Below are 56547 nucleotides of genomic sequence, written 5' to 3' on the forward strand. Positions count from 1 at the left end.
GAGCCACATCCCGGTCATCCCGCCGAGCGAGAGCCCGACGACATGGGCGCGTTCGGCGCCGTGCTCGTCGAGCAGCGCGAGCAGATCCCCGCCGAGATCCGCGAGCGTGTACGGCCCGGACGGGACCGGGGACACGCCGTGCCCGCGGGTGTCGTACCGGATCACCCGGAAACCCTGTTCCACCAAGGGTTTCACCTGCGGTTCCCACATGCGGTGATCGCTGCCGAGCGAACCGCTGAACACCACGACCGGACCGTCCGCGGGCCCGTCCGCGACGCTGTGCACCTTCACCGGCTCAGACATCGAAGAAGACCGTTTCTCCCTCGCCCTGCAACCGGATGTCGAACCGGTAGCCGTCGCCCGTCTTGGTGGCGACCAAGGTGCGCTGGCGGGCCTCCGGGACCGACGCCAGCACCGGATCCCCGGAGTTGTCGTTGTCCTCGAAGTAGATCCGGGTGACCACCCGGTGCAGAAGTCCGCGCGCGAGCACCGAGACGTCGATGTGCGGTGCCTGCGTGCTGCCCGCCGGACCGGGCAGCGAACCGGGCATGATCGTCCGGATCTCGTAGCTGCCGCCCGGATCGGTGGGGCAGCGTCCGAAGCCACGGAACCCGCTCGCGACCGCTCCGCGCGGGTCGTCGGGGTGATCGAACCGGCCGTCGGCGTCGGCCTGCCAGGTCTCGATCATCGCGTCCGGGACCGGTTCGCCCGCGCCGTCGAGGACGCGGCCGTGGATACGGATCGCGGCCGGTTCGCCCGCGGGGACGACGTCCGGCCCATCCGGCCAGGGCAGGCCGATGGACAGGTAGGGACCGACGGTCTGGGAAGGCGTCGTCTCCGGCATCAGTGCTCGTCCTCCTCGTCTTCGAAGACCGAAGCCTCGCGGCCGCGCACGACGATGTCGAACTGGAAGGCCAGCGCCCACTCGGCTTCCGTGCGGTCGAGGTCGAAGCGCGCGATCATCCGCTGCCGCGCCTTCTCGTCCGGGATGGAGTTGAAGATCGGGTCCTGCGAGAACAGCGGGTCTTCCGGGAAGTACATCTGGGTGACCAGCCGCTGGGTGAACGCGCTCCCGAAGACGGAGAAGTGGATGTGCGCCGGCCGCCAGGCGTTGTCGTGGTTCTTCCACGGGTACGCGCCCGGCTTGATGGTGGTGAAGGTGTAGCGCCCTTCGGAGTCGGTGAGCGTCCGGCCCGCGCCGTCGAAGTTGGGGTCCAGCGGCGACGGCCAGCGGTCCCCGGTGTGCCGGTACCGGCCGCCCGCGTTCGCCTGCCAGATCTCCACGAGCGAATCGCGGATCGGCCGCCCGTCGCCGTCGAGCAGCCGTCCGGTGACGATGATCCGCTGGCCCTGCGGCTCCCCCGCGTGGCCCTTGGTGAGGTCGTTGTCGAACTCGCCGATCCTGCCCGGCCCCAGCGCGGGCCCTGTGACCTCGGTCAGCAGATGCGGGAGCACGATCAACGGCTCTTTCGGATGCCGCAGCGCCGTCGACCGGTAGCCGGCGTAGTCGAGCGGCGGATGCGTGCCCTCCGGATCGCGCCGGTAGCGCGGGAGCCTCAGTTCTACGGGTGCGGACATGGTCTTCCCTCCAGCGCGAGTCAGTGGATCACTGGGCTTCGAGGACGACGGCCAGCCCCTGGCCGACGCCGATGCAGATGGCGGCCAGCCCCCACCGGCCACCGCCGCGGCGCAGGTGGTGGGCCAGGGTGCCGAGGATCCGGCCGCCGGAGGCGCCCAGCGGATGCCCGATCGCGATCGCGCCGCCGTTCACGTTGACGATCTCCGGGTCGAGCTTCGACCAGTCCCGCAGGCAGGCCAGCGACTGCGCGGCGAAGGCCTCGTTCAGTTCCACGGCCGCCAGGTCTTCCCAGCCGATCCCGGCGCGTTCCAGGGCTATCTCGGCCGCGCGCACCGGCCCGATGCCGAAGACGTCCGGGTCGACGCCCGCCGCACCCCGGCCGGCGATCCGGGCCAGCGGCGCCCTGCCCAGCCGTTTCCCGGCCGCCTCGTCGCCGAGCAGCAGCGCGGAGGCGCCGTCGTTCAGCGGCGACGCGTTCGCGGCCGTGACCGTCCCTTGTGGACGGAAGACGGGCTTGAGCTTCGCGAGCTTCTCCGGGCTGGAGTCCGGCCGGATGCCTTCGTCGCGGGCGAGTTCGACACCCTCGACGGGGACGACGTGGTCGTCGTAGAACCCCTCGTCCCAGGCACGGGCGGCGTTGAGGTGACTGCGTACGGCGAACGCGTCCTGCTCGTCGCGGCCGATGCCGTAGCGCTCGGCGAGCTGCTCGGTGGACTCGCCGAGCGAGACCGTCCACCGCTCGGGCATCTTCGGGTTGACCATGCGCCAGCCCAGCGCGGTGGAGTGCAGCGTCTGGTTGCCCGCCGGGAAGGCCTTTTCCGGTTTCTGCATGACGAGCGGCGAGCGGCTCATCGACTCGACCCCGCCCGCGACGGCGAGTGAGGCGTCGCCGACCTGGACCGAACGGCTGGCCTGCATGACGGCGTCGAGGCCGGAGCCGCACAGCCGGTTGACCGTGGCACCGGGCACGGTCGTCGGCCAGCCCGCCAGCAGCGCCGCCATCCGCGCGACGTTCCGGTTGTCCTCGCCCGCGCCGTTGGCGTCGCCGAGCACGACCTCGTCGACGGTGGCCGGGTCGAGGTCGTTGCGCTCGGCCAGCGCCCGCAGCACGGTGGCGGCGAGGTCGTCCGGGCGGACCCCGGACAGGGCGCCGCCGTATTTGCCGAACGGGGTACGGATGGCGTCGAACAGGAAGACGTCGGTCATGCGCTCGCCCTTTTGAGGTCTCGGAGGATGCGGAGTTCTGCCTCGGTCGGCGCCGGGGTGGTCCCCAGGTCGCCGGACACCTTCAGTTTCCACCCGGTCGCCTGGACGACCTGATCGACCTCGACGCCGGGGTGGAGTTCGGTGAGCGTGAGCTCGGCGGTCTCCGGGTCGGGCCGCATCAGGCCGAGGTCGGTGACGACCAGCGTCGGGCCGGCGCCGGGAAGGCCGAGCCGCTCGCGATCGCCCTTGCCGGTGCCGTGGCCGAACGATGTCACGAAGTCGACCTTCTCGACGAACGTGCGAGTGCTCTGCCGGAGTACCACGAACACCTCGCGGCACGAGGCCGCGATCTCGGGTGCGCCGCCCGCACCGGGGAGTCGCACCTTGGGATTGGTGTAGTCCGGGCCGATGACGGTGGTGTTGATGTTGCCGAACTTGTCCAGCTGGGCGGCGCCGAGAAAGCCGACGTCGATCCGGCCCGGCTGGAGCCAATAGTTGAAGACCTCGGGGACGCTGACCACGGCGTCCGCGGTGTCTGCGAGTTCGCCGTCGCCGATGGACAACGGGAGCCTGGTCGGTTTGGCGCCGAGGCAACCGGATTCGTAGATCAGCGTCAGGTTCGGCGCGTGCCCGCGGCGGGCGAGGTTGGCGGCCGTGCTGGGCAGGCCGATGCCCACGAAACAGGACATCCCGTCGCCGAGGGCACGAGCGGCGGCGACGCTCATCATCTCGTCTGAGGTGTACTCGGTCATGCCTTCACTCCCGTCAGCTCGTCGAGCCAGCGGGTGAAGCTCTCCCTGTCCCGGCCGATGGCGTCCCATGCCTGGTAGGCGTCGTTGTCCCGTTCGTAGTACCCCGCCGCGTACGACGGCCTCGCGCCGCCGGGCACCTCGGCCACGGCGGTGACCGCCCACGACGGCAGCACGATCGCACCCGGCCGGGGCTCCAGTTCGTCCACGACCTCCTCGACGGTGACCAGCGATCGCTTAGCCGCGAGCACCGCCTCCTTCTGGACGCCCGTGATACCCCAGATCTGGACGTTTCCGGACCTGTCGGCGCGCTGGGCGTGCACGATCGTCACGTCCGGGTTGAGCGCGGGGACGGCGGCCAGCCGCTCCCCGGTGAACGGGCAGGTGATGGGCTTGATCGTTTCGGTCCGTGCGGGAAGATCGGTGCCGGTGTAGCCGCGCAGGACGGCGAACGGCAGGCCCGAGGCGCCGGCGACATACCGATTCGCCATGCCCGCGTGACTGTGTTCCTCTATCTCCAGTGGCACCGGCCAGGAGTGCTGGACCGCGTCACGGAACCGGTGCAGCGAGCCGACCCCGGGGTTGCCGCCCCACGAGAAGATCAGCTTGCTCGCGCAGCCCGCGCCGATGAGCTGGTCGTAGACGATGTCCGGGGTCATGCGGATCAACGTCAGGCCGGTGCGGCGCTGGCGGATGATCTCGTGGCCGGCGGCCACGGGAATGAGGTGCGTGAAGCCCTCGAGCGCGACAGTGTCCCCGTCGTGCACCAGCCGTGCCACGGCGTCCTTCAACGACAGCAGCTCCGCCATCCCCACTCCCGGCCTGTTCGTATCGCGCACACATGTTCTGCATATGAACATAGCATGGTTCGGCGGGGCCGCGCACTCCTTCTTCGAGTGGGAGTCCGCGAAGAACGTCGAGCGCGCCGATCCGGCTCAGCCGATCCCGCTGCCGGACGGGAACCATTCGACGGCCTTGAAGTCCCCGCTCTCGACCCGTTCGAAGGTCGCACTGCTCAGGCACGGCGGCACGATCCGCTCGTGCCCGGGATCAGGCCCCCAGCTGTAGCCGAGCCTGTCGTGCCTGCCGTTGTCGTACACCGTCATCCCGACCCGGCGGTCCTTCAGGCCGGGAACGTTCGTGTCTTCGACGATGCCGGTGACCACGGCGACCGGGCCACCGACGACCAGACAGTCGATCCTGCCCCGGAAGTAGGCGGAGAACCCTTCACCCGCGTGACTCACCCGGAACGTCCCCTTGCTTTCCGGGAAGAGACCGTGCGCGTCGAAGGCGAACCGGACGTCCTGGCCGTCCTCGCGCAGCATCTTGGCGCTGCCGACCAGGCTCGGTTCGGACGGCTTCCCCTTGCCCTCTTCCGTGCCCGAGGCCGGACCGGCCGCGACGAGTGTCGTGGCGAGGACCATCGCGGCGCCGACGGCCGCGAGTTCTCGTGATCGTTTCATTTCCACCCCTGGAATCCCCTGCTCGCGGAGCCTTTCCGCGCTCACCACGATTCCGGCGCGCCGGACGGCGACGACTCCCCCGTGCAGGGGAAGCACCTCCCTCACAATGGGGATTCCCGTATTTGGGATACCAATCGCCGCACACTAGGCTGAGGACGTGACCTCCACGATCGCGGTGACCCGGTGGGTTCCCGACGAAGCGCTGAAAGTGCTCGCCGAAGCCGGGGAGGTGAAACTCTCGCGCGCCGACCGGCCGCTGACGCCGGACGAACTGCGCGAGTTCGTCCGGGGCGCGTCCGCGATCGTCGGCATGCTGCACGACCGGATCGACGGCGCGGTCGCCGACGCGGCGGGCCCGGAACTGAAGGTCGTGGCGAACGTGGCCGTCGGCTACGACAACGTCGACGTCGCGGCGCTGGCCGGACGCGGGATCACCGTCACCAACACCCCCGGCGTGCTCACCGACGCCACCGCGGATCTGGCGTTCGGGCTGATCCTCGCGGTGACGCGACGGCTCGGCGAAGGCGAACGGCTGATCCGCTCGCGCACCCCCTGGTCGTTCCATCTGGGTTTCCTGCTCGGTTCCTCTCTGCAGGACAAGACGCTCGGGATCGTCGGGCTGGGCCAGATCGGGCAGGCGGTCGCGCGGCGGGCACTCGGTTTCGGCATGCGGATCGTCTACTCAGGACGATCGCGGGCCGCCGAAGACGTCGAGAAGACCTTGAGCGCGAAGTACGTGTCCTTCGGTGAACTGCTGGAAAGCTCCGACGTCGTTTCACTGCACTGCCCCCTGACTCCGGAAACCCGGCATCTCATCGACGCGGACGCGCTGAAGTCGATGAAACCGGGCGCGTACCTGATCAACACCACACGCGGCCCCGTCGTCCACGAGGCCGCGCTGGCGGACGCGCTGGAAGCCGGCGAGATCGCCGGAGCGGGCCTCGACGTGTTCGAAGCCGAACCCGACGTCGAGCCGCGCCTGCTGGATCGCGAAAACGTCATATTGACGCCACACCTGGGATCGGCGACGGTCGAGACCCGTACCGCCATGGCCGTGCTCGCGGCCGAGAACGTCGCGTCGGTGCTCACCGGCGGAAACCCGCTGACGGAGGTTCGTCCATGACTCGTGTGGTCATCGCGCCCGACAAGTTCAAAGGAAGCTTGACCGCGGTCGAGGCCGCGGAGGCGATCGCCCACGGCGTCCGCGACGCGCTGCCCGAAGCCGAGGTCTCCTCCTGCCCCGTCGCCGACGGCGGCGAAGGAACACTCGACGTCCTCGTCGCGGCGGGTGGCCGTCTAGTGGAAGTCCCGGTCCGCGGGCCGCTCGACGACACCGTCGACGCGCGCTACGTGACGCTCGACGGAACGGCCTACATCGAATCGGCCCGGGCGTGCGGCATCGAATTCGTCGAGCCGAGCCCGGAGGTGGCGCTCGCCGCGCACACCTGGGGCGTCGGCGAACTTCTGGCCCACGCACTCGACAACGGCGCGCGGCGGCTGGTGCTGACCGTCGGCGGAACGGCGAGCACCGACGGCGGCGCCGGGATGCTGGCGGCACTGGGCGCCGGGGTCTTCGACGCGTTCGGCGCGCCGGTCGGACTCGGCGGCGGCACGCTGGGCCGCGTCGCGCTGGCCGAACTCGGCCCGGTGCGCGAAAGGCTCGGCTCCGTCGAGGTCGCCGTCGCCACGGACGTGACGAATCCGTTGCTCGGCCCCCGTGGCGCGGCCGCGATCTTCGGCCCGCAGAAAGGCGCGGGCCCACGCGAGGTCGAGCAACTGGACGAGTCCCTGTCCCGCTGGGCTCAGGCGTTGCGGAACGCGGGGACCCCCGACGTCTCCGATCTTCCCGGAGCGGGTGCGGGCGGCGGGGTCGCCGCCGGTGCGATCGCGGGGCTCGGCGCGGGAGTCGAATCCGGTTTCCAGCTGATCGCCGGCCTCACCGGCGTCGCAGGCGCAATCGAACGCGCCGACCTCGTCATCACCGGCGAGGGCTCGTTGGACGAGCAGAGCCTCGACGGCAAGGCCCCGGCGGGCATCGCGGCCCGCGCGCAGGAACACGCGGTGCCGCTGATGGTGCTGGCCGGACGGATCCAGCTGGACCAGAGCCAGCTCGCCGGCCTCGGGGTCGTGGGCAGCGCCGCCCTTATCGACCACGCGCCCTCGCTCGACCACGCGCGTGCGCACGCGGCGGAACTCCTGCGCGAGCGGGCCGGCGAGCTCGTCCGTGCCTGGGCCCGGACTTAGTGAGAGGTAAGGCGAAAGTCTCAGGTAGCGGTCTCCGCGACGCTGGGCGTCGGCGGACAGCGTCGGATCGTGACGGCAGCTCTTCGCGTGTCGCGAAAGCCACTTTCGGGACATCAGACGTCGCGAAAGTGGCTTTCGCGACAGCACCGCCGGACGATCGTGAACCGTCCGCCCACCCGCGACTTAGCGCCTGAACCCGCCAGGCTCAGCTGCCAGGCTGGGGCTGAGCCTGCGGGAGTACGGCGAAGGCGACTTCGCCTGTTTCGTCCTGCTGGACGTCGAGCACCTTGTCGTCGAGCAACGCGGCCGCTTCCGGCTCCAAGAACACCTTCGGGCCGCCGTCGGCGCCGAGTACCTTGTCTCCGCTTTCAGGTTCGGGAGCGACGGAAACCGCGAGCTGAGGACTGTCCCCTTGCTGGGAATGCATCGCGAACCGCAGCCCGCCCCCATCTTGGCCGTTCTCCTGCCCGGTCAGTGCGGTGATCGCCTCGGCGGCGGCCTCGGTGACTGTCAGCATCTCTGCCCTTCCTTCGTCGCGGTCTTGCACTTGAGCGACCACGCTAGGGGGTGTCGGCATGGCCTGCCGTCTGAGTGAAGATCATTTCTCGCCGACGTCCGGCTCCTCCTCGGCCAGCCGCATGGCGTGCGACTCGCCCTCGCGGATCTCCGCGGGCGTGGTCCCGAATCGGTCGGCGCCGCTCCAGTGCTCGGGCGGTTCTACACCTTCTTCGAGCGGGTCGACGCGGAGCTCGTCCTCGTCGAGCGCCTCGCTGGGATCCAACGTTTCCGGCTCCGCGGTCTCACGGTCGCTCATCGGCCGCTCCCTCCTGATCGGACGTTGGCCGGGGCGTGCTGTACTCGACCCGGTCCCTGTGGCTTACCCGGCGTCTCCGCAGGCCAAACGGCGGCGCTGTCGCGGGGATCACAATTTCTCAGGTGGTTCATTAGCTTCACAAGTTTGTGAAATAAGGAGTAGCGTCGTCGGTATGACCACCACCAGGTGGGCGCCAGGGCACCGGATCATCCGGCGCGCGCCGGAACGGCACCACGAACTCGGCAACCATGCCGCTTGGTACCTCGTCGCCGGTGTCGCCGCCACCGGCCTGCAGGCGGTGCTGTTCCTTTTCCTCCAGCCGGTCCTCGGCCCCCAACCGGCCAACCTGGTCGCGCTCGCGGTCACGACCGTCGGGAACACCGAGTTCCATCGCCGGGTCACCTTCGCCACCCGACAGAGCCAAGCGGGCAAGCGGCATTTCCAGGATCTGGTGACGTTCGCCTTCTACGCCGCGTACGGCTCTATCGTGCTCGCGTCCCTCGACGCGGTGATCACCGAGCCGACCGCACTGGAACAGACAGGCGCCCTGCTCGCGGCCAGCGTTGTGGGCGGCATCGCGCGCTTCGCGGTCCTTCGCTGGTGGGTCTTCGCGCGCCGGAACACCTAGTGTTCATCACGTGGCAGAGATCAATGGCCCGCACGACGGCGGCTCGGAACCCGATTACCGATTCACGCTCGCCAACGAACGAACCTTCCTCGCCTGGCTCCGGACGGCGCTGGGCCTGCTGGCCGGCGGCGTCGCCGTCCATCAACTGGTTCCCGACCCGAGCGCGCTGAGCAGCGTCCTGGCGGGACTGTGCGTCGTACTGGCCGCCGTCCTCGCGGCGAGCGCGTACCCGCGCTGGCGGCAGGTGCAGACCGCGATGCGCGCGGGACGGCCGCTGCCGAAGAGCGGGATGCTGATCCTGCTGACCGCCGGGATCCTCGTGATCACCCTGACGGCCGCGGCGCTGGTGGTCTTCTCGTGAACCCGGGCGATCACGGAGCGCAAGCGGAACGAACCGGGCTGGCGTGGCGCCGGACCGCGCTCGCGGCTACTGCCTGCACACTCCTGCTGGTGCACACCGCGGCCAGGAGAGGCTGGGGAACGACGGTCATCCCGGTCGCGTTCGCGGGCGCCATGGTGATCACCTTGGTCACCGTCGGCGCGATCCGTGAACGAGCACTGCGCCGTCCGGAAACCCCGAAACCTCTTAACCCATTCCTTGCTGTCACAGCGTCGGCACTCGTCGTAGCGACGGCGGTCGCACTGATCGCGGTGCGCTAAGTGCCGCGCACATGCTGCGACCCCGAAGCCCCTTTTCGCGACGCAGAGTCTCGGTTGTATTAAGCCGACTCCGGCGAATGGGCTATCTCTAGTTGAAATCTTTACTGCCGTCCGATCGACGCCTACGATTACGCTGCGTCGCAACGGCGGTAGATGAATCTGGATCTTACGGAGCATCTGCCGCCCGCAATCGTTACGGAGTGTTGACCCCTAGACAGCGACGGTCGCAGGGTCGGCCGGGGAGGACGACCATGCAAGCAACTTCTAGCGCGTCCAGAACCGTCACCCCCGATGCGGTCCCGGGATACACGACTCCGGAGAACCTGCCTCGACCGGGCGGACGGCTGACGAAGGAGGACCTCGATCCCCTCGTCAAGGACGCGGGCGACGGGAATCCCGCCGCCATCCAGTCCCTGCTGCGGATGATCGGGCCCGTCGTGGTCCGGTACTGCCGCGCGAGAATGGGTGGCCGCGACCTGTCCTACCTGTCGGCGGACGACGTCGCGCAGGAAGTGTGCATGGCGGTGCTGAAGGCGCTGCCCGGCTATCAGGATCGCGGCGGTTCGTTCCTCTACCTCGTGCACGCCATCGCCGCCAACAAGGTCGCCGACGCCTACCGCGCGGTCTCCCGGGACCGGTCGGAACCGGTCCCGGAACTGCCGGAACGGCCCATCGGCGACAACGAACCGGAAACGCACGCCCTGCACCTGGACCTCGGTGCCCGGCTCAACCGCCTGCTGTCGACCCTTCCGCGTGTGCAGCAGGAGATCCTCGCCCTCCGCATCGCCGTCGGCCTTTCCGCCGCCGAAACCGCCGAGGCGCTCGGGATCTCCGCCGGCAACGTGCGCGTGACGCAGCACCGCGCGCTGACCCGCCTGCGGACGATGGTCAAGCAGGACGAATTCTGATCTCCCTTCCCCCTGCCGCGGGTCGTTGATCGGCGGTTCTCAGGCGCCTGGACCCCGCGCCGCCCACTTGTCGCTTGTCGTGAGTGGTAAAGACGGTTAGAACCGTCCTTACCACTCACGAGAGGCGATAAGCCCGCCGCGCGGTGCCGTCGAAGAACTCCAGCCGCTCGGCGTCGCTCAGCGAGCCCGTCAGCGAGAACGCAGTGTCCACGACGACTTCGTACGCGGCCGCGAGTTCGCAGACCGGCCAGTCGGAGCCGAACATCAGCCGCGAGGCCCCGAAGGACTCCAGTACGTGCTCGGCCCAGCGCGCCAGATGTCCGACCTTCCACCGCGCCCAGTCCGCCTCGGTCACCAGCCCCGAAAGCTTGCAGTACACGTTGTCCAGCTCCCCCAGAGCCGCGACACCGTCCGCCCACGGCTGCCATTCACCCGAGGAGATCGGCGGCTTCGCGGCGTGGTCGAGCACGAAAACCTGATCCGGCAACGCTTTCGCTACGGCGAGGGCCGCGGGAAGCTGCGGTGGCTTCACCAACAGGTCGTACGCCAGCCCGGCCTCGCCGAGAGCGGCGAGACCGCGCAGAACCTCGGGCCGCGTCAGCCACGACGGGTCCGGCTCGTCCTCCACCTGATGCCGGATTCCCACCAGGGGACCGGAAAACGCGGCCACGCGCTCGGCGACATCGGGGGCGGTGAGGTCGGTCCAGCCGACGACGCCCACGATCAGCGGCTCGGCACGAGCGGCGGCGAGGAACTCGTGGGTCTCTCCCTCCGACGAGACCGTCTGCACCAGCACGGTCCCCTTCACCCCCGCCGCCTTCGTCACCGTGCGGAGATCGTCCACTGTGTACGGACGGCGGATCGGTTCCAGCGCCGTACCGGTCATCCACGGGTAGTCCCGCCGCGAGGGGTCCCAAAGATGGTGGTGCGCGTCGATCACGGCTCCTCCTGCCTCAGCACGGTGTCCTCACGCAACAGTCCCGCACGGATCAGGTCCGTCCACAACGCGCGCGGCACCGGGCGCCGGAACCGTTCCGCGTTGAGCCGGACCTGGCCGGGATCGTGCGCGCCGACGACGACGGACACCACCGCCGGATGCGCGGCGGGCAGCGCCAAGGCCGCTTGAGGGAGTTCGACGCCGTGCCGCGCGCAGACGTCGGCGATCCGCTGGGCGCGCTCGACCAGTTCGGCGGGAGCCTCGGCGTAGTCGTACATCGTGCCCGGCGACGTGGTGGCGAGGATCCCCGCGTTGAACGCGCCGCCCGCCACCACGTCCACGCCGCGTTCCGCGCACAGCGGGAGAAGATCGTCGAGCGCGGGCTGGTTGAGCAGGGTGTACCGGCCCGCCAGCAGGATCACGTCGAGATCGAAGCGGCGGACGAACTCCGTGAGCATCGGCGCCTGGTTCATCCCGGCCCCGATGGCGTCGACGACACCCTGCTCCCGCAATTCGAGCAGCGCGGGGAACGCGCCGTTGACGGTGTCTTCGAAATGTTCGTCCGGGTCGTGCACGTAGACGACGTCCACGCGGTCGAGCCCGAGCCGCTCCAGACTGTCGTCAAGCGACCGGAGGATCCCGTCGCGGCTGAAGTCCCAGCGGCGTTTGTACACGGCGGGGACGACGAAACCTTGCGAGTCGGTGCGCGAAGCACCGCCGGGATCGGGTTCCAGTACCCGGCCGACCTTGGTCGAGATCACGAACTCCGCGCGGGGATGAGCCGAAAGCGCCGCGCCCAGCCGCCGTTCCGACAGGCCGAGACCGTAGTGCGGGGCGGTGTCGAAGTACCGGATGCCTTCGTCCCACGCCTGCCGGACGGTCGCTTCGGCCGTCTCGTCGGTGATGGCGTGGTACAGGTTGCCCAGCTGCGCGCAGCCGAGCCCCAGCGGGGACAGGGAGATCTTCACGGAAGCTCCCAAACGAGGCCGAGACCCGAATCGCCACCCGAGTAGTCGTCTTCGACGTCGAGCAGTTCCGACATCCGTGCCTGCCACGGGATGTTGGCCGGATGATCGCGCAGGACCGCGCGCATCTTCGCGTAGTCCTCGACCTCCACCACGTGGAACAGGTCGAGACCGTCCCGCCAGATCCGCCACGAACGCACGCCCGCTCCGCGCAGGGCTTCGTCCAGGTCGGGCGGAATGACGGCGTGGACCGACTCGTATTCGGCCTCCTTACCCGGCTTCAACCGGGTGTGGAGTGCCACTCTTTGTAGTGCGACACCGTGGGTCACCGCGCCTCCTTGATTCTGAACATGGCACTCTGTCAACTAACACTCAAACATCCGAGGTCTTCGGGGGAGGGCGGTGGGACATGCCGGTCACCGATGTCGCGATCGACAAGATCAAGGACATGATCATCTCCGGCGAGCTTGCTCCGGGCGACAGGCTGCCGAAGGAGGCCGAACTGGCCCAGCGGCTCGGCCTGTCCCGCAGTTCGCTGCGCGAAGCGGTGAAGGCGTTGTGCCTGATCCGCGTGCTCGACGTCCGCCAGGGGGACGGAACGTACGTCACCAGCCTCGAACCGAATCTCCTCCTCGACGCGATGACGTTCGTGGTGGACTTCCACCGCGACGACACCGTGCTGGACTTCCTCGCCGTCCGCCGGATCCTCGAACCGGCGGCGACGGCGATGGCCGCGATGCACATGAGCGACGAGGGCATCGCGGAACTAGGCCGCCTGCTCGACGAACTGGCCGACTCGCCGACGGTGGAGGCGCTGGTCGCGAACGACCTGCAGTTCCACCGCAAGATCGCCGACGGCTCCGGCAATCCGGTGCTGTGCTCGCTGCTGGACAGCCTGTCCGGCCCCACCGCGCGCGCCCGCATCTGGCGCGGGCTCACCCAGGAGGGCGCGGTCGCGAAGACCCGCGAGCAGCACACGGCGATCTACGAAGCCATCGCCGCCCGCGAACCCGAACTCGCGCGTTCGTGGGCCACCGTGCACGTGGCGGGGGTGGAGCAATGGCTCCGCAACGCCCTCGGCACCGCCGACGACCCCACCACGGCCGCCGAAGCTTCCTGACACAGCATTCCTCCATGGATGCTCCGTGAAGGCCTCCTTCCCTACCCTCAAGGTAGTGAAGGAGGCCTTCACGGACTTTCGGACTAAGTTTGGGCTTTCCCGCCGGCATAGCGGGAAATGATCAGCGCGACCAGGATGATCACGCCGTAGATCGCCTTCAGCCATTCCGGCGGCACCTGCGCCACCTGCAGCAGGTTGGTGACCGTCTGCAGGAGCAGCACGCCGGTGAGCGCCCCGACCAGCGTGCCCTTCCCACCGTCCAGGGAGACACCGCCGATCACCGCGGCCGCGAACACCTGAAGGATCAAACCGTCGCCCTGATCCGCGCCGAGCGCGCCGACGTAACCGGTGTACGCGAGCCCGCCGAGCGCGGCCAGCACACCGGCCACGACGAACACGCCCCACGAGATCCGGTCGACGCGGATACCGGCGGCCCGCGCGGCTTCCCGGTTGCCGCCGATGGCGTACAGCGACCTGCCGATCCGGTGGTACCGCAGCCCCAGCCCGAACACGGTGAACAGTGCCGCGGCCAGCCACACCGACATCGGCAGCCCGGCGAACGTCGTCGTGGCCAGCGCGGTGAACACGTCCAGCTGGTCGAAGAGCGTCTTCCCCTGCGTGGAACCGATCTGCGTACCGCGCAGCACCGTCAGCATCGCCAGCGTGACGATGAAGGCGTTCAGCTTCAGTTTGACGATCAGGAAGCCGTTCACGAAGCCGACCGCGGCACCGGCCACCAGTACGGCGAGGATGCCCGCGAAACCGGGGATTTCGGTGCCGAAGCCCGAAGACGCCACCGGGATCACCAGCATCGCGCCCAGCGCGGGCGCCATGCCCATGGTGGATTCCAGTGACAGGTCGAACTTCCCGGTCAGCAGCACGAGCGATTCGCCCAGCACCACCATCGACAACGCCGCCGAGGCGGACAGGATCCCGACGATGCTGCCGAAGGTCAGGAACGTGTCACTGATCAGTCCTCCGATGATCAGCACGACGACGAGCGCCGGCACCAAGGCGAGTTCGCGCAACCAGCGGAACTTCCGGCGCTTCGGCGGCGCCGCGAGCGACGAGGTCTTCGGGTCGGTCATCAGTTCAGTCACCGCGCTCGACTCCTTCGATGTCGGCCACCAGGTCGCCGTCGGACCAGCCAGCCCGGTGTTCGGCGACCACGCCGCCGGCGTGCAGCACCAGCACCCGGTCGCTGAGACGAAGATCATCCAGCTCGTCGCTGACGATCAGCACCGCCTTGCCCTCGGCCCGCACCCGGTCGACGACCGCGAGCAGCGCCTCCTTCGATTTCACGTCCACCCCCGCGGTCGGGTTGATCAGCACGAGCAGGCGCGGATCCCCGGCCAGTGCGCGGGCCAGGACGACCTTCTGCTGGTTGCCACCGGAAAGGTCGGACACCGGCTGGTCCGCGTCGGCCGCGACGATGTCGTAGTCCGTCAGGGCCTTCGATGCCTTCGAATACCGGACACCCGGCGCCGCGAGGCCTCCCTTGCCCATGCGATCCAAAATGGACAGTGTGGCGTTGTCCGCGATGGAGTGCTCCAGGACCAGCCCCTCGTGGTGCCGGTCCCTCGGCACACAGCCGATCCCGGCGCGGATCGCGGCCGGGATGTCGCCCGGCTTCAACGGCTTCCCGTCCACCCGGATCGTGCCCGAGGCCGGTGAACGCAGTCCGTACACGGTTTCGGCGACCTGATGCTTGCCGCTGGCGTTGCTGCCCGCGAGCCCGATCACCTCACCGCGGTGGACCCGGAAGGTCACGTCCTCGAAACCGTCACCGGAAAGCCCGTCGACGGTCAGCACCTCGTCCGCGTCCGGGTCCAGCACCTCGCGTGCCGAGGCGTCGCGAACGGAAAGCCCGCCCTGCTCGCCGGTCATGGCGTCGATGAGCTCGGCACGACCGACCTCCGAGACCGGCGCGGTCAGGATGTGCTTGGCGTCGCGCAGCACGGTGACCGCCTGGCAGACCTCGTACACCTCGTGAAGGTGGTGCGAGATGAACAGGAACGTCACCCCGTTCGCCTGCATCTGGCGCATCCGCGCGAAGAGCCGATCGATCGCCTGGCTGTCCAGCTGCGCCGTCGGCTCGTCGAGCACGATGAACCGGGCGCCGTAGGAGAGCGCCCTGGCGATCTCGACGAACTGCCTGTCCTCGACCGAAAGCTCCCCCGCCGGGGTGTCGACGTCGACCCGCACGTCCCACGAGTCGAGCAGTTCCCGCGCCTGACGGCGCAACCGCCGCCAGCCGATCGCGAAACCCTTGCCGGATTGGCGATTCAGGAACAGGTTCTCCGCGACGGTCAGCTGCGGGACGACCATCGCGTGCTGGTAGACACAGGCGACCGCGCGTTTCCAGTCCTCCTGTCTGGACAAGGGCGGTGCGGGGACACCGCCGAACTCGACATGGCCGGTGTCTGTTTTGGACAGTCCGGTGAGGATGGAGACGAGCGTCGACTTCCCCGCACCGTTGCGGCCGACGAGCGCGTGCGACTCGCCGGGGTGCACTGTGATGCTGACGCCGGACAGCGCCACGGTCGGTCCGTAGCGTTTGCCGACGCCCTGTGCGCTGACCACCGGCACGGCGGCGGACCCGGCGGGCAGCGCGCTCACAGGTTGTTCCCCCAGAGGGCCTTGTCGTCCACGTTGTCCTTGGTGACCACGGGGGCGGGGAGCTGGTCTTCCAGGATCCCGGGCCGGACCTCGACGACCGTGCTGCCGTGGTCGGTCGGCCCCGCCTTGAAGGTCTCCCCCGCCATCGCCTTCTTGACCCAGTACATGCCGTACTTGGCGTAGTCGTCGGCGGGCTGGGAGACGGTCGCGTCGAGTTCGCCCGCGCGGATCGCGGCCAGTTCCTGCGGAATGCCGTCGTTGCTGACCAGCACGACGTGCTTCGGGTCCCCGACCGGGAAGTAGAGGTTCTTGCGTTTGAGGGCCTGCTGCGTCGGCGCCAGGTACACACCGCCCGCCTGCATGTACACGGCCTTGATGTCCGGGTTCGCGGTCAGCAGGCTGTCCAAACCGGACGAAGCCTTGTCCGCCTTCCACTCGGCGGCGATCTCCAGCACCTGGACATCCGGGAACTTCGTCTTCATGCACTGCCGGAACGCCTCGGAGCGGTCGCGGCCGTTGACCGAGGCAAGGTCGCCCATGACCTGCACGACCTTGCCCGAGGTCACCTTCGCGCCGATCGCCTCACAGGCCTTGGTGCCGTACGCCTTGTTGTCCGCGCGCACCACCATCGCGACCTTGCCGCTCTCCGGCGCGACGTCGACGGCCACCACGGGGACGCCCTTGTTCTCCGCCGCCTTGAGGCCCGCCACGACGGCGGCGGAGTCCAGCGGCGTCACGACCAGACCCTTGACGCCCTGGTTGAGCAAGGTGTTGATGTCGGTGATCTGCTTCGCCGAGTCGCTGTCCGCGTTGACCGTCGGCAGCGCCTCGACGCCCTGTTCCTTCGCCTTCAGCGGTACGTAGTTGTTGTAGGCCTGCCAGAACGGCGAGGTCAGCAACGGGATCGTCGCGCCGACCTTGCCGTCCTGCGCCCCGCCCGCGCCGGGCTTCGGCGCGTTGTCCTTCGTGGACCCGCAGGCCGACAGGGCCAGCCCGAGCGCGGTGGCCGCGGCGGCCACCTTGATCACCCTCGTACGCACCGCATCCTCCTTGATGACAGCCGGAACCGGGTATGGAGCTACTGCTGGACCGGACCGCGCGGGCGCAGCCCGTACATACCGCCGTCGACGGCGAGCGCCGTGCCGGTGGTCGAAGCCGACAGCGGGCTGGCGAGGTACACGACCGCGTTCGCGACCTCGTCCGCGGTGACCAGCCTGCCCATCGGCTGCCGGGCGGCCAGCGCGGCGCGTTCGGCCTCCGGATCGCCCGCGGCGTCGAGCAGCCTGCTGACCCACGGGGTGTCCGCGGTACCGGGGCAGACACAGTTGACCCGGATCCGGTCGGCGAGGTGGTCGGTCGCCATCGCCAGGGTCAGCGAGAGCACCGCGCCCTTGCTGGCCGAGTACAGCGCGCGGTTGGGCAGGCCCGCCCACGCGGCGATCGAACAGGTGTTGACGATCGCGGCCGACGGCGAGTTCTTCAGATGCGGCAACGCCGCCCGCGCGAGCCGCACCATGCCGACGACGTTGATGTCGAGCACCCGGTGCCATTCGTCGTCGCTGTTGGCTGTGACGTCGCCCTGCGCGCCGACGCCCGCGTTGTTGACCAGGACGTCGAGCCTGCCGAACCGGTCCGCGACCGCGTCGATCGCCGAGCGGACCTCCTCGTCGGAACCGACGTCGCAGCGAAATCCGGTGAGACCTTCGGGAAGGTCGCCGGGATTCAGGTCGAGGACCGCGACCTTCGCCCCACGCGAGGCGAGCAGGTCCGCGGTGGCCCGGCCGATTCCCGAGGCACCGCCGGTGACGGCGGCGACGAGGCCTTCGAACTCACTCACTTGGTTGTCTCCGTCCATTCCGGACCGTCGGGGAAGGTGAACCGGCGCAGGGTCGCGTCGTGCATCCGCGCCGAGAAGCCAGGCGCGGACGGTGCGACGTAGCGGCCGTCGACGACGGCGGCCGGGTCGGTGAAGTGCTCGTGGAGGTGGTCGACCCACTCGATGGACCGGTCGACGTCGGAACCGGACACCGCCGCGAAATCGAACATCGACAGGTGCCGCACGAGTTCGCACAGCCCGACCCCGCCGGCGTGCGGGCACACCGGGACACCGAATTTGGCCGCCAGCAACAGGATCGCCAGGTTCTCGTTGAACCCGCCGACCCTGGCGGCGTCCAGCTGCAGCACCGAGATCGCGCCCGCCTGCAGCAACTGCTTGAACACCACGCGGTTCTGCACGTGCTCACCGGTGGCCACGCGGATCGGGGCGAGCGCCTTGGCGATCGCGGCGTGGCCGAGCACGTCGTCCGGCGAGGTGGGTTCCTCGATCCAGTACGGGTCGTAGGGCGCCAGCGCGGTCATCCAGGTGATCGCGGTCGAAACGTCCCAGCGCTGGTTCGCGTCGACGGCGACCCGGATGTCCGGGCCGACGGTCTCGCGGGCGAGCTTCATCCGGCGGACGTCGTCCTCGAGATTGCCGCCGACCTTCAGCTTGATCATCTCGAAGCCGTCCGCGACCGCCTGTTCGGCGAGCCGGACGAGTTTCGCGTCCGAGTAGCCGAGCCAGCCGGGAGACGTGCTGTACGCGCGGTATCCGTCGCGCTCGATCCGGGCGATCCGCTCGGCGCGGCCGGGCTCGGCGGCGCGGAGGATGTCGAGCGCCTCCTGCTCGGTCAGCGCGTCGGAGAGGTAGCGGAAGTCGACGAGGGAGACCAGGTCCTCCGGCGACATCTCGGCGGCGAAACGCCAGACAGGGAGCCCGGCGATCCGCGCGGCGAGATCCCAGGCGGCGTTGACCACCGCGCCGATCGCCATGTGCGCGACACCCTTTTCCGGGCCGAGCCAGCGCAGTTGCGAGTCGCCGACCAGCGTCCTCGACAGGGCGCCGAGCGCGGCGGCGTCGGTGGGCACGTCCATGCCGACGACGTGCGGTTCCAGCGCGCGGATCGCCGCGGCCTGGACGTCGTTGCCGCGTCCGATGGTGAAGGCGAGTCCGTAGCCGTCCGGGCCGCCATCGGTGTGCAACACGACGTACGCGGCCGAGTAGTCCGGGTCCGGGTTCATGGCGTCCGAACCGTCCAGCTCCCGCGAGGTCGGGAAGCGGACGTCGAGCACCTCCATGCCCACGATCTTCGCCATCACGCCTGCCTGACGTTCTGGCGCTGACGGCCGAGGCCGTCGATCTCGAGTTCGATGACGTCTCCCTCGGTCAGATACGGCTTGGGGTCGGGCTGGCCGAGCGCGACACCCTGCGGGGTGCCGGTGTTGATGAGGTCACCGGGGCGCAGCACCATGAACTGGCTCAGGTAGTGCACGATCTCGGCGACCGGGAAGATCATGTCCTTGGTCGACGAGTCCTGCTTCTTCTCACCGTTGACCCACAGCCGCAGGCCGAGGGCCTGCGGATCGGGCACCTCGTCGGCGGTGACCAGCCATGGGCCGAGCGGGTTGAAGTTTTCGCACGACTTGCCCTTGTCCCACTGGCCGCCGCGTTCGAGCTGGAACTCGCGCTCGGACACGTCGTTCGAGACGGTGTAGCCGGCGACGTACCCGAGGGCCTCTTCGGCGCTTTCGAGGTAGCGCGCGGTCTTGCCGATGACGACGCCGAGCTCGACCTCCCAGTCGGTCTTGGTCGAGCCGCGCGGGACGAGCACGTCGTCCTCCGGGCCGACGACGACGTCGGAGGCCTTCATGAAGACGACCGGCTCGGCCGGGACGGCGGCGCCGGACTCCTCGGCGTGCCGCCGGTAGTTGAGGCCGATGCAGACGACCTTGCCCGGCCGCGCGATCGGCGCGCCCACCCTGGCCCTCGCGAATTCGGGGCCGGCTTCGGGCAGCTCACCGGCGGCCAGCGCGGCCGCGACCCTGGCCACGCCGTCGCTCGCGAAGAAGCCGCCATCGATGTCGGCGGTCAGCCCCGAGAGGTCGCGCAGCGTGCCGTCCCCGGCACGTACGAACGGACGCTCACTTCCCGGCTCCCCGAGTCGCAACAGCTGCACGAATTTTCCCTTCAAGCCGAACCGCCAACAGTCAACGGCTCCAACAGCAACGAACAGACATCCGATGTATACCTGACGACCTCCGGCAAGATCTAGGGGCCACTCGGATTTGCCTGGAAAATTGATCGGATCAGTGGTCGGACCTTGAGGTGGGATGGATCACAGCAGGAATAGTTACCTACTCTAAGCAAGTTGTTCCACGCGGAACCTTGGCTGGGGAAAGGAAGAGCATGACCATCGCGCCCGAGCGAGTGGAAGAAACCGTCGCGCGACCCCTCACGACCGGACGCGCCCGGTTCGTCCTGATCCTCGGCGGCCTGTCCGCCTTCGGGCCCCTGTCCATCGACATGTACCTGCCCGCGCTGCCGCAGATGGCGGGGGAACTGCGGGCGGCGGACGCGACCGTCCAGCTCACGCTCAGCGCGTTCATCATCGGGCTCGCCATCGGCCAGCTGATCCTCGGACCGCTGTCCGACGCGATCGGCCGCCGCAAACCGCTCGTGGCCGGGCTCGCCCTCTACATGGTCGGCTCGATCCTGTGCGCGATCGCCCCGACCGCCGAACTGCTCATCGCCGCCCGGGGCGTCCAGGCCTTCGGCGCCGCGGCGGGCATCGTGATCGCCAGGGCGACCGTGCGCGACTTCTACTCCGGCACCGCGATGACGAAGTTCTTCTCGCTGCTCATGCTGGTCAACGGGCTCGCCCCGATCCTGGCGCCGATCATCGGCGGCCAGATCCTGAACTGGACCTCGTGGCGCGGCGTGTTCGTCTGCCTGACCGCGTTCGGCGCGATCCTGCTCGCCGTCGTCTTCTTCCTGCTGCCGGAACCCCTGCCCGAGGAGCGCCGCACGCCCGCCCGGTTCGGCTCGGTGCTGCGGAAGTACGCGAGCCTGTTCGGCGACCGCGGCTTCCTCGGCTACGCGCTGGCCTCCGGGCTCATGTTCGGCAGCCTGTTCGCCTACATCTCCGGCTCGTCCTTCGCGCTGCAGGGCGTCTACGGGCTCAGCCCGCAGGCGTACAGCCTGGTATTCGGGCTCAACGGCATCGGCATCGTGCTCGTCGGCCAGCTGAACGGGCGCATCGTCGGACGCTTCCCGGAGCGGACCCTGCTGACCGTCGGCCTCGTCATCGCGGCGGTGGCCGGATTCGGGGTACTGGCCGCGGCGGTGCTGGACCTGGGCCTGATCGGATTGCTGATCCCGCTGTTCATCCTGGTGTCGAGCATCGGCATGGTCGCGCCGAACGCGAGTTCGCTGGCGCTCGCCGAACAGGCGCGGTCCGCCGGTTCGGCGTCGGCACTGCTGGGTGTGCTGCAGTTCGTCGTCGGCGGGCTGGCGACGCCGCTGGTCGGACTGGGCGGTGCGGGCACCGCCGTGCCGATGGGGATCACGATGGCGGGCTTCGGCGTGCTCGCGCTGCTGGCCTTCGGGACCATGACGCGGCCTTCCTCGGCACCGGAAGCCCTGGCGCTTCCGCAGGCGTAGGGCCTCGTGAGTGGTAAGGACGGTTCTAACCGTCCTTACCACTCACGAGGCCATTCAGGTCAGCCGTCCTCAGCTGCTCCGCCGTCACTGTCGCGCGTCCCTCGACAAGGGCCTTCAAGGCGTCCCCGTCGTCCCACTGGTTGACGTTCATGGCCGCGGTCACCTGCCCGTCCCGCAACCAGAACGCCGTGAAGTCCCGCGCCGCGAGGTCGCCCCGCACGACGAGTTCGTCGCTTTCGGGATCGGCGAGGCCCCGGTACTCGCACCCGAGGTCGTATTGATCCGAGAAGAAATACGGGCTCCGCAGGTACGGCTCGTTCTCCCCCAGCAGGTTCCCGGCGACGTGCTCGCCCTGCCATTGCGCGTTCGACCAGTGTTCGACGCGGACGCGTTTTCCATAGCGGGGATGGAAATGCGCGGCGATGTCACCGATGGCGTAGACGTCGGGCGCCGCTGTCCGCAAGCCGGCGTCGGCGCAGACACCGCCGTCGTCGGACAGTTCCAGGCCGGCGGCGTGCGCGAGGTCGACCCGTGGCGCGGCGCCGACAGCCACCAGCACGACGTCCGCGGGAAGCTCGTCACCGCTCTGAAGGCGTACGCCGGTCACCCCGCCCGGACCGCCGGTGAACCCGGCGACGCCTTCACCCAGACGCCAGTTCACGCCGTGCTGGGTGTGCAGGTCCTTGAAGACCCCGGACACCTGCCCGCCCAGTACCGCGAGCAGCGGTGAACCGACCTGGTCGACCACGGTCACCTCGGCTCCGTGTTCCCGGGCGGCCGCCGCGGCCTCGGTGCCGATCCAGCCCGCGCCGACGATCACCACCCGTCCGGCGTCCTTGAACGCCGAACGCAGCGTCAGCGCGTCGTCGAGGGTGCGCAGGGTCCTCAGTCCGGGCAGATCCCCGCCGGGCACCGGCAACGATCGCGGCCGGGAGCCGGTCGCGAGCACGAGCCGGTCGAAGCGGTGTTCATCGCCCGCGTCGTCGTGCACGAGCCGCGCGCCGAGTTCGACCTTGGTCGCCGTCGTGCCGCTCTTGAACGCGATGTCCTTCTCTTCGTAGAAACCCTCGTCGTGCACCCAGTCGGGTTCATCGGTCTTGCCCATCAGAAGCCCCTTGGACAAGGGCGGTAATTCGTACGGGCGATGCGTGTCGGTACCGAGGAGCAGGATTTCACCCGGGTAGCCGCGTTCCCGCAGCGTTCCGGCGGCGGTCGCTCCGGCGAGACCGGCCCCGACGATGACGATCTTCCTGGGTTCGGACATCCATGACCTCCCGAGCAGTCCCTTTTCTGGACGCTACTCCCGTTCCACCTCGTCCGGCCTAGCGAAAGTGGAAGTCGATCACGATCCGCACGATCGGTTAACCCATCAGTAGGAATGTGGGGTAACCCGCGTCACGGCCCCGGAACCGCCTCGTCCCAGCCTCGGACGAGAAAGGGAGATCATGGGATACGGGAGGATGAGGACGTTGGCACCGCGGGACGAATGGTCGGTCGGCTGCCGGGATCTCGCGGGCAGGCGAAGGGACGTGACGGTGTTCGTGAGCAGCGACAAGATCGTGCTCGTGGCGCCGCCAGGAGAGGCCGCCGTACTCGGGCCGCTGGACGTGGGACGCCTGCGCGCCGCGCTCCGCGACGCCGTGGTCGCGGTGGCCGAACATCCGGATCACAGCGAATGACAACTACCGTTCCTACTTCTGAGTAGGTAGAGTCGGCCCCGTTCGGAAGGAGCCGGCCATGACCACCTACTTCGTGACGGGCGCGACGGGTTTTCTGGGAAAACGCCTGGTCGCGCGCCTACTACGGCGACCTGAGACCGTAGCCGTCCACGTACTCGTGAGGGAGACCTCACGCGGGAAACTCCCGAGCCACGAGAAGCTCGTTCCCGTCACCGGCGACCTGACCGAGCCCTCGCTGGGCGTCGATCCCGCCCGCCTGGGCCCCCTCGACCACGTCGTGCACCTCGGCGCGATCTACGACCTCACCGCGGACGAAGCGGCGAACCGCGCGGCCAACGTCGACGGCACCCGTAACGTCCTGGAGTTCGCCGCCGCCGCGAAGGCCGGGCTCTTCCACCACGTCTCGTCCATCGCGGTCGCCGGACAATACGCCGGGCGCTTCACCGAGGCCGACTTCGATCTCGGCCAGAGTTTCGCGTCGCCGTACCACGCGACGAAGTTCGAGGCGGAGAAACTCGTGCGACGGCACGGGAAAACGCCGTTCCGCGTATACCGGCCGTCCGCCGTGGCTGGCGATTCGCGTACCGGCGAGATGGACAAGATCGACGGCCCGTACTACTTCCTCCCCGCGATCTCGCGGCTCGCCGCGCTGCCCCGCCGTCTCCCGCTCGCCGCCCCGGATCTCGGCGCCACGAATCTCGTGCCGGTCGACTACGTCGTCGAGGCGATGGAGCACCTCATGCACGTCGAAGCGCCCAGCGGCAGCACGTACCACCTCGCGTCGCCCCGGCCGCAGCCATTGCACGAGGTCTACAACGCCTTCGCCCGGGCCGCGGGCGGGCCGAAGATCTCCGCCGTTCTTCCCGCCCGGCCGTCCGGAGCGCTGAAGCGCGCCGGAACCCGGCTGGCGAAATCCGCGGCGGCCGGATTCGACCGGGTCCCCGGCGGGCGTTCGGCCCGCGCGGCGGTGCTGGCGGAACTCGGGATCCCGCTCGAAGTCCTGCCGCATCTGAGCATGGAGGTCGACTTCGACACGAGCGCGACCACCGCCGCGCTCGAAGGCAGCGGGATCACCCTGCCCCCGTTGAAGGAGTACGCCGGCCTGCTCTACCGGTACTGGCTCGCGCACCTGGATCCCGATCGCGGCCGCCGCCGCCCGGGACCGGAACCGCTCGACGGCCGCAAGGTGCTGATCACCGGCGCGTCCTCGGGCATCGGGCGCGCGTCCGCGCTGGCCGTCGCCGCGAAGGGCGGCGAAGTGATCCTCGTTGCCAGGCGCGCCGACGAACTCGAAGAGGTCCGCGAGCAGATCGTCGCGGCGGGCGGGAAGGCGTCGGCGTACCCGTGCGACCTCACCGACGGCGGCGCCGTCGACGCCCTGGTCAAGGACGTGCTCGCCACGCACGGCGCCGTCGACATGCTGGTCAACAACGCGGGCCGCTCGATCCGGCGGTCGCTTTCGCTGTCCACCGAACGGTTCCACGACTTCGAGCGCACGATGGCGATCAACTACTTCGGCCCCGTGCGGCTGACGCTGGGTCTGCTGCCGTCGATGACCGCGCGGGGATTCGGCCACGTCGTCAACGTGACCACCCAAGGACTCCAGACCGACACCCCGCGGTTTTCCGCCTACCTGGCCTCGAAGGCCGCCCTGGAGGAGTTCGGGCTGACCGCCGGGCGGGAAACGCTTTCCGACGGTGTCACCTTCACCTCGGTCCGGATGCCGCTGGTGCGCACCGACATGATCACGCCGACCGGGTCCTATCGCGGCATGCCGTCGAGCTCTCCCGAACGCGCCGCCGCTCTGGTGGTGAAGGCACTGGAGAAACGACCCGAGATCCTGAACCTGCCCGAAGGCACCGCCGCGGAACTGGTGACGCTCGTCGCACCCAGGACGGCACGGTTCTTCGCCCACCTCGTCTACCGCGCGATGCCCGAGTCCGCGCCGGAAACCCGTGGCCAGCCACGGAAGGCCCCGCTCGCCTCGGTGGCGGGCGCGGTCACCAGGCTGGTCTGGCGCCGTCGTCCCTGACGTCCCCGCCGCCGGGCTCGATCGGGGGACGCCCCCGGCCGCTACCATCGGTTTCCGAAACGCCGGGGGGTCGGCGGGCACGGGCCGAGGCAGTGACGAGGCGGGAAGGGGCAGTGTGGACGTCGCCAGTCCCCCGCTGTCGACCGGACCGGACGCGGCGGTCGTACGTCCTTCCAGGACAGTGCTGCGGCTTTCCCTTCACGTGACTTGGGTGCTCGCGCTCGCCGTCGCCACCGAACTCCGGGTGGGACGCTTCGGTTTCCACCCCTCGGACCAGGGTTTCATCCTGGCCCAGGCGTGGCGGGTGCTGCACGGCGAGGTCCCGCACTCCGACATCATCTCCGCGCGGCCGCTGGGTTCGGCGTACCTGCACATCGTCGACTTCGTGCTGCCGGGCCCGCTGTTCTTCGTCTCCAGCGTGCTCAGCATGCTGGAGATCATCCTGGCGACGATCGCGTTCGCGGTACTGGTCACCCGCCGCCGCGTCCGCGACTGGGGGCCGGGGCTCACCGGGCTGACGGCGGCCGCGTCGCTGCTGAACCTCAACGCCTTCCCGCTGATGGCGTGGCACACGATCGACGGAATCTTCCTGACCGCCTGCGGTGCCTGGGCGCTGGATTCGGGGCTGCGCAACGGCAAGGCCTGGCCGCGGTGGCTCGGTCTCGTGCTGCTGGGCACCGCGGTGTTCGTCAAGCAGAGTTTCGCGCCGGTGCCGCTGATCGCGTTGTGCTGGTTGTTGCCGCACCCATCGCTGCGCGAGGGCGCGTTCCGCACCGGCCGCTGGTGGGCGCGTCTGGCCTGGGATCTGCTTGCGCTGGGCGCCTTTTTGGTCTTCTACATCGGAATCGTCACACTCGACGGCGGGCTCGGCGCGATGGCCGAGCAGCTCACCGGCGGCCTGCCCGCGTACGGCGAGCGGCTTCTCGGCCTGTGGCTGGAAAATCCCGCGTCCCTGCTTCGGCCACCGGTGCGGGGCTTGACCTTCTTCCTGATCGCCGGGGTGCTTCTGGTCCTGCTCGGGATCTTCCGCGACCGCGCCGGTTTCATCGGCGCGCTCCTCGCGCGGCTGCTGCTCCTGGCGGGCGTGGCGGTCGTGGTCGGCACCGTCGTCGACGGGCATTTCACCGGCGCGTCGCGCTGGGCGGACGTCCTCTGGTGGATCCTCGGGGTCGCGCTGCTGGTGAACTGGGCCGCGACGCGGCGATTCCCGAGGATGGGCACGCTGGTCTTCGCGACCGGCTTCATGACCAGCCTGTCCTGGGGGAACGACACCCCGACACTGTTCACCGGCACACTGGCGCTGACGGCGATCCTGCTGCTGTCGGACGCGCTGCCGCCGCTGCCGGAGCCGCCTCGCCGGATCAGGCTGGCGGGCGCCACGGCGATGGGCCTGGTCGCGGTGCTGGCGTCGGGCTGGGCCGTGATCGCGCACCACGACGAAGCCGCGTACCTCGACATGGCGCACGAGAAACTGACCGGTGACCTCGGCACGGTGACGCCGACGATGCGCGGGATCCGGACGAACCCGGGGACCTTCACCTACATCTCGCAGATCCAGGACTGCGTCACGCGCTATCCCGCTGGGCGCACGGCGGTCCTGCCCGACAACCCGTTCGCCTATCCCGCCTTCGGGCTGCGCAACCCGTTCCCGCTGGAGTGGCCGCTGCCGTTGGAGATCGTCGCCGACGCTCCGGAACGCATGCTCGCGACGGCCGACGAGCTCAACCGCGACGGCGACTACCTGGTGCTGTTCCAGACCGTGGGCATGCCCGCACTGGCCGAGGGCGGGCCGGTGCCCGCCGAGGTCGCGGCGGACGCGCCGATCTTCGACTACCTCGGGCTGGAGAACGCGCTGCGGTCGCGGCTCACCGGGCGGACCGTCACCTGCGGCAGCTTCATCGGCAAGTGGGCGCCCCGCCCCTGACCCCGGAACTCGCGTGATCGGGACCCAAACTCGCGTGATTGAAGACGGAACTCACGAGTTCGGCTTCCAATCACGCGAGTTCCGTCTTCAAGCACGCGAGTTCCGGGGTCAGTCGACGCCGGCGTCCTCGGGGCGACCGGAAGCGAGACCGGCGAGGACGTCCAGAGCGGCCCCGAGCGTCTCGAGGGGTGGCGACGAGACGGCGAGCCGCACCGCGTTCGGCGCGTGGCCGGGGACGACGGCGAACGCGGCCGCCGGGGTGACCGCGATCCCCCGCCGCGCGGCCGCGGCGACGAACAGCTCGGCACGCCAGTGTTCGGGGAGCTCCCACCAGCAGTGGTACGCCCGCGGATCGGCGCGCAGGGTGAACCCGGCCAGCCGTGCCGCGGTCAGCCGCTGGCGTTCCGCGGCGTCGAGCCGTTTCGCCCGTTCGACGGCTTCCAGGGTGCCGCCGGTGATCCACCGGGTGGCGGCTTCGACGGCGAACCGGGACGCGACCCAGCCGCCCGAACGCACGGCCGCGGCCAGCCGTTCCGTCCATTCCACCGGGACGGCGAGGAATCCGGTGGTCAGCCCCGGGGCGAGCCGTTTGGACATGCTGTCGGTGAACACCGTGCGTTCCGGCGCGTACGCCGCGAACGGACGGACCTCGGGCCGGAGGAAGGTGTAGATCCCGTCCTCGATCACCGGGATGTCCATCCGGCGCACGGTTTCCGCCAGCTCGACACGCCGAGATTCGTCCATTGTGGACCCGAGCGGGTTGTGCAACGTCGGCTGGACGTAAAGCGCGCGGACGGGCGCGGCGGCGTGCGCGGCTTCGAGCGCTTCGGGGACGAGGCCCGCGTCGTCGGTCTCGATGGGAACCAACTGGACGCCGAGCCGCCCGGCGAGTGCCTTGACCACGGGGTAGGTGATGGCTTCGACCGCGAGCCGTTCCCCCATCGGCACAAAGGCGGCGATGGCGGCCGCGATGGCCTGACGCCCGCTTCCGGCGAAGAGGATTTCCGGCGTCCAGCCGTCCTTCGCGAACAGTCCGGCGACGGCGTCACGCGCCTGCTTCGAGCCGGAGACGCTTCCCGGCCGCAGCGCCGCTGTCAGGACGTCGTCACGCAGGAGCGGCTCCAGCGCCTTCCCGACCAGCGCCGATTGTTCCGGGAGGACGGCGAAGTTGAGTTCGAGGTCGACGATCGCGCCGCCCGGTTCGGCGAGCGCGGTTTCCAGCGGCGGCTTCCCCGCGCGAACGAAAGTGCCCCGGCCGACCTCGCCGACCACGACTCCTCGCCGGACGAGTTCGCCGTAGACCCGGGCGGCGGTCGAGTTGGCGATCCCACGTTCGCGGGCGAACCGCCGCTGCGGGGGCAGCCGGTCGCCAGGGCGAAGCCTGCCGGCCTCGACGTCGGCGGAGATCTCGTCCGCGACTATCCGGTAGTCCTCCATGCCGCTCCTTCGATCACACCGAGACCGCTCGCGGAATTGCACCGCGAATGATGCCATCGAAGAGCGTCGTGAGCCGACTGCGACCTACGGAACACCACAGCGGCGGACTCCTAGGTTAGCCTAACCTGCGTGGAGACCGTGGAAACCCTCACCGAGCGGAGCACGACGTCCCGCCTGCACGCGGACGCGCTGACGCTCGCCTACGACGGCCGGACCGTGGCCGAAGACCTCGGGGTGGTCATCCCCGACCGGTCGTTCACCGTCATCGTCGGCCCGAACGCCTGCGGCAAGACGACCCTGCTGCGCGCGCTCGCGCGGATGCTCAAACCCCGCCAGGGCTCGGTGTTCCTCGACGGCCAGGCGATCAGCTCCTTCCCGGCCAAGGAGGTCGCCCGGCGGCTCGGCCTGCTGCCGCAGAGCTCGACAGCACCCGACGGCATCACCGTCGCGGACCTCGTCGCGCGTGGCCGGTATCCGCATCAGCGCCTGCTGCGCCAATGGTCCCGTGAGGACGCCACCGTCGTCGCGGAGTCCATGCGCGCCACCGGTGTCGACGACCTCGCCGAGCGGCTGGTCGACGAGCTGTCGGGCGGTCAGCGGCAGCGTGTGTGGATGGCGATGGCGCTCGCGCAGGAGACCGATCTCCTGTTGCTCGACGAGCCGACGACCTATCTGGACATCGCGCACCAGATGGACATCCTCGACCTGTGTGCGCAACTGCACCAGGAGCAGGGCCGGACACTGGTCGCGGTGCTGCACGACCTCAACCACGCCGCCCGCTACGCGACGCACATGATCGCGATGCGCGGCGGCGAGGTCCTGGCGACCGGCGCGCCCGAAGAGGTCGTGACCGCCGCCAACGTCGAAAAGATCTTCGAGCTGCCCTGCCGGGTCATGCCGTGCCCCGAAACCGGGACCCCGCTGGTGATCCCGAAGGCCGGACGCCGCGCCGCTTGATCGTCTCGGAGTACGTTGGCGGCGGAGGTGCCATGTCACAGCAACTGTGGTCCGAAGTGGACGACTACCTGTCCGGGGTGCTCGTCCCGGCCGATCCCGCACTCGAAGGCGCGCAGCAGGCGTCGGATCGTGCCGGGCTGCCGTCGATCGCCGTAGCGCCGAATCAGGGCAAGCTGCTCAACCTGATGGCGAGGATGATCGGCGCCCGTTCCATCCTGGAGATCGGCACGCTCGGCGGGTACAGCACGATCTGGCTCGCCCGCGCCCTGCCGCCGCAGGGCAGGCTCGTCACACTGGAATTCGACCCGAAGCACGCCGAGGTCGCGCGCGGCAACATCGAAGCGGCCGGGCTCGGCGGGCTGGTCGACGTCCGCGTCGGCAAGGCGCTGGACCTGCTGCCCTCGGTCGAGGGCCCGATCGATCTGGCGTTCATCGACGCCGACAAGGCCAATAACCCGGCCTACTTCGAAGCGTCGCTGAAGGTCGTCCGGCCCGGCGGCGTGATCGTGGTCGACAACGTGGTCCGCGGTGGCGCGGTGACCGACGCCGCCAGCGAAGACCCGAACATCCAAGGGATCAGGCGGCTGCACGAGATGATCGCCGCCGAACCCCGCGTCGACGCGACCGCGATCCAGACGGTCGGCGCGAAGGGCTACGACGGGCTCACCGTCGTGCTCGTGAAGCCCTGACGGTCGCGGCGCCCGCGCGTGATCGGACGCCGATCTCACGTGATTGGAGGCGGATCTCACGTGATTGGAGACCGCACTCGGGGTGTGCGGTCTCTGATCACGCGAGTTCCGTCTCTGATCACGCGAGTTCCGTGTCCGATCACGTAGGGATCACCGCGGCGCTGTCGTGACAGGCCGCGGACTGGAGCCCTCCGGCCACCGCACCGGCAGTCCCTGGTGGAAGCCGTTCATGAAGCGCCGCCAAACCTCTGCCGGGATCGTGCCGCCGGTCAGTTTCCCGCCGGCGGCGTCCCGCATCCGGCGCGGCTCGTCGGAGCCGACCCAGACCGCGGTCGCGAGCTGTGGCGTGTACCCGACCGCCCAGCCGCCGGCGTTGTCGTCCGTCTCGTTGTACTGGAAATCGCCGGTCTTCAATGCCGCCGGACGGTCTTTCAGTCCGGTGATCAGCACTTGGCTCATCGTGCCCGCGATCCGGCGGCCCAGTGTCTCGTCGCCCTTGAACGCGGGCGTCTTCTCCGAAGGCCGTTCCCACACGATTTCGCCGTTCTCGTCCCGGATCTTCGACACCAGATGCGGGGTGGCGCGCATTCCGTCGGCGGCGAAGGTCGCGTAGGCACCGGCCATGTCGCTGGGCCGCAAGGGGTACCGGCCGACCGCGATCCCAGGGCCGATCAGGAACCCGTCCTTCTCGCGCAGGGTCACCGCGCCGTCGACGGCCTCGGGGATCCCGGCCGCGCGGGCGCCGTCGCGGACCGCTTCCGCGCCGAGCTTCTTCGCCAGGTCGACGAACGGGCCCTGTGCGCCCCGCCCCATCGCCTCCCGCAGCGTGCACTTCCCGGTTTCACCGCACTGGTCCTGGAACTTGAAGGTCTCGCCGAGGAAGTCGACCTCCGCGGGCGCCTTCAGCGATTCGTCCACATCGACGCCCCGTTCGAGTCCGGCGGCGAGGATGAACGGCTGGAACGCCGAGCCGGCGCCGTACGGGGTGCCGGCGTAGTCGTGCACGCTCCAGCCACCGCCGTTGTAGGCGCGGATGGCGCCGGTCCCGGGTTCGACGGCGACCAGCGAGGCCCGGAAGTGCTCCGGCTGTCCCCGCAACCGTTCCTTGACCGCCTTCTCGGCTTCGGCCTGGGCACGCGGATCGATGGTCGTCTCGACCTTCATCGCGCCGCCGCGAAGCCGGTCGAGCGGATAACCGACCTGCTCGAGTTCAGCGAGGACCTGCTGCTTGATGTGGTACTTCTCGTAGGTGACCCGACCGGCGCGGGTCTCCGACGGCGCCTGGATCGCGTCCTCCGGATAGGTCATGGTGACCGCTTCGGCCTGGCTGAGGTAGCCCCGCGTGACCAGCTTGTTCACCACGTAGGACCAGCGCTTCATCGCGTGCTCGTGGCTCGAGGCGTACGGGTCGTGCACCGAAGGCGACTGGATCATCCCGGCGAGGAAGGCCGCCTCGCTCCAGGTCATCGAGTCGTCCAGCTTGCGGCCGAAGTAGGCGTTCATCGCCGACGCCGGGCCGTAGGTACCGCGGCCGAACGAGATGATGTTGACGTAGCTCTCGAAGATCTCCTTCTTGGTCTGCTGCTGGGTGATCTTCGTGGCGAGCACCAGCTCGGAGAACTTGCGGGTCAGGGTGGCGTCCTCGTTGCCGGTGGACTTCTTGATGTACTGCTGGGTGATCCCCGAGCCGCCACCGACGCCGGTCACCAGCGCGCGGCCGAGTCCGGTCAGGTCGAAGCCCTCGTTGTCCCAGAAGGTCGGGTCCTCGGTCGCGACGATCGCGTCGCGCAGTTTCGCGGGGACTGCGTCGTAGGGCACGAACAGCCGGTCGCCGCCGGGCGGGATCACCTTGAGCAGTTCGGAACCGTCCGCGTTCTGCAGGACGACGGTCTTGTCGAGGCCGGCGAGGACCTCTTCCGGGCTGCGGACGTCGAGCAGGACGTACGCGAGCCCGAACGCGACGACCGGGATGCCGATCAGCAGGCCGAGCGTCCAAGCGGCGATCTTGCGCCACCTGCGCTTTTTCCCTTTCGGCTCGGGAACGGCCGTGGTCTCCGACTCGGGTGCGTCTGCCTCATCCGGGTTCTCCACGCCAGGTAAGACGCCCGGACGAGTGAAAAGGTTGTGGGAAAATCACCGAATCGTGTGTTCGCTTCGGCTGCCTGGACCTACGACTTGAAGAATTCTTCATTTGCTAATGTGGTCTTATCGGCAAGTCGAACGAAGGAAGCCGGTATGCCCGTCCCCCTGTACCAGGCCAAAGCGGAGTTCTTCCGCATGCTGGGCCACCCGGTCCGGATCCGTGTGCTGGAACTGCTCGCGGAGGGCCCGAAGGCCGTCCGCGAACTGCTCGCCGAGATCGAGGTCGAGGCCTCCAACCTCTCGCAGCAGCTGGCCGTCCTGCGCCGGTCGGGAATCGTCACTTCGACGCGTGAAGGATCGACGGTGGTGTACGCGCTCGCCGGCGGGGACGTCGTCGAACTGCTACGCGCGGCACGGCGCATCCTCACCGAGTTGCTGGCCGACCAGAACGCGCTGCTGGCCCAACTGCGCGACGCGGAGTGACGTCGTGGCGGGACTGAGGCTTCCGGAACTGCGCTCGCTCCTGCCCGGACGCGAAGACCTGCGCACGCTCACGCGCGCTCCCCGACGCGATCTCACCGCGGGCCTGACCGTCGCGATCGTCGCGCTCCCGCTGGCGCTGGGTTTCGGCATCTCGTCCGGCCTCGGGGCCGAAGCCGGGCTCGTCACCGCGATCGTCGCCGGAGCGCTGGCCGCGATCTTCGGCGGCTCCAACCTCCAGGTGTCCGGGCCGACCGGGGCGATGACCGTGGTGCTGGTGCCGATCATGGCCACACACGGAGCGGGCGGGGTGCTGACGGTGGGCCTGCTCGCCGGCTTGCTGCTGCTTCTGCTCGCGGTCGCCCGCGCGGGCCGGTACATGCGCTATGTGCCGACGCCGGTGGTCGAAGGCTTCACGCTGGGCATCGCCGGCGTGATCGCGCTGCAACAGATTCCCGCGGCGCTCGGCGTCGCCACCCCGGAAGGCGAAAAGGTCGCCGTCGTCGCGGCGAAGGCGGTGGCCGATTTCGCCGGGAACCCGTCCTGGCCGTCGATCGCGATCGCGGCCGGGGTCGCCGCCCTGATGCTGGCCGGTGCCCGGTGGCGCCCGTCGATCCCGTTCTCGCTGGTCGCGGTCGCGGTCGCGACACTCGTGAGCCACTTCGCGCAACTGCCGGTCGCCCGCATCGGCGCCCTGCCCGCCGGCCTCCCCGCGCCCTCACTGGACTTCCTGGATCTGTCGGCCTTGGGCGCGCTGGCGCCCTCCGCCGTCGCGGTCGCGGCGCTGGCCGCGCTGGAGAGCCTCCTTTCGGCCACGGTCGCCGACGCGATGAGCGTCAACGAACGCCACGACCCGGACCGGGAACTCTTCGGGCAGGGCCTCGCGAATCTGGTCACCCCACTGTTCGGTGGCGTGCCCGCCACCGCGGCGATCGCGCGCACCGCGGTCAACGTCCGCGCCGGGGCGAAGTCCCGCCTGGCCGCGTTCACCCACGCGATGGTGCTGGCGGTGATCGTCTTCGCGGCTGCCCCGCTGGTCGCCGCGATCCCGATCGCGGCGCTCGCCGGGGTACTGCTGGCCACCGCCGTCCGCATGGTCGAGGCGGGATCGGTCCGCGCGCTGCTGCGCTCCACCCGGCGCGACGCGCTGGTCCTCGTGCTCACGGCGGCCGCGACCCTGATCCTGGACCTGGTCACCGCGGTCATCCTCGGCCTCGTCGTGGCCGGTGCCTTGGCGCTGCGCGCGATCGCGAAGGCGGCCCGCGTCGAGGAAGTAGCGCTCGACCACGCCGATCACGCGGCCGAGGAACGGGCGCTGCTGGACGAGCACATCGTCGCGTTCAGGCTCGACGGCCCGCTCGTCTTCGCCGCGGCCCACCAGTTCCTGCTGGAACTGTCCGAAGTGGCCGACGTCCGGGTGGTCATCCTCCGGATGTCACGCGTGTCGGCCATCGACGCCACCGGAGCCCTCGTCCTGCGGGACGCCATCGAACGCCTCGAACATCGCGGGATCACGGTCCTGGTGTCGGGAATCAAACCCGGCCACGAAAAGGTGCTGGACGAACTCGGCGTCGCGGACCGGCTCCGCGCGGAGGGCCGGGTGTTCCCGGATACGCCCCACGCCATCGCTTTCGCGCACGCGCTGCTGACGTCACCCTCAAGCCAGGAAGGCGCGAAGCAGTGAAGCCGTTCCTTCGACGTGCTCCGTCATCGCCCGGCGGGCGGCCTCGGAGTCTCCGGCGAGGATCGCGTCGACGATGGCCTCGTGCTGGGCGTTGGAGTGCTCCAGGTTCGGCTCCAGCAGCGGGATCATGTCGAGCAGCTGGTTGACCCGCATCCGCGCGTCGGCCATCGCCGTGGTCAGCGAGCCGGACGCGGTGACCTCGGCGATCGCCAGGTGCAGCCGCGAATCCTTACGCCGGTAGTCGCCGACGTCGGCCGCGGCGGCCTCGGCGAGCGTGCTGGTCAGATGCTGCCGGTCGGCCGGGCTGAGCGAACGCGACGCCGCCATCTCGGCGGCGCCGGTCTCCAGGACGTGCCGCAGGCCGAGCGCGTCCTCCAGTGCGGCGTTGCCGACCTTCCGGCCGTCGGCGGCGGGCGGGTCGGGCAGGACGTCGTTGACGAACGTGCCGCCGTAACGCCCGCGCCGCGACTCGACGTAGCCCGCGTCGGCCAGCGCGCGGATGGCCTCGCGCAGCGTCACCCGGCTGACCCCGAGCCGCTCGGCGAGCTCACGCTCCGAGGGCAGTCGCTCCCCCGCGCCCACCACGCCCAGCCGGATCGCCTGGAGCAGCCTTTCGACGGTCTCCTCGAAGGCGTTGCCCGCGCGCACCGGGCGGAACAGCGCGTCACCCGCGTTCGCGACCGTGCTCGACTCCACTCTTCGAGTTTAGGCGGCCCGCAATTCGGCACCTGGTTGCGGTACTTGCGCATGCATACATCGCAAGTAGGTGCCGAATTGCGGGGGGTGTCAGCACTCGATGACGTTGACGGCCAGGCCGCCGCGCGCGGTCTCCTTGTACTTCACGCTCATGTCGGCGCCGGTCTCGCGCATGGTCTTGATCGCCTTGTCCAGCGTCACGACGTGCGAACCGTCGCCGCGCATCGCCATCCGCGCGGCGTGGATCGCCTTCGACGCGCCGACGGCGTTGCGTTCGATGCACGGGATCTGCACCAGCCCTCCGACCGGGTCGCAGGTCAGCCCCAGGTGGTGCTCGACGCCGATCTCGGCGGCGTTCTCCACCTGCGCGGGCGAGCCACCGAGGACTTCGGTGAGCCCGGCGGCGGCCATGGCACTGGCCGAGCCGACCTCGCCCTGGCAACCGACCTCGGCACCCGAGATCGAGCCCGTCTGCTTGAGGATCGAGCCGATCGCGCCCGCGGTGAGCATGAACGTCACGATGCCGTCGTCCGACGCACCCCGGATGAACCGCTGGTAGTAGTGCAGAACCGCCGGGATGATCCCCGCCGCGCCGTTGGTCGGCGCGGTCACGACGCGACCGCCCGCGGCGTTCTCCTCGTTGACCGCCAGCGCGTACAGGCTCACCCAGTCCATCGCGTACAGCGGGTCGCCGACGCCGTCCTCGGCGAGCAGCTTCTCGTGCAACGCCTTCGCACGCCGCGGCACCTTCAGCCCGCCCGGCAGGACGCCCTCGTGCTCGCAGCCGTTGCGCACGCATTCCGCCATGACCTGCCAGATCTCCAGCAGCCCTTCGCGGATCTCCTCGCGCGTGCGCCACGCGAGTTCGTTGCGCAGCATGACCTCGCTGATGGACAGCCCGGTGTCCTCGCAGTGCTTCAGCAGATCCGCCCCGGTGCGGAACGGGAACTCCAGCTTCGTCGAGTCCTCGACGACGACGGTGTCGGTCTCGTAGGACTCGTCCCGCACGAACCCACCGCCGACGGAGTAGTAGGTGCGCTCGCGCAGCACCTTCCCGTCTGCGTCGAACGCGCGGAAGATCATCCCGTTCGGATGCGCCGGCAACGACTTCCGCCGGTGCATGGTCAGGTCGGTGTCCTCGGTGAACACGATCTCGTGCTCGCCTCGAACCCGGAGCCTGCCCGATTCCCGGATCTCGGCGATCTTGCCGGGCACCGTGCCGGTGTCGATCTCCTCCGGACGCTCCCCCGACAGCCCGAGCAGCACGGCCTTGTCGCTGCCGTGCCCGAACCCGGTCGCGCCGAGCGAGCCGAAAAGCTCGCTCTGGACGCGCGTCGTGGCGGCGAGGTCACCGTCGGCGGCCAGACCGTCCACAAAGGTCAGCGCGGCGCGCATCGGGCCCACCGTGTGGGAGCTGGAGGGGCCGATGCCGATCGAAAACAGGTCGAAGACGCTGATCGCCATTGATCTGCCCTCCTTCCTATCTGGCCAGCAGTGAGCTGGCTTCTTGGGCCGCGGGGCCTTCGGCGGCGAGATGGGCCAGGTTCTCCGACAGCGGTTCGCCGCGGTGAGCCTTCGTCTGCGCGAAAAGGCGCCCTGCCCGATACGACGAGCGTACGAGCGGCCCGGCCATCACACCAGCGAAACCCATCGCTTCGGCGGCCTTCGAATGCTCGACGAACTCTTCGGGCTTGACCCACCGATCCACCGGGTGGTGCCTGGGCGACGGGCGCAGGTACTGGGTGATCGTCAGGATCTCGCAGCCCGCGTCGACCAGATCCTTCATCGCCGGAGCCACCTCCTCCGGCGTCTCGCCCATACCGAGAATCAAGTTCGACTTCGTCACCAGACCGGCCTCACGAGCCTTCGAGATGACCTCCAGCGACCGCGCGTACCGGAAACCGGGCCGGATCCGCTTGAAAATCCGCGGCACCGTCTCCACGTTGTGCGCCAGCACCTCCGGCCGCGAACCGAACACCTCCGCCAGCTGCTCCGGATCCGCGTTGAAGTCCGGGATCAGCAACTCGACACCAGTACCCGGATTCAACGCGTGAATCTGCCGGACGGTCTCCGCGTACAACCACGCACCACCGTCCTCCAGGTCGTCACGGGCGACGCCGGTCACCGTCGAGTAGCGCAGGCCCATCGCCTGGACGCTCTCAGCGACCTTGCGCGGCTCGGTCCGGTCCAGCTCGGCGGGCTTGCCCGTGTCGATCTGACAGAAGTCGCATCGGCGCGTGCACTGGTCGCCACCGATCAGGAACGTCGCCTCACGGTCTTCCCAGCACTCGTAGATGTTGGGACAGCCGGCTTCTTCGCAGACGGTGTGGAGGCCTTCCCGGCGCACCAGGCCCTTGAGCTCGGTGAACTCCGGACCCATCCGCGCGCGCGTCTTGATCCACGACGGCTTCTTCTCGATCGGGGTCTGCGCGTTGCGGACCTCGAGCCGGAGAAGTTTGCGCCCCTCGGGGAGCGCGCTCATCGGTTGAGGTCCGCGTACAGCGGGTGCTTCTTCGCCAGGAGTTCGACACGGGCGGACAGCGACTGACGCAGGGCCTCGTCGAAGTCCGGGCGCAGCGCCTCGGCGATGATGTCGGCGACCTCGGCGAAGTCCTCGGCGCCGAAGCCCCGGGTCGCCAGCGCCGGGGTGCCGATCCGCAGGCCGGAGGTGACCATCGGCGGGCGCGGGTCGAACGGGACGGCGTTGCGGTTGACCGTGATACCGACCGAGTGCAGCCGGTCCTCGGCCTGCTGCCCGTCCAAAGTGGAGTTGACCAGATCGACGAGCACCAGGTGCACGTCGGTGCCGCCGGTCAGCACGCGTACGCCCGCTTCGGCGCAGTCCGTGCGCGAAAGACGGTCGGCCAGGATCTTCGCGCCTTCGAGCACGCGCTGCTGGCGCTCGCGGAACTCGTCGCTCGCGGCGATCTTGAGCGCGACGGCCTTGGCGGCGATGACGTGCTCCAGCGGACCACCCTGCTGGCCGGGGAACACCGCCGAGTTGATCTTCTTGGCGAGTTCCTGACGGCACAGGATGATGCCGCCGCGCGGGCCGCCGAGGGTCTTGTGCGTGGTCGTGGTGACGATGTCGGCGTACGGCACCGGGCTCGGGTGCAGCCCGGCCGCGACCAGACCGGCGAAGTGCGCCATGTCGACCATGACCTTCGCGCCGACCTCGTCGGCGATGCGGCGGAACTCGGCGAAGTCGAGCTGACGCGGGTACGCCGACCAGCCGGCGATGATCAGCTTCGGCTTGTGCTCCTTGGCGAGGCGCTCGATCTCCTCGACGTCGACGATCCCGGTCTCCTTGTCGACGTGGTAGGCGACGACGTTGTAGAGCTTGCCGGAGAAGTTGATCTTCATCCCGTGGGTCAGGTGCCCGCCGTGGGCGAGGTCGAGACCGAGGATGGTGTCGCCGGGGTTGAGCACCGCGACCATGGCGGCGGCGTTGGCCTGCGCGCCCGAGTGCGGCTGGACGTTGGCGTGCTCGGCGCCGAACAGGGCCTTCGCGCGGTCGATCGCCAGCTGCTCGATGACGTCGACGTGCTCGCAACCGCCGTAGTAGCGGCGGCCGGGGTAGCCCTCGGCGTACTTGTTGGTCAGCACCGAACCCTGCGCCTCGAGCACGCCCACCGGGGCGAAGTTCTCCGAGGCGATCATCTCCAGGGTCGACTGCTGCCGGTCGAGTTCGGCCGCGACGGCGGTGGCGACCTCGGGGTCCACGTCGGACAGGCTTGAATTGAACACAGCAGCGTTCACCATGTGAGTTCTCAGTTCTCCTGGGTCAGGACGGCGTAAGCCTGGGCGTCGAGCAGGGTGGGCACGTCGCCGGACAGACGCACCTTCAGGAGCCATCCTTCGGCGTACGGGTCCGAGTTGATGAGCTCGGGGGTGTCCGTTGTGGCCTCGTTCACCTCGACGACCTCGCCGTCCACGGGTGCGTACAGCTCGCTGACCGACTTGGTCGACTCGACCTCGCCGAACACCTCGCCCGCGGTGACGGTGTCGCCGACCGCGGGAAGCTGGACGAACACGATGTCACCGAGCGATTCGGCGGCGAAGGCGGTGATGCCCACGGTGGCGACGCCGTCGGCGACGTTCAGCCACTCGTGTTCCTTCGTGTACTTCAGGTCCTGGGGGATGCTCATGGTGGTTCAAGGGCCTTTCAGGCGCGGGAGTAGAAGGGCAGGGCGACGACCTCGACGGGCTCGATACGGCCCCGGATGTCGACGGAAAGCTCGGTGCCGGGCTCGGAGTGCTCCCGGTCCACGTAGGCCATGGCGATCGGGTAGCCCAGGGTCGGCGACAGGGCACCACTGGTGACCTCGCCGATCTCGGTCTCGCCGGACAGGACGGTGTAGCCGTGGCGCGGGGCGCGGCGGCCGGAGCCCTTGAGCCCGACGCGGACCCGGGGAACGTCCTTCTTGGCCAGCTCTTCGAGCGCGGCCTTGCCGACGAAGTCACCCGGCTTTTCGAACTTGACGACCCGGCCCAGACCGGCTTCGAACGGGCTCAGCTGAAGGCTGAGTTCGTTGCCGTACAACGGCATCCCGGCTTCGAGACGCAGCGTGTCGCGGCAGGCGAGGCCTGCCGGGAGCAGGCCGTGCGGTTCGCCCGCTTCGGAGAGGATGCGCCAGACGGCGGGCGCCTCACCGGCCGGGACGTAGAGCTCGAAGCCGTCCTCGCCGGTGTACCCGGTGCGGGCGAGCAGGACGTCGTGCCCCTTCACGACGGCCGGGACGCTCGCGTAGTACTTGAGCGCGCCCAGGTCGGCGTCGGTGACCGCGCCGAGGATCTCGACGGCCTTCGGGCCCTGGACGGCGATCAGCGCGACGTCCTCGGACTTGTTCTCGACGACCGCGTCGAAGCCGGAGACCCGCTCGGCCAGCGCCTCCGCGACCACGGTGGCGTTGCCCGCGTTGGCCACGACCAGGAACTTCTCGTCGGCGAGACGGTAGACGACCAGGTCGTCCAGCACGCCGCCGTTCTCGTCGCAGATCATCGTGTAGCGCGCCCGGCCCGGTTTGACCCCGGACAGGTTGCCGACCAGCGCGAAGTCGAGGGTCTCGGCGGATTGCCTGCCGGTCACCTCGATCTCGGCCATATGCGACAGGTCGAACAGGCCCGCGGCCTCGCGGACCGCCTTGTGCTCCGCCAGTTCGCTGGAATAGCGGATCGGCATCGACCAGCCCGCGAAGTCGGTGAACAGCGCACCCAGTCCTTTGTGGACTCCGTGCAGGGACGTCTCTTTCGACATCAAGTGCCTCAGTTCTCGTAGGCGTTGAGCGGCGGGCAGGAGCAGACGAGGTTACGGTCCCCGCGCGCACCGTCGATGCGGCGCACCGGGGGCCAGTACTTGGACTTGCGGTTCACCCCGGCGGGGTACACCGCCAGTTCGCGGTCGTACGGCAGGTCCCAGTCGCCGACCAGGGTCTCGGCGGTGTGCGGGGCGTTGCGCAGCGGGCTGTCGTCCGCGGCCCAGCGGCCCTGCGCGACGGCGTCGATCTCCGCGCGGATGGCGATCATCGCTTCGATGAAGCGATCGATCTCGCCAAGGTCCTCGGACTCGGTCGGCTCGACCATCAGCGTGCCCGCGACCGGGAACGACATGGTCGGGGCGTGGAAGCCGTAGTCGATCAGGCGCTTCGCGACGTCGTCGACGCTGACACCGGTCTCCTTGGTGAGACCACGCAGGTCGAGGATGCACTCGTGCGCGACCAGGCCGTCCTGGCCGGTGTAGAGCACCGGGTAGTGCTGGTTGAGGCGCTTGGCCACGTAGTTCGCGGCGAGAACGGCGACCTGCGTCGCGGCGGTGAGACCACCGGCGCCCATCATGCGGACGTACGCCCACGAGATCGGCAGGATCGAGGCCGAGCCGTACGGGGCGGCGCTGATCGGGCCGACGCCGGTCTCGGGACCGGCCTTCTCCAGCAGCGGGTGGTTCGGCAGGTACGCCGCGAGGTGCGCGCGGACCGCGACCGGGCCGACGCCGGGACCGCCGCCACCGTGCGGGATGCAGAAGGTCTTGTGCAGGTTCAGGTGCGAGACGTCGCCGCCGAACTCACCCGGCTTGGCGAGACCCAGCAGCGCGTTGAGGTTCGCGCCGTCGACGTAGACCTGGCCACCCGCGTCGTGGACGATCTTGGCCAGCTCGTCGATGCCGTTCTCGTACACGCCGTGGGTGGACGGGTACGTGACCATGATCGCCGAGAGCGTGTCGCGGTTCGCGTCCACCTTGGCGCGGAGGTCTTCGAGGTCGACGTTGCCCTCGTCGGTGCACTTGACCACGACGACACGCATCCCGGCCATGACCGCGGAGGCGGCGTTCGTGCCGTGCGCGGACGACGGGATCAGGCAGACCTCGCGCTCCTGCTGACCATTGGCGTGGTGGTAGGCGCGGATCGCCAGCAGGCCGGCGAGCTCGCCCTGGCTGCCCGCGTTCGGCTGCAGCGACACCTTGTCGTAGCCGGTGACCTCGGCCAGCCAGCCCGACAACTGCTCGACCAGCACGTGGTAGCCCTCGGCCTGGTCAGCGGGGGCGAACGGGTGGATGCCCGCGAACTCGCGCCAGCTGATCGGCTCCATCTCGGTGGTGGCGTTGAGCTTCATCGTGCAGGAGCCGAGCGGGATCATGCCGCGGTCGAGCGCGTAGTCCAGATCGGACAGACCGCGCAGGTAGCGCAGCATCGCGGTCTCGGAGCGGTGGGAGTGGAAGACCTCGTGGGTGAGGTACTCGCTCTCGCGGTCGAGACCGGTGGGCACCGCGCGGGCTTCGGCGACCGTGGCGTCGATGCCGAAGGCGTTCAGCACCTTGGCGATGATCGCGGGCGTGGTGACCTCGTCGACGGCGATGCGGACGTGGTCGGCGTCGACCGGACCGAGGTTGATGCCGTTCTCGCGGGCCACGGCGACGACCGCTTCGGCCTGGCCGGGCATACGGGCGAGGACGGTGTCGAAGAAGCCCTCGTGGACGACCTCGACGCCGCCCTTGCGAAGGGCGTCGGCGAGACCGGCGGCGAGTTCGTGGACACGGGTCGCGATGCGCTTGAGGCCGTCCGGACCGTGGTAGACCGCGTACATCGCGGCGAGCACGGCGGGCAGGACCTGCGCGGTGCAGATGTTGGAGGTCGCCTTCTCGCGGCGGATGTGCTGCTCACGGGTCTGCAGCGCGAGACGGTAGGCGGGGTTGCCGTCGGCGTCGACCGAGACACCGACGAGGCGGCCCGGCAGCGAACGCTCGAGCCCGGCGCGGACGGCCATGTACCCGGCGTGCGGTCCGCCGTAGCCGAGCGGGACGCCGAAGCGCTGGGTCGACCCGGCGGCGATGTCCGCGCCGAACTCACCCGGCGCGGTGACCAGCGTGAGGGCGAGCAGGTCGGCGGCGACGGTGTACAGCGCGCCGGCGGCCTTCGCGGTCTCGGAGATGGCGGAGTAGAAGCCCGCGCCGCGCAGCACGCCGGAGGCACCCGGGTACTGGACGGCGACACCGAAGAACTCCTCCGGCAGGCCGGTGAGCAGGTCACGGACCTCGACCTCGACGCCCATCGCCTCGGCGCGGGTGCGGACGACGGCGATGGTCTGCGGCAGGCACTCGGCGTCGAGGACGACCTTGTTCGACTTCGCCTTGGACGCGCGGCGCATCAGCATGACGGCCTCAGCGACGGCCGTGGACTCGTCGAGCAGGGAAGCGTTCGCGGTGGCGAGACCGGCCAGCTCGGAGACCATGGTCTGGAAGTTGAGGAGGGCTTCGAGACGGCCCTGCGAGATCTCCGGCTGATACGGCGTGTACGCCGTGTACCAGGCCGGGTTCTCCAGCACGTTGCGGCGGATGACCGCCGGGGTGACGGTGTCGTGGAAACCGAGGCCGATCATCTGCGTCATCGGCTTGTTGAGCGCGGCGAGCGCGCGAAGCTCGGCGATGGCGTCCTCTTCGGACGCGGCGGGCGGGAGTTCGAGGTCACGGGTGACCCGGATCGCGGACGGCACCGCGGCCTGCACCAGGGCATCGAGACTGCCATAGCCGACCTCGGCGAGCATCTTGGCCTGCTCGGACTCCGAGGGGCCGATGTGCCGGTCGTCGAAGGACGTACTGGTCAAGGGAGCTCCTTGGGTCAGGCGCCGGATAGACCGGTGCGCTGGGAACTCCCCCTCTGTCATGGCACCTGAGAGTTTCACCACCGCTGAGGGTGGCTTTCACCTTGGGTGAGGCGCACTTGCGCGCCTGCTTTCCAGAGTGGCCTCGCGTGAAGCGGTAGTGGATACCTGAGAGATTCCGGGGAGTTTGCTCCTTCGGTGCCCCACCACATTCATGGGGGCTCTCCCGCTCCAGCTCGACGGCCCTGTCTGTAGTTGTGCGCACACCGTACCTGGCGTGTTCAGCGCCCGTCTACTTCCGGCCGGGCACGTCACTTTCCCCGTTCGCCCCGACACTCGACGTGCCCGGCGAGACGGAACTCGCGTGATCAGAGCCGGAACTCGCGTGATGGAAGCCGGAACTCGTGAGTCACGGCTCTGATCACGCGAGTTACGGGCCTGATCACGCGAGTTACGCGTTCTCCATCATCATCTCGGCGGTGATGGTGCCGCAGAGCTCGGCGCAGCGGGTCATCATGTCGGCGGCTTCGGCCAGCTCGGGGTCGCCGGTCCGGGCGCACTCCTGGGCGCACATGCGCATCATCTGGGAGGCCAGACCGCACATCTTCGCGCACATGCGCATCATCTCGAGGTCGGCGATCATGGCCGAACAGCGCATCATCATGTCGGCGCACATGCGGGACATGTCCGCGCAGGTCACCATCATCATGCCGAGTTTGGCGCCGCCGACCTCCATGCAGCGCGTCATCATCTCCTCGCACCTGACGTGACACTCGTTGCACAGGTCGATGCAGTCGCGCATGGCGGTGCTCATCTGCCGGGTCATTCTTCGGGCCTCCCGCGCTTCTCTGATCGCGGAACCGTCCGGCTCCGCGTCTCAGGACTACAGCGCAGGTCAGCGGGCCGCCATCCCGGCCACCGGGACGAGTGACGCGCTACCCGGGCAAGTCCGTGAAGGCCTCCTTGAGGGACTCTGGGTCCCTCAAGGAGGCCTTCACGGACAGCGCGACCGAGGACACTGGCGCAAGTAGAGGATTAAATGCGCAAGGGGGGTCAGAGGGGGGTGACGTAGGCGCCCGAGATCCCACCGTCCACAAGGAACTGCGAAGCCGTGATGAACGACGCGTCGTCGCTCGCCAGGAACGCGACCGCGGCCGCGATCTCCTCCGGTTCCGCGAACCGCCCGACCGGCACGTGCACCAGCCGCCGCGCGGCGCGCTCGGGGTCCTTCGCGAACAGTTCCTTCAGCAGCGGGGTGTTCACCGGACCCGGGCACAGCGCGTTCACCCGGATGTTCTCCCGCGCGAACTGCACGCCCAGTTCACGGCTCATCGCCAGCACCCCGCCCTTGGACGCGGTGTAGGAGATCTGCGACGTCGCCGCGCCCATGACCGCGACGAAAGACGCCGTGTTGATGATCGAGCCCTTGCCCTGCCGCTGCATATGCGGCAGTACCGCCTTGCAGCACAGGTACACCGAGGTCAGGTTGACCTTCTGCACCTTCTCCCACGCGTCGATGCCCGTGGTGAGGATCGAGTCGTCCTCGGGTGGGGAGATGCCGGCGTTGTTGAACGCGACGTCGACCGAGCCGAAGGTGTCCACAGTGGTCTGGAAGAGGGCCTCGACCTGGTCGGCGTCGGTGACGTCGGCCTGCACGAACAGACCGCCGACCTCGTCTGCCGCTGCTTTGCCCGTCTCGGCGGAGATGTCGCCGATGACGACTTTCGCGCCTTCGCTCGCCAGCCGCCGTGCGGTGGCGAGGCCGATTCCGCTGCTGCCGCCGGTGATGACCGCGACGCGGCCCTCGAAACGCTGAACCATCTATTCCTCCGTGCTGATGAATACATTTTTGGTCTCGGTGAAGGCGTCGACGGCGTCCGGGCCGAGTTCACGGCCCAGCCCCGACTGCTTGAACCCGCCGAACGGCGTCCAGTACCGGACGGACGAATGCGAGTTGACCGAAAGGTTCCCGGCTTCGACGCCACGCGCGACGCGGAAGGCGCGGCCGACGTCGCGGGTCCAGATCGAGCCGGACAGCCCGTATTCGGTGTGGTTGGCCATGGTCACCGCGTCCGCCTCCTCCGCGAACGGGACCACGGCGACGACCGGGCCGAAGATCTCGTCCGACGCCAGCGGATGCCGCAGGTCCGGCGGGGTGACGACGGTCGGCGCGAACCAGTAGCCAGGGCCGGCGGGCGCGTTGCCCCGGAAGGCGACCGGCGCGGAGGCGTCCACATAGGACGAGACCTTCGCGTGATGTCCCGCCGAGATCAGCGGCCCCATCTCGGTCACTTCCAGCCGCGGATCCCCCACGACGACGCCGTTCACCGCGGGTTCCAGCAGCTCCATGAACTTCTCGTACGCGCTCCACTGCACCAGGATCAGCGACCGCGCGCAGCAGTCCTGCCCGGCGTTGTCGAAGACGCCGTACGGCGCGGTGGCCGCGGCCTTTTCCAGGTCGGCGTCGGCGAAGACGATGTTCGCGTTCTTGCCGCCGAGCTCCAGGGTCACCCGCTTCACCCGCGCGGCGCAACCCGCCATGATCCGCTTGCCGACCTCGGTCGAGCCGGTGAACACCACCTTCCGCACCGCCGGGTGGTCCACGAAGCGCTGTCCCACCACGGAACCCTTGCCGGGAAGCACCTGGAAGACGTCTTCGGGGATCCCCGCCTCGCGGGCGAGTTCGCCGAGGCGGATCGCGGTCAGCGGGGTGAGTTCGGCGGGTTTGAGCACGACGGTGTTCCCTGCGGCGAGCGCGGGCGCGAATCCCCAGCCCGCGATGGGCATCGGGAAGTTCCACGGCACGATCACCCCGACCACGCCGAGCGGCTCGTGGAACGTCATGTTCACGCCACCGGGCACCGGGATCTGCCTGCCGCTCAACCGTTCGGGCGACGCCGAGTAGTACGTCAGCACATCGCGGACGTTGCCCGCTTCCCAGCGCGCGTTGCCGATCGTGTGGCCGGCGTTGACGACCTCCAGCCGGGCGAGGTTCTCGATGTCGGCGTCGACGGCGTCGGCGAACCGGCGTAGCAGCCGCGCCCGGTCGCCGGGGGCCACGGCGCGCCAGGCGGGGAACGCGGCCTGCGCACGGGCGATCGCCGCGTCGGTCTCCTCGGCCGAGGTCAGCTCGACCGACCTCACCACCTCCTCGGTGGCGGGGTTGATCACCTCGAACGTGGTCATGTGCGCTCCTTAGCGGCTTCCACCAGCGCCTCGAAAAGCCTGATGTCGTCGGGATTCTGTTCGGGATGCCATTGGACGCCGAGGACGAACCCGTCGCCGGGAAGTTCGGCCGCCTCGATGGTCCCGTCGGCGGCCCAGCCGACCGGGACCAGCCCGTCGCCGAGCCTGTCGATCGCCTGATGGTGGTAACACGACACCTTGGTCTCGGCGCCGAGGATCGACGCGACCCGGCTGCCCTCGGCAAGGGACACCGTAGTGGTGCCGAAGGTCGCGGGCGCGGGCTGGTGATCCTCGGTGTCCAAAGTGTCCGGCAGGTGCTGCGCGAGCGTGCCGCCCAGCGCGACGCTGAGCACCTGCAGCCCCCGGCACACGCCGAGCACCGGTTTGCCACTGTCCATCGCGGACCGCAGCAGGCCGAACTCGAACGCGTCCCGGTTCGGCCTCGTGTACGTCGTCGCGTGCCGCTCCTGGCCGTAGCGCGCGGGGTCGACGTCGGCGCCGCCGACCAGCACGAGACCGTCCACGGCGGACATCAGCCGATCGTGTGCCGCGCTCACCGGCGGCAGCAGGACCGGGATCCCGCCCGCCGCGACGATCCCGTCGACGTAGACCCGGTGCAGCAGTGCGGCTTCGGTCTCCCACACCAGGAACTTCGCGGGCTCGAGGTAGGAGGTGAGCCCGATCAGGGGTTCAGAGCCGTTCGAAGCCACGGATCCTCTCCCAGTCGGTGACGGCGGCGTCGTACGCGGCGAGTTCGACCTTCGCCGCGTTCAGGTAGTGGTCGATGACCTCGTCCCCGAACGCGGACCTGGCGAGTTCGCTCCACTCCAGCAGCGCCGCGGACTCTCGCAAGGTCGTCGGCACGGTCGGCTTGCCGGAACCGTAGGCGTTGCCGTGGAACTCCGGCTCCAGCTCCAGCTCGTTCTCGATGCCGTGCAACCCCGCCGCGATCAGCGCGGCCACCGCGAGGTACGGGTTCACGTCGCCGCCGGGGACGCGGTTCTCGGTACGCAGCGAGTCCCCGTGCCCGACGACGCGGAGCGCGCACGTGCGGTTGTCGGTGCCCCACGCGACAGCCGTCGGCGCGAAGCTTCCGGGAACGAAACGCTTGTAGGAGTTGATGTTCGGCGCGAAGAAGTAGGTCAGCTCGCGCAGTCCGGCGAGCTGGCCGGCGAGGAAGTGCTCCATCAGCGGCGAGAACCCGCCGGGACCGTCGCCCGCCAGGACGGGCTCACCCGCGGCGGAGCGCAGGCTGATGTGGATGTGACACGAGTTGCCCTCGCGTTCGTTGTACTTCGCCATGAACGTGAGGCTCTTGCCCTCCTGCGCGGCGATCTCCTTGGACCCGGTCTTGTAGACGCTGTGGTTGTCGCAGGTGGTCAGCGCGTCGGCGTAACGGAACGCGATCTCGTGCTGGCCGGGATTGCACTCGCCCTTGGCCGACTCGACGTACAGTCCCGCCCCGCCCATGTCGTTGCGGATGCGGCGCAGCAGCGGCTCGATCCGGGCGGTGCCGAGCATCGAGTAGTCGACGTTGTACTGGTTGGCCGGGCGAAGGTCCTGGTACCGCTTGTCCCAGGCCGACTCGAAGGTGTCGTCGAAGACGATGAACTCCAGTTCGGTGCCGACGTAGGCGGCGAGCCCGCGCGCGGCGAGCCTGTCGAGCTGGCCGCGCAGGATCTGGCGCGGCGACGGGGCCACGGCGCCGCCCTGCACCCGTTCGAGGTCGGCGAGGACGAGCGCGGTGCCCTCCTGCCACGGGAGCAGGCGCAGTGTGTCGAAGTCCGGGCGCATGACGAAGTCGCCGTAGCCGGTCTCCCAGGAAGACATCGCGTAGCCGTCGACGGTGTTCATGTCCACGTCGACCGCGAGCAGGTAGTTGCACGCTTCGGTGGCGTGCTCGACGACCTCGTTGAGGAAGTACTCGGCGGCACAGCGCTTGCCCTGCAGCCTGCCCTGCATGTCGGTGATCGCCACGAGCACCGTGTCGACGGTGCCGTCCTCGACCAGTTCCCGGAGCCGATCCAGTGTGAGCATCCCGCGCCTGTTCGCCATCAGCCTCACCTAAAGGTTCGATGCGGTACCTTTACGGCTTCTTCCTACCGGGTCGACCCGACACCGTCAACTCATTCAATGGTCTGGTTTGCTACCCATTGATCACCGTAGTTGATCCCTGGGCGGATTGTCTGTGATGCCCGGCTGAGAAGATGCTGTGAATCCCGCCGCATCGGGAGGAGATCCGCGCATCCGGGACGTTGTACGGATCAAGAGAGGTGAGAAGGAATGACACAGGCATTCACGCAGCAGACCACGTTCACCGAGCCCCAGGGACGGGCTCAGCTCCCGACGATGCCCAGTGGGTGGCCGATCGGCTCGTACGAGTCGTACTCCGAAGCGCAGCGTGCCGTCGACCACCTCGCGGGAACGGACTTCCCGATCACGGACGTCACCATCGTCGGTGTCGAACCGATCCTGGTGGAGCGGATCGCCGGGCGGATGGGCTGGAGCAAGGTGCTGACCAGCTCGGCGCTTTCCGGCGCGATGTTCGGTATGTTCCTCGGCCTCGTGCTGAGCCTACTGAACCCGGGCGCCGGACTGGTGCCGATCGTCGTCGGCCTGGTCGGCGGTATCGGGTTCAACCTGCTGTTCGGCGCGCTGGGATACGCGGCCTCGAAGAACAAGCGCGGGTTCATCTCGCAGAGCCAGCTGGTCGCCCGGCGTTACGACGTCCTGGCCCAGCCGCGCAACGCCGAGAAGGGCCGCGCCCTGCTGGCCGATCTGGCCGCCAGGAGTGCGTTCAACCACTGAGCCGGATCCCCCGCGAGCCGGCACCTCTTAGCGAGGTGCCGGCTCGCGCCGTTCACGGGGTCAGGCGGTGCAGGTCTCGCGGGAAGAGCGTCGCCTGTCGGACGTTGGGCAGTCCGAGCAGCCGGGCGGTCCAGCGTTCGAGACCGAGCGCGAACCCGCCGTGCGGCGGCATCCCGTGCGCGAAAACCGCCAGATAGTCCCGATACGGCCCGGCGGACTCACCCCGTGCCGCCAGCGCGGCGAGGTAGTCCGCGTGCCGGTGCAGCCGCTGGCCCCCGGTCACCAGTTCCAGCCCGCGGAAGAGCAGGTCGAAACTGTTGGAGTACCCGGGCCGCTCCGGGTCCGGATGCGTGTAGAACGGCCGCTTCACCATCGGATACCCCGTGACGAACAGGAATTCCGATCCGTGTTCGCGCAGCGCCCAGTCCGAAAGCAGCCGCTCGTGCGCGGGCGCGAGGTCGGGCTCGCCGCGCGGGTCTTCGCCCGACAGCCGCGCGATCAGCTCTTGGGCCTCCGCGAAGTGGATCATCGGAATCTCCTCGGGCACCTCGACTCCCGCCTCCGGAACAGCGGCGGCCATCCCCGCGATCGTCTCCCGCAGCACCGTCATCACGTCGTGGTGGCCATCGATGAAACCGAGCTCGGCGTCGAGGCTGGTGTACTGCGCGAGATGCCGCGCGGTGTCGTGCGGTTCTGCGCGGAAGACCGGTCCGACCTCGTAGACCCGCTCGAAAACCCCGACCAGCGCCTGTTTGTAGAACTGCGGCGACTGCGCCAGGAAAGCCCGCTGACCGAAGTAGTCGATGCCGAAGACGTTCGCGCCGGACTCCGTGGCCGACGAGACGATCTTGGGGGTATGGGTTTCGGTGAATCCGAGACCGTCGAGCGCCGACCGGAACCCGGCGACGCTCGCCGCCGCGATCGTGAAGACCTCCTTCGGCCGCGGATGCCGCAACGCGACGGCGGCGTTGTCCAGCACCGTGGGCAACGCGGCCCGCACCGACGGCCGGTAGAGGTCGAACGGCGGCGGTTCTGCGGGTTCGGATAGCAGCCCGACCGACGGCTCGGTGAGTTCCAGGCCGCCCGGTGCCTGGGGGTTCGCGGTGACGAGCCCTTCGACCTCGATGACGGTTTCTTCCGGTGGGCCACCAGGTTCGGCGAGGACCGCCTGGGCGAGTCCGGAACGGTCCCGGATCACCAGGAAGGTGACGGTTTTCAGGCGGCGCCGGCGGTGCACCCAGCCGGCGATGCGAACACGGCCGCCGACGTGCCGGGGCAGGTCGGCGGCGAGGACACGCGAGATCATCACAACTCCTGTACGGATATGCGCGACCCCTTGGGAGTGCGGGCGAGAAGGGAACTCGCGGTACCACCGCACTTTCACCGCCGCCCACGACGAGCGGCGGCCTCGAAGGCCCGTGACGAGGGCCGGACGGCGGGGCATGGGGCGCGGACGCCGTTCCTCCCCGCACTCGGGAGGGTCTTCACCGAAGGGCGCGAGGCCGCCTTCCCAGCTACCGGCGGCTCTCTGGGCTCGCGTGCTCCCTTGGCTACTCGTCTCCGTCAGCGCGTTGTCCCGGAGGGTACGGCCCGAATCGGGAGTGCGCATCCGTATTTGCCTCGTGAGTGGTGAGGACGGTTGGAACGGACCGGTATTCGCCTACCTGCTGCTGACCTGCACGAGGACGACGATCCCAGCGGGTACCGAGACCGTTGATGAAGGAATTAGGACACTCAACGTCCCGATTCCTTCATCAACGCGAGGTGACCCCCGTCCCGGACCATGATCAACAGAAGATCCGAGACACTCAACGTCCCGAATCCTCCGTTGATCAAGCCTGTGCAACTCAAACCCGACGGCCGACACAACTGCGGCACCAAGACGGGGTCAGGTCCAGTAGGTGAGCAAATACCGGTCCGCCAGAACCGTCCTCACCACTCACGAGGCGGGTGGAGGCGGCCCCCGACGTCCGCCTCCACCCGGACCACCTAGCTCGTCGGCTTGGTGGAGTTCGACGGCGGCGCCACGGAAGACGACGGCGGCGGCACGGCCGAGGAGGAAGGCGGCACCGGCGCGCCCTTCGGGATCGCCGCGCTGAACGGCACGTCGGCCCTTTCCTGACAATAGCCGCGAGAACCGTTGTAGCCGTTGAGGTTTCCGTCGCTGTCCTGGACTCCCCGTTCGAGCCGCGGGCGCGGATAGCGGTTGTCGTCGCCGACCTTCCGCTTCTCGCCCGTGCTCCGCTCGCACGCGTACCGGGTCGTGCTGAGCGGACGGCCGTTCTCGTCGTAAAGGTAGATCTCGGTCAGCGGCTTGCCTTCGGCGTCGAACGCGTAGATGTTCTCGACGTCCTGACTGCCGTACATCAACTGCGGGTTGCCGTAGTTGTCGTTGTAGCTCGGCGTGTAGCCGCTGTTGTAGGGACCTCCGCCGTACGAACGCTTCGCGATCAGGTCGACCGCCGCGCCCGCACCGCCGAGCATGCTGCCGACGACGAACGCCGAGATCGGCACGGCCAGCCACAGCAGCCGCCGGTCGGCCTTCAGCCTCGGCCCAGCCCAGACCACCGCGACGGCCGCCAGCAGCATCAGCGGCAGCAGCAGCACGGCCTCGGCGTCGCGAACCACGAGCAGGAGACCGAACACGACCAGCACCGCCCCGCACAGCACCCACCACGCCGGCTTGAGCGTGCGGAAGTACTTCAACCCCTTGCCTTCCCGGTTGGCCTGGAACGACGTCGCGACCTCGCGGAGCTTGATCACCTCAGGCAGTTCCGCGATCGGGGCGACGCCCTTGCGCACCACGTAGGCGACACTGATCGCGAGCACCGGTGCGATGAAAAGCAGGCACAGCAACGGTTCCACCCGAACCCAGATCGCGGCCGCGAAGCCGAACAGCGCGAATCCGCCGACGGAGAACACCAGGCCCCAGAACGCGAATCACGTTCCGCCGATCCCGCTCTTCACCTTCAGCACGGTGGTTTCGTCGCCCGCTTCGGCCGGACGCGGCGGGTAGCCGCCGGAGGCTCGCAGTTCGGCGGCGTAACTCTCGGGGCTGCCCAAACGCTCGATCAAGGCGTCGACCTTGGGATTGTCCCCCAATTCGGCTTCCATCTCGGCGAGATGGGGCCGGACGTCTTCGAGGATCTCCTCGACTTCGCTCTCGGGAAGGTCGGCGAGCGCGCTCCTGACCCTCGCCAGATACGTCCGCACGGCGGTCGGATTCTGCGTGCTCATGCTGCCTCTCCCAACAGGCTGTTCATTGTCGTGGCGAAAGTCCGCCAGGTCTGCCCCGACTCTTCGAGGCGTCGGCGCCCCGGCTCGTTGAGGCTGTAGTACTTGCGGTGCGGGCCTTCCTCGCTCGGCACCACATAGGACGTCAGCAGGCCTGCCTTGTACAGCCGCCGAAGCGTCCCGTACACCGAAGCGTCGCCCACTTCCTGCAACCCCGCGACACGGAGTCTTCGGAGCACGTCGTAGCCATAGCCGTCCTCTCCGCGAAGCACCGCGAGAACGGCGAGGTCCAGCACGCCTTTAAGTAGCTGACTGATCTCCACAGTCGCGTCCCTCCCAGTCTTACGCAACAGAAGGTACCACGCATTGCACAGTAGTGCGCACGGCGGAAGCCACTTGCGTCGAGCATGTGGTTCATGGGTTACTTAGTCCAGTAATGAACCACAGCACCCACGAAGGTGCTCGGAGACTGGGACGGAGGTGTCGTGCTCGACGAAGGAACACCACTGTTCGCGCAGATCGCCGAACAGATCGCCGACGACATCGCCGAGGGAAGCCTGGCCGAGGGGGAACGCGTGCCGTCAACCAACGAACTCGCCGCCTTCTACCGGATCAATCCGGCGACGGCGGCCAAGGGGATCAACGTGCTCGCCGACGAAGGACTGCTCGAGAAACGACGCGGTATCGGCATGTTCGTCGCCACCGGAGCGCGGCAGAAGCTGCTCACCGACCGGCGGCAACGGTTCGCCGAGCAGTACCTCGACCCGATGCTCATCGAAGCGAGGCGCCTCGGCATCGACGACGAAACCTTGATCTCGCTCATCCGCGGGAACGGACACCGGAACGGAGGACCCGCCGCATGACGCCGACCATTTCGACCACCGGCCTGACCCGGCGCTACGGCGACCATCTCGCGCTCGGCGATGTCTCGGTCGACATCGAAGAAGGCAAGATCACCGGCCTGCTGGGCCGCAACGGCGCGGGCAAGAGCACCTTCCTGCGCATCGTCACCGCGCAGGAGTTCGCCAGCACGGGCTCGGTCCGCGTGTTCGGCGAAAGCCCGGTCGAGAACGAGCGGGTGCTGCGGCGCCTGGTGCTCGTCCGCGAGGACCAGCAGTTCCCGGACTTCAAGGTGCGGCACGCTCTTTCGGCGGCGTCGTGGTTCTACCCGAACTGGGACGCGGAACTGGCCGACACGCTGCTCCGCGACTTCGACCTGCCGACGAAGCGGCCGATCAAGAAACTCTCACGAGGGATGCGCTCGGCGCTGTCGATCACGATCGGACTGGCGGCACGAGCGGAGCTCACGCTGCTCGACGAACCGTACGCGGGCCTCGACGCGGTCGCGCGGCAACTGTTCTACGACCGGTTGCTCGACGACTATTCGACGCATCCACGCACGGTCCTGCTCTCCACACACCTGATCGACGAGGTGGCCGATCTGCTGGAGCACGTCGTGATGATCGACAAGGGCCGCGTCGTCCTCGACGCGCCCGCCGACGACCTGCGCGGCTCGGCCGCCACGGTCAGCGGTCCCGCCCTCGCGGTGGACGACTTCGTCGCCGGCCGCCGGGTGCTGCACCGCCGCAAGATCGGTTCGCGGGCTTCGGTCACCGTCGCCGACGCGCTCGACGCCGCCGCGAAGGCGCGGGCTCAGGCACTGCACCTGAAACTCGAACCGCTTTCCTTGCAGCAGTTGATGGTGCACACCTCCAACGGACAGACCGCAGAGGAGGCGTCCGCATGAACACTCTGGTCAAAGTCGTGCGTTACCACCTGGTGGACCGGCTTCAGTACCTGGTCCTCCCGGTCGGCGTCACGCTCTTCGCCTTCGGGGTGAACCTCGCCATTTTCTCGCTGATTCCCGGAAAACCGGCCGACAACTACTCCGGCGGCCTGTTCACGCTGTTCGTGTTCATGCTCGTCTGCGGCGCATTGAGCATGACGAAGTCGCTGCCGTTCGGGCTCGCGCTCGGCTTGTCGAGGCGGTCGTACTACCTGGGGACGGTCCTGCTGGTCGCCGGGCTGTCCGCGGTGTACGCGGTGGGGATCGCCGTGTTCCAGGCGATCGAAGACGCGACCGGCGGATGGGGGCTCGGCCTCCACTACTTCCGGGTGCCGTGGCTGCTCGACGGCCCCTGGTACCTGACCCTGCTCACGGCGTTCGTGTCCCTGACGCTGATGTTCCTCTACGGCATGTGGTACGGCCTGATCTACCGGCGCGCATCGGTGGTGGGCGTGGTCCTGTTCGCCGCCGCGCAGGTCCTGGTGCTGCTGGGTGTGGTGCTGCTGCTCAGCTGGACCGACTCGTGGTCGAAGCTCGGCACGTTCTTCAGCACGCTGACCGTCGGCGGACTGACCGGGGTGCTCGCGGTGCTGGTGGCCATCGCCGGCGCCGGCGGGTTCGCCACGATGCGCCGCGTCACGGTCTGAAGTCCTTGCGCACCGAGGAGTTCGTGTCGGCTATGCCTGGACCGCAAGGGATTCCCGGGCCCGGTCTCGGATGCGACCGACCACGATGGACCGCCGCCAGGCCCGCGTGACCTCCACCAGCCACGCCGCTTCGGTGGCGATGTCCGGCTCGTCGAGGTAGGCCGCCGGAACGTCGTCGGGGGCGTACCGGCGGCCCGCCTCGGAGGCGACGAGCGCGGCGGCCAAAGCCGCGGCCTCGATCGTCGCGGGGACGCGGGCTTCGGGGATCTTCGCCTTGCGTGCTTCGGCTTCCGCGACCGGCGGGACGTCCGGATCGAAGTAGGGCCGCAGCGCGAGATGGCCGTCCCGGATCTCGATGACCCTTCGGTACAGGGCGAATTCGACACCGCCCGGCATACCGGGACCCGGGTCCAGCGCGATTCCCGGGACGGCTTCGCGCAGCGCGGTCCACAACGGTTCGATCCGGCGGTACGTCCGGTACGTGCCGATCAGGCGGAACGGGGTGGCCAGCGCGGGCCCCCACACGCTGAGCGTCGCGCCCGCCCCGGCGAGCCCGACGCTCAACGCCGCCAAGATCGCCGAGAACGTGTCCTCACCGGCGTTCACCTCACCGGTGGTGGCGAGGATGTAGATGTCATCGACGTCCCAGAAGGTCCAGCCCAGCGCGGACACCCCGCCACCGACGAGCAGCCACAGCCCGGTGCGAAGCGGGCCAGGATCGGCATGGCGCGCGAAGCGGGCGAAGACGATCGAGAAGGTCAGCAGGCTGATCAGACCGTAGAAGAGGAAAACAACGTTGTAGGCGACGAACCAGCCGAGCCTGCCCGGCCCGGCGGCGGTGTGCTCGCCGACGCGGTGGCTGTCGGAGAGGAGGAAGAGCGCGATCTCGGCGGCCACGACGATCCAGGACAGCAGCGTGTGCCACCCGATCCGCTTGCCCTCCCCCAGTTTCAGCGAATGCGCGAACGCGACCGCGAAGGCCATCGCGCCGATCTTGAGCAGGTCGGCCGCGAGGTTCAGCAGACTGCCGATGGGTTCTTCGACGCCGACTGCGTTCTCGATCGCCGGGGTGAGCAGCATGATGCCGCCCGCGATGCACATCCCGAAGGCGCTGAGAAACCACATCCGCCGTAGCGGCTGGGTGTGCCGGGCCTGGATCAGCTTGTATCCGAAACCCGCGAAAGCCACCACGCAGCAGAAGTACGCGATGGTTTCGGTCACGGCAGGCGCCGTTTCCGGCTGCCGAAGAGATTGTCGACCCTGGCCATCCCGCCGGCGAGGTCGCTCCCGCTCTCGTCGAGACGCGCAGCGCCGCGCACCGCTGTCCGCGCGACGCGCTGCGCGAGGAGACTGGCGAGCAGTTCGGCCTCTTGCTCCTCGACGGCGCTGTAACTCGTGCGGCCGAGGACCCGGCGGACCAGTTCGGGTGCCAGGTTCGGCATGAGGGTCTTGCTGGCGGCGGCGTCGAGCGCGATCCCGTCGGCGCCCGCGTCGGAACCGACGTGACCACACAACAGGTGGCCGACCTCGTGCAGCAGGATGTGCCGCCGGTGCAGGGCGGTGGTGTTGGTCGGATAGAGGATGTAATCCGCGCGCTCAGTGCTCATCAGCAGCCCGCACGGGCCGCTGGAGGGAACGCTGACCTGCATCAATTCGATCGGGCGGCCGCGTTCGGCGGCCAGTCCGGCGGTGAAGGCCTCGGCGTCGAAGGGTTCGGGAAGGGTGACGCCGTCGGCGAGACTCCGGCAGCGGCGCCACAAC

At 69.0% G+C, this 56547-nt stretch carries 56 protein-coding genes, 1 pseudogene and 1 riboswitch (2 of these 58 running past the window's edge); of the genes and pseudogenes, 19 read left to right on the forward strand and 38 right to left on the reverse strand.

Going from position 1 to position 56547, the window contains the following annotated elements; translation table 11 throughout:
- The 7 genes from pcaD to H074_RS17465 form a co-directional block, all read right to left on the reverse strand.
- Positions 1–303 carry the start of a 3-oxoadipate enol-lactonase gene (gene pcaD / locus H074_RS17435; protein ID WP_039922706.1) on the reverse strand. Its footprint begins 477 nt before the window's first position, so 303 of the gene's 780 nt are visible here — the first part of the coding sequence; its start codon is at positions 301–303; its stop codon lies beyond the left edge, outside the window.
- Positions 296–844: a protocatechuate 3,4-dioxygenase subunit alpha gene (pcaG, locus tag H074_RS17440; RefSeq protein WP_007031360.1), complete on the reverse strand. Its 549-nt coding sequence runs from the start codon at positions 842–844 to the stop codon at positions 296–298. Before pcaG ends, pcaD begins: the two co-directional genes overlap by 8 nt.
- Positions 844–1578 (reverse strand): protocatechuate 3,4-dioxygenase subunit beta, encoded by a 735-nt coding sequence (pcaH, locus tag H074_RS17445; RefSeq protein WP_007031361.1) that lies wholly within the window; start codon positions 1576–1578, stop codon positions 844–846. Before pcaH ends, pcaG begins: the two co-directional genes overlap by 1 nt.
- Before the next feature lie 28 nt (positions 1579–1606).
- Positions 1607–2785, reverse strand: a complete 1179-nt coding sequence (locus tag H074_RS17450) for a thiolase family protein (RefSeq protein WP_007031362.1) — start codon at positions 2783–2785, stop codon at positions 1607–1609.
- Complete coding sequence (locus H074_RS17455; protein ID WP_007031363.1) at positions 2782–3537, reverse strand: CoA-transferase subunit beta; 756 nt, start codon at positions 3535–3537, stop codon at positions 2782–2784. The genes H074_RS17450 and H074_RS17455 overlap by 4 nt, the downstream gene beginning before the upstream one ends.
- Complete coding sequence (locus H074_RS17460) at positions 3534–4343, reverse strand: CoA transferase subunit A (RefSeq protein WP_007031364.1); 810 nt, start codon at positions 4341–4343, stop codon at positions 3534–3536. The genes H074_RS17455 and H074_RS17460 overlap by 4 nt, the downstream gene beginning before the upstream one ends.
- A 126-nt stretch (positions 4344–4469) precedes the next feature.
- A complete protein-coding gene (locus H074_RS17465; RefSeq protein WP_039922707.1) occupies positions 4470–4997 on the reverse strand; it encodes a hypothetical protein in 528 nt (175 codons plus the stop codon).
- A gap of 157 nt (positions 4998–5154) precedes the next feature.
- Here H074_RS17465 and H074_RS17470 point away from each other — a divergent pair, with 157 nt between their 5' ends.
- A complete protein-coding gene (locus H074_RS17470) occupies positions 5155–6120 on the forward strand; it encodes a 2-hydroxyacid dehydrogenase (RefSeq protein WP_007031366.1) in 966 nt (321 codons plus the stop codon).
- Complete coding sequence (locus tag H074_RS17475; protein WP_007031367.1) at positions 6117–7241, forward strand: glycerate kinase; 1125 nt, start codon at positions 6117–6119, stop codon at positions 7239–7241. The genes H074_RS17470 and H074_RS17475 overlap by 4 nt, the downstream gene beginning before the upstream one ends.
- Positions 7242–7446: 205 nt before the next feature.
- On the opposite strand, the gene H074_RS17480 is transcribed toward H074_RS17475, so the two are convergent.
- Both H074_RS17480 and H074_RS17485 read right to left on the reverse strand, forming a co-directional pair.
- Positions 7447–7758: a hypothetical protein gene (locus tag H074_RS17480; protein ID WP_005153325.1), complete on the reverse strand. Its 312-nt coding sequence runs from the start codon at positions 7756–7758 to the stop codon at positions 7447–7449.
- 81 nt (positions 7759–7839) lie between these two features.
- Entirely contained in the window at positions 7840–8055 is a 216-nt protein-coding gene (locus H074_RS17485) for a hypothetical protein (protein ID WP_007031368.1), read from the reverse strand.
- A 172-nt stretch (positions 8056–8227) separates the two neighbouring features.
- On the opposite strand from H074_RS17485, the gene H074_RS17490 reads away from it, so the two are divergent.
- The 4 genes from H074_RS17490 (at position 8228) to shbA (ending at position 10251) form a co-directional block, all read left to right on the forward strand.
- Positions 8228–8683 carry a GtrA family protein gene (locus H074_RS17490; RefSeq protein WP_007031369.1) on the forward strand — a complete coding sequence of 152 codons (456 nt, stop codon included), beginning with the start codon at positions 8228–8230 and terminating at the stop codon, positions 8681–8683.
- Between the two features lie 10 nt (positions 8684–8693).
- Positions 8694–9044: a YidH family protein gene (locus tag H074_RS17495; protein ID WP_007031370.1), complete on the forward strand. Its 351-nt coding sequence runs from the start codon at positions 8694–8696 to the stop codon at positions 9042–9044.
- Complete coding sequence (locus H074_RS17500) at positions 9041–9343, forward strand: DUF202 domain-containing protein (RefSeq protein WP_007031371.1); 303 nt, start codon at positions 9041–9043, stop codon at positions 9341–9343. The genes H074_RS17495 and H074_RS17500 overlap by 4 nt, the downstream gene beginning before the upstream one ends.
- A 251-nt stretch (positions 9344–9594) precedes the next feature.
- Positions 9595–10251, forward strand: coding sequence for an RNA polymerase sigma factor ShbA (gene shbA / locus H074_RS17505; RefSeq protein WP_007031372.1), 657 nt, complete (start codon positions 9595–9597; stop codon positions 10249–10251).
- Positions 10252–10366: 115 nt separating this feature from the next.
- Here shbA and H074_RS17510 read toward each other — a convergent pair whose 3' ends face one another.
- From H074_RS17510 to H074_RS17520, 3 genes are read right to left on the reverse strand one after another with little or no spacing between them, the layout of a single operon-like run.
- On the reverse strand, positions 10367–11191 hold the full coding sequence (locus H074_RS17510; protein WP_007031373.1) for an amidohydrolase family protein: 825 nt from the start codon (positions 11189–11191) through the stop codon (positions 10367–10369).
- A complete protein-coding gene (locus H074_RS17515) occupies positions 11188–12156 on the reverse strand; it encodes an aldo/keto reductase (RefSeq protein ID WP_007031374.1) in 969 nt (322 codons plus the stop codon). The genes H074_RS17510 and H074_RS17515 overlap by 4 nt, the downstream gene beginning before the upstream one ends.
- Positions 12153–12455 carry an L-rhamnose mutarotase gene (locus tag H074_RS17520; RefSeq protein WP_007031375.1) on the reverse strand — a complete coding sequence of 101 codons (303 nt, stop codon included), beginning with the start codon at positions 12453–12455 and terminating at the stop codon, positions 12153–12155. The genes H074_RS17515 and H074_RS17520 overlap by 4 nt, the downstream gene beginning before the upstream one ends.
- A gap of 107 nt (positions 12456–12562) precedes the next feature.
- Here H074_RS17520 and H074_RS17525 point away from each other — a divergent pair, with 107 nt between their 5' ends.
- Entirely contained in the window at positions 12563–13273 is a 711-nt protein-coding gene (locus H074_RS17525; protein WP_007031376.1) for a FadR/GntR family transcriptional regulator, read from the forward strand.
- An 83-nt stretch (positions 13274–13356) separates the two neighbouring features.
- Here H074_RS17525 and H074_RS17530 read toward each other — a convergent pair whose 3' ends face one another.
- The 6 genes from H074_RS17530 to H074_RS17555 are packed head-to-tail and all read right to left on the reverse strand — an operon-like array spanning position 13357 to position 19887.
- Positions 13357–14373, reverse strand: a complete 1017-nt coding sequence (locus H074_RS17530) for an ABC transporter permease (RefSeq protein ID WP_007031377.1) — start codon at positions 14371–14373, stop codon at positions 13357–13359.
- Positions 14366–15892, reverse strand: a complete 1527-nt coding sequence (locus H074_RS17535; protein ID WP_007031378.1) for a sugar ABC transporter ATP-binding protein — start codon at positions 15890–15892, stop codon at positions 14366–14368. Before H074_RS17535 ends, H074_RS17530 begins: the two co-directional genes overlap by 8 nt.
- Entirely contained in the window at positions 15889–16932 is a 1044-nt protein-coding gene (locus H074_RS17540; RefSeq protein WP_039922710.1) for a sugar ABC transporter substrate-binding protein, read from the reverse strand. The genes H074_RS17535 and H074_RS17540 overlap by 4 nt, the downstream gene beginning before the upstream one ends.
- A gap of 38 nt (positions 16933–16970) precedes the next feature.
- The gene (locus H074_RS17545) at positions 16971–17729 is read right to left on the reverse strand and encodes an SDR family NAD(P)-dependent oxidoreductase (RefSeq protein WP_007031380.1); all 759 of its coding nucleotides are present in this window, start codon (positions 17727–17729) and stop codon (positions 16971–16973) included.
- A complete protein-coding gene (locus H074_RS17550) occupies positions 17726–19027 on the reverse strand; it encodes an enolase C-terminal domain-like protein (protein ID WP_007031381.1) in 1302 nt (433 codons plus the stop codon). The genes H074_RS17545 and H074_RS17550 overlap by 4 nt, the downstream gene beginning before the upstream one ends.
- Positions 19027–19887 (reverse strand): fumarylacetoacetate hydrolase family protein, encoded by an 861-nt coding sequence (locus H074_RS17555; protein WP_007031382.1) that lies wholly within the window; start codon positions 19885–19887, stop codon positions 19027–19029. The genes H074_RS17550 and H074_RS17555 overlap by 1 nt, the downstream gene beginning before the upstream one ends.
- Before the next feature lie 230 nt (positions 19888–20117).
- On the opposite strand from H074_RS17555, the gene H074_RS17560 reads away from it, so the two are divergent.
- Positions 20118–21371, forward strand: coding sequence for a Bcr/CflA family multidrug efflux MFS transporter (locus H074_RS17560; protein ID WP_007031383.1), 1254 nt, complete (start codon positions 20118–20120; stop codon positions 21369–21371).
- 25 nt (positions 21372–21396) lie between these two features.
- Here the strand turns inward: H074_RS17560 and H074_RS17565 are convergent, their stop codons facing one another.
- Entirely contained in the window at positions 21397–22635 is a 1239-nt protein-coding gene (locus tag H074_RS17565) for an NAD(P)/FAD-dependent oxidoreductase (RefSeq protein ID WP_007031384.1), read from the reverse strand.
- Positions 22636–22831: 196 nt separating this feature from the next.
- Here H074_RS17565 and H074_RS17570 point away from each other — a divergent pair, with 196 nt between their 5' ends.
- The 3 genes from H074_RS17570 to H074_RS17580 all read left to right on the forward strand — a co-directional run bounded on the left by H074_RS17570 (position 22832) and on the right by H074_RS17580 (position 27006).
- Positions 22832–23050, forward strand: a complete 219-nt coding sequence (locus H074_RS17570) for a hypothetical protein (protein ID WP_039922712.1) — start codon at positions 22832–22834, stop codon at positions 23048–23050.
- A gap of 58 nt (positions 23051–23108) precedes the next feature.
- On the forward strand, positions 23109–25082 hold the full coding sequence (locus tag H074_RS17575) for an SDR family oxidoreductase (RefSeq protein WP_007031385.1): 1974 nt from the start codon (positions 23109–23111) through the stop codon (positions 25080–25082).
- 115 nt (positions 25083–25197) lie between these two features.
- A complete protein-coding gene (locus tag H074_RS17580) occupies positions 25198–27006 on the forward strand; it encodes a hypothetical protein (RefSeq protein WP_007031386.1) in 1809 nt (602 codons plus the stop codon).
- Positions 27007–27114: 108 nt separating this feature from the next.
- On the opposite strand, the gene H074_RS17585 is transcribed toward H074_RS17580, so the two are convergent.
- Positions 27115–28443 (reverse strand): aminotransferase-like domain-containing protein, encoded by a 1329-nt coding sequence (locus H074_RS17585; protein ID WP_007031387.1) that lies wholly within the window; start codon positions 28441–28443, stop codon positions 27115–27117.
- Positions 28444–28572: 129 nt separating this feature from the next.
- On the opposite strand from H074_RS17585, the gene H074_RS17590 reads away from it, so the two are divergent.
- Both H074_RS17590 and H074_RS17595 read left to right on the forward strand, forming a co-directional pair.
- A complete protein-coding gene (locus H074_RS17590; protein WP_007031388.1) occupies positions 28573–29400 on the forward strand; it encodes an ABC transporter ATP-binding protein in 828 nt (275 codons plus the stop codon).
- A gap of 32 nt (positions 29401–29432) precedes the next feature.
- The gene (locus H074_RS17595) at positions 29433–30089 is read left to right on the forward strand and encodes an O-methyltransferase (protein ID WP_007031389.1); all 657 of its coding nucleotides are present in this window, start codon (positions 29433–29435) and stop codon (positions 30087–30089) included.
- A gap of 150 nt (positions 30090–30239) precedes the next feature.
- On the opposite strand, the gene H074_RS17600 is transcribed toward H074_RS17595, so the two are convergent.
- Complete coding sequence (locus H074_RS17600) at positions 30240–32180, reverse strand: transglycosylase domain-containing protein (RefSeq protein ID WP_007031390.1); 1941 nt, start codon at positions 32178–32180, stop codon at positions 30240–30242.
- A gap of 144 nt (positions 32181–32324) precedes the next feature.
- Between H074_RS17600 and H074_RS17605 the strand changes: the two genes are divergently transcribed.
- The gene (locus tag H074_RS17605; RefSeq protein ID WP_007031391.1) at positions 32325–32654 is read left to right on the forward strand and encodes an ArsR/SmtB family transcription factor; all 330 of its coding nucleotides are present in this window, start codon (positions 32325–32327) and stop codon (positions 32652–32654) included.
- Positions 32655–32658: 4 nt separating this feature from the next.
- A complete protein-coding gene (locus tag H074_RS17610; RefSeq protein ID WP_007031392.1) occupies positions 32659–34335 on the forward strand; it encodes a SulP family inorganic anion transporter in 1677 nt (558 codons plus the stop codon).
- Here the strand turns inward: H074_RS17610 and H074_RS17615 are convergent.
- The 12 genes from H074_RS17615 to H074_RS17670 all read right to left on the reverse strand — a co-directional run bounded on the left by H074_RS17615 (position 34309) and on the right by H074_RS17670 (position 48366).
- The gene (locus tag H074_RS17615; protein ID WP_007031393.1) at positions 34309–35031 is read right to left on the reverse strand and encodes a FadR/GntR family transcriptional regulator; all 723 of its coding nucleotides are present in this window, start codon (positions 35029–35031) and stop codon (positions 34309–34311) included. The two genes, H074_RS17610 and H074_RS17615, sit on opposite strands and share 27 nt — an antisense overlap.
- A 90-nt stretch (positions 35032–35121) precedes the next feature.
- Entirely contained in the window at positions 35122–36495 is a 1374-nt protein-coding gene (locus H074_RS17620) for an L-serine ammonia-lyase (protein WP_007031394.1), read from the reverse strand.
- 16 nt (positions 36496–36511) lie between these two features.
- Positions 36512–37513 carry a lipoyl synthase gene (gene lipA, locus H074_RS17625; protein ID WP_007031395.1) on the reverse strand — a complete coding sequence of 334 codons (1002 nt, stop codon included), beginning with the start codon at positions 37511–37513 and terminating at the stop codon, positions 36512–36514.
- Positions 37510–38793, reverse strand: a complete 1284-nt coding sequence (locus H074_RS17630) for a serine hydroxymethyltransferase (RefSeq protein ID WP_007031396.1) — start codon at positions 38791–38793, stop codon at positions 37510–37512. Before H074_RS17630 ends, lipA begins: the two co-directional genes overlap by 4 nt.
- An 8-nt stretch (positions 38794–38801) precedes the next feature.
- Positions 38802–39179 (reverse strand): glycine cleavage system protein GcvH, encoded by a 378-nt coding sequence (gene gcvH, locus H074_RS17635; RefSeq protein WP_007031397.1) that lies wholly within the window; start codon positions 39177–39179, stop codon positions 38802–38804.
- 17 nt (positions 39180–39196) lie between these two features.
- Positions 39197–40288, reverse strand: coding sequence for a glycine cleavage system aminomethyltransferase GcvT (gene gcvT / locus H074_RS17640; RefSeq protein ID WP_007031398.1), 1092 nt, complete (start codon positions 40286–40288; stop codon positions 39197–39199).
- Between the two features lie 8 nt (positions 40289–40296).
- A complete protein-coding gene (gene gcvP, locus H074_RS17645; protein ID WP_007031399.1) occupies positions 40297–43128 on the reverse strand; it encodes an aminomethyl-transferring glycine dehydrogenase in 2832 nt (943 codons plus the stop codon).
- Positions 43129–43270: 142 nt separating this feature from the next.
- Positions 43271–43364, reverse strand: a riboswitch (glycine riboswitch).
- A gap of 212 nt (positions 43365–43576) precedes the next feature.
- The gene (locus tag H074_RS17650) at positions 43577–43951 is read right to left on the reverse strand and encodes a four-helix bundle copper-binding protein (RefSeq protein WP_007031400.1); all 375 of its coding nucleotides are present in this window, start codon (positions 43949–43951) and stop codon (positions 43577–43579) included.
- Between the two features lie 227 nt (positions 43952–44178).
- Complete coding sequence (locus H074_RS17655) at positions 44179–44946, reverse strand: 3-oxoacyl-ACP reductase (protein ID WP_007031401.1); 768 nt, start codon at positions 44944–44946, stop codon at positions 44179–44181.
- Positions 44947–46311, reverse strand: coding sequence for an aldehyde dehydrogenase family protein (locus H074_RS17660; protein ID WP_007031402.1), 1365 nt, complete (start codon positions 46309–46311; stop codon positions 44947–44949).
- On the reverse strand, positions 46308–47021 hold the full coding sequence (locus H074_RS17665) for a gamma-glutamyl-gamma-aminobutyrate hydrolase family protein (protein WP_007031403.1): 714 nt from the start codon (positions 47019–47021) through the stop codon (positions 46308–46310). The genes H074_RS17660 and H074_RS17665 overlap by 4 nt, the downstream gene beginning before the upstream one ends.
- Positions 47002–48366 carry a glutamine synthetase family protein gene (locus H074_RS17670; protein WP_007031404.1) on the reverse strand — a complete coding sequence of 455 codons (1365 nt, stop codon included), beginning with the start codon at positions 48364–48366 and terminating at the stop codon, positions 47002–47004. Before H074_RS17670 ends, H074_RS17665 begins: the two co-directional genes overlap by 20 nt.
- Before the next feature lie 228 nt (positions 48367–48594).
- Here H074_RS17670 and H074_RS17675 point away from each other — a divergent pair, with 228 nt between their 5' ends.
- Positions 48595–49119 (forward strand): YflT domain-containing protein, encoded by a 525-nt coding sequence (locus H074_RS17675; RefSeq protein WP_007031405.1) that lies wholly within the window; start codon positions 48595–48597, stop codon positions 49117–49119.
- 52 nt (positions 49120–49171) lie between these two features.
- On the opposite strand, the gene aspS is transcribed toward H074_RS17675, so the two are convergent.
- The 3 genes and pseudogenes from aspS to H074_RS17690 form a co-directional block, all read right to left on the reverse strand.
- A complete protein-coding gene (aspS, locus tag H074_RS17680) occupies positions 49172–50425 on the reverse strand; it encodes an aspartate--tRNA(Asn) ligase (RefSeq protein ID WP_007031406.1) in 1254 nt (417 codons plus the stop codon).
- Positions 50426–51108: 683 nt separating this feature from the next.
- Positions 51109–52356, reverse strand: a pseudogene (locus H074_RS17685) (DUF1700 domain-containing protein).
- Complete coding sequence (locus H074_RS17690) at positions 52353–52676, reverse strand: PadR family transcriptional regulator (protein ID WP_007031407.1); 324 nt, start codon at positions 52674–52676, stop codon at positions 52353–52355. Before H074_RS17690 ends, H074_RS17685 begins: the two are co-directional and overlap by 4 nt.
- Positions 52677–52838: 162 nt before the next feature.
- Here H074_RS17690 and H074_RS17695 point away from each other — a divergent pair, with 162 nt between their 5' ends.
- Genes H074_RS17695 through H074_RS17705 form a run of 3 tightly spaced genes read left to right on the forward strand, consistent with a single transcriptional unit; the run spans position 52839 to position 54786 of the window.
- Positions 52839–53216 carry a GntR family transcriptional regulator gene (locus H074_RS17695; protein ID WP_039922817.1) on the forward strand — a complete coding sequence of 126 codons (378 nt, stop codon included), beginning with the start codon at positions 52839–52841 and terminating at the stop codon, positions 53214–53216.
- Positions 53213–54100, forward strand: coding sequence for an ABC transporter ATP-binding protein (locus tag H074_RS17700; RefSeq protein WP_007031409.1), 888 nt, complete (start codon positions 53213–53215; stop codon positions 54098–54100). Before H074_RS17695 ends, H074_RS17700 begins: the two co-directional genes overlap by 4 nt.
- The gene (locus H074_RS17705) at positions 54097–54786 is read left to right on the forward strand and encodes a hypothetical protein (protein WP_007031410.1); all 690 of its coding nucleotides are present in this window, start codon (positions 54097–54099) and stop codon (positions 54784–54786) included. Before H074_RS17700 ends, H074_RS17705 begins: the two co-directional genes overlap by 4 nt.
- Before the next feature lie 30 nt (positions 54787–54816).
- Here the strand turns inward: H074_RS17705 and H074_RS17710 are convergent, their stop codons facing one another.
- Both H074_RS17710 and H074_RS17715 read right to left on the reverse strand, forming a co-directional pair.
- Entirely contained in the window at positions 54817–56007 is a 1191-nt protein-coding gene (locus H074_RS17710; RefSeq protein WP_007031411.1) for an MAB_1171c family putative transporter, read from the reverse strand.
- On the reverse strand, positions 56004–56547 hold the 3' portion of the coding sequence (locus H074_RS17715; protein ID WP_007031412.1) for a hypothetical protein. The gene runs 20 nt beyond the window's last position; the window shows 544 of its 564 coding nt (coding positions 21–564); the start codon falls outside the window, past its right edge; it ends in the stop codon at positions 56004–56006. Before H074_RS17715 ends, H074_RS17710 begins: the two co-directional genes overlap by 4 nt.

Origin of the sequence: Amycolatopsis decaplanina DSM 44594 (genome assembly GCF_000342005.1) — a bacterium.
Lineage (GTDB): Bacteria > Actinomycetota > Actinomycetes > Mycobacteriales > Pseudonocardiaceae > Amycolatopsis > Amycolatopsis decaplanina.

Coding starts and splice junctions, on each gene's coding strand:
- H074_RS17660 (WP_007031402.1), bottom strand. CDS start 46,311: ATGACCACGTTCGAGGTGATCAACCCCGCCACCGAGGAGGTGGTGAGG.
- H074_RS17575 (WP_007031385.1), top strand. CDS start 23,109: ATGACCACCTACTTCGTGACGGGCGCGACGGGTTTTCTGGGAAAACGC.
- H074_RS17655 (WP_007031401.1), bottom strand. CDS start 44,946: ATGGTTCAGCGTTTCGAGGGCCGCGTCGCGGTCATCACCGGCGGCAGC.
- H074_RS17490 (WP_007031369.1), top strand. CDS start 8,228: ATGACCACCACCAGGTGGGCGCCAGGGCACCGGATCATCCGGCGCGCG.
- aspS (WP_007031406.1), bottom strand. CDS start 50,425: ATGATCTCGCGTGTCCTCGCCGCCGACCTGCCCCGGCACGTCGGCGGC.
- H074_RS17675 (WP_007031405.1), top strand. CDS start 48,595: ATGACACAGGCATTCACGCAGCAGACCACGTTCACCGAGCCCCAGGGA.
- H074_RS17460 (WP_007031364.1), bottom strand. CDS start 4,343: ATGGCGGAGCTGCTGTCGTTGAAGGACGCCGTGGCACGGCTGGTGCAC.
- H074_RS17565 (WP_007031384.1), bottom strand. CDS start 22,635: ATGTCCGAACCCAGGAAGATCGTCATCGTCGGGGCCGGTCTCGCCGGA.
- lipA (WP_007031395.1), bottom strand. CDS start 37,513: ATGAGCGCGCTCCCCGAGGGGCGCAAACTTCTCCGGCTCGAGGTCCGC.
- H074_RS17595 (WP_007031389.1), top strand. CDS start 29,433: ATGTCACAGCAACTGTGGTCCGAAGTGGACGACTACCTGTCCGGGGTG.
- H074_RS17550 (WP_007031381.1), bottom strand. CDS start 19,027: ATGGCGAAGATCGTGGGCATGGAGGTGCTCGACGTCCGCTTCCCGACC.
- H074_RS17700 (WP_007031409.1), top strand. CDS start 53,213: ATGACGCCGACCATTTCGACCACCGGCCTGACCCGGCGCTACGGCGAC.
- H074_RS17630 (WP_007031396.1), bottom strand. CDS start 38,793: ATGGTGAACGCTGCTGTGTTCAATTCAAGCCTGTCCGACGTGGACCCC.
- H074_RS17670 (WP_007031404.1), bottom strand. CDS start 48,366: ATGGCGAACAGGCGCGGGATGCTCACACTGGATCGGCTCCGGGAACTG.
- H074_RS17475 (WP_007031367.1), top strand. CDS start 6,117: ATGACTCGTGTGGTCATCGCGCCCGACAAGTTCAAAGGAAGCTTGACC.
- H074_RS17455 (WP_007031363.1), bottom strand. CDS start 3,537: ATGACCGAGTACACCTCAGACGAGATGATGAGCGTCGCCGCCGCTCGT.
- gcvT (WP_007031398.1), bottom strand. CDS start 40,288: ATGTCGAAAGAGACGTCCCTGCACGGAGTCCACAAAGGACTGGGTGCG.
- H074_RS17650 (WP_007031400.1), bottom strand. CDS start 43,951: ATGACCCGGCAGATGAGCACCGCCATGCGCGACTGCATCGACCTGTGC.
- H074_RS17560 (WP_007031383.1), top strand. CDS start 20,118: ATGACCATCGCGCCCGAGCGAGTGGAAGAAACCGTCGCGCGACCCCTC.
- H074_RS17585 (WP_007031387.1), bottom strand. CDS start 28,443: ATGGAGGACTACCGGATAGTCGCGGACGAGATCTCCGCCGACGTCGAG.
- H074_RS17605 (WP_007031391.1), top strand. CDS start 32,325: ATGCCCGTCCCCCTGTACCAGGCCAAAGCGGAGTTCTTCCGCATGCTG.
- shbA (WP_007031372.1), top strand. CDS start 9,595: ATGCAAGCAACTTCTAGCGCGTCCAGAACCGTCACCCCCGATGCGGTC.
- H074_RS17570 (WP_039922712.1), top strand. CDS start 22,832: ATGAGGACGTTGGCACCGCGGGACGAATGGTCGGTCGGCTGCCGGGAT.
- H074_RS17620 (WP_007031394.1), bottom strand. CDS start 36,495: ATGGCGATCAGCGTCTTCGACCTGTTTTCGATCGGCATCGGCCCCTCC.
- H074_RS17485 (WP_007031368.1), bottom strand. CDS start 8,055: ATGAGCGACCGTGAGACCGCGGAGCCGGAAACGTTGGATCCCAGCGAG.
- H074_RS17705 (WP_007031410.1), top strand. CDS start 54,097: ATGAACACTCTGGTCAAAGTCGTGCGTTACCACCTGGTGGACCGGCTT.
- H074_RS17465 (WP_039922707.1), bottom strand. CDS start 4,997: ATGAAACGATCACGAGAACTCGCGGCCGTCGGCGCCGCGATGGTCCTC.
- H074_RS17525 (WP_007031376.1), top strand. CDS start 12,563: ATGCCGGTCACCGATGTCGCGATCGACAAGATCAAGGACATGATCATC.
- H074_RS17450 (WP_007031362.1), bottom strand. CDS start 2,785: ATGACCGACGTCTTCCTGTTCGACGCCATCCGTACCCCGTTCGGCAAA.
- pcaH (WP_007031361.1), bottom strand. CDS start 1,578: ATGTCCGCACCCGTAGAACTGAGGCTCCCGCGCTACCGGCGCGATCCG.
- pcaG (WP_007031360.1), bottom strand. CDS start 844: ATGCCGGAGACGACGCCTTCCCAGACCGTCGGTCCCTACCTGTCCATC.
- gcvH (WP_007031397.1), bottom strand. CDS start 39,179: ATGAGCATCCCCCAGGACCTGAAGTACACGAAGGAACACGAGTGGCTG.
- H074_RS17480 (WP_005153325.1), bottom strand. CDS start 7,758: ATGCTGACAGTCACCGAGGCCGCCGCCGAGGCGATCACCGCACTGACC.